At 69.7% G+C, this 55,834-nt stretch carries 50 protein-coding genes and 1 pseudogene; 32 read left to right on the forward strand and 19 right to left on the reverse strand.

The window, feature by feature from the left end:
• The 16 genes and pseudogenes from AC1D29_RS28540 to AC1D29_RS28615 form a co-directional block, all read left to right on the forward strand.
• A pseudogene (locus AC1D29_RS28540) lies at positions 1–705 on the forward strand (hypothetical protein); the annotation flags it as partial.
• Between the two features lie 57 nt (positions 706–762).
• On the forward strand, positions 763–1,734 hold the full coding sequence (locus AC1D29_RS28545) for a DnaJ C-terminal domain-containing protein (protein WP_477903981.1): 972 nt from the start codon (positions 763–765) through the stop codon (positions 1,732–1,734).
• Positions 1,735–1,744: 10 nt separating this feature from the next.
• Complete coding sequence (locus tag AC1D29_RS28550; protein ID WP_477903983.1) at positions 1,745–2,035, forward strand: chaperone modulator CbpM; 291 nt, start codon at positions 1,745–1,747, stop codon at positions 2,033–2,035.
• Positions 2,036–2,239: 204 nt separating this feature from the next.
• Positions 2,240–3,010 carry a GntR family transcriptional regulator gene (locus tag AC1D29_RS28555; RefSeq protein WP_477903985.1) on the forward strand — a complete coding sequence of 257 codons (771 nt, stop codon included), beginning with the start codon at positions 2,240–2,242 and terminating at the stop codon, positions 3,008–3,010.
• Positions 3,007–4,734 (forward strand): fumarate reductase/succinate dehydrogenase flavoprotein subunit, encoded by a 1,728-nt coding sequence (locus AC1D29_RS28560; protein WP_477903987.1) that lies wholly within the window; start codon positions 3,007–3,009, stop codon positions 4,732–4,734. Before AC1D29_RS28555 ends, AC1D29_RS28560 begins: the two co-directional genes overlap by 4 nt.
• Positions 4,735–4,744: 10 nt before the next feature.
• A complete protein-coding gene (locus AC1D29_RS28565; protein ID WP_477903989.1) occupies positions 4,745–4,999 on the forward strand; it encodes a 4Fe-4S dicluster domain-containing protein in 255 nt (84 codons plus the stop codon).
• A gap of 11 nt (positions 5,000–5,010) precedes the next feature.
• On the forward strand, positions 5,011–6,408 hold the full coding sequence (locus AC1D29_RS28570; protein ID WP_477903991.1) for an ABC transporter substrate-binding protein: 1,398 nt from the start codon (positions 5,011–5,013) through the stop codon (positions 6,406–6,408).
• A 10-nt stretch (positions 6,409–6,418) separates the two neighbouring features.
• Positions 6,419–7,249: an ABC transporter permease gene (locus AC1D29_RS28575; protein WP_477903993.1), complete on the forward strand. Its 831-nt coding sequence runs from the start codon at positions 6,419–6,421 to the stop codon at positions 7,247–7,249.
• Positions 7,246–8,070 carry an ABC transporter ATP-binding protein gene (locus AC1D29_RS28580; RefSeq protein WP_477903995.1) on the forward strand — a complete coding sequence of 275 codons (825 nt, stop codon included), beginning with the start codon at positions 7,246–7,248 and terminating at the stop codon, positions 8,068–8,070. The genes AC1D29_RS28575 and AC1D29_RS28580 overlap by 4 nt, the downstream gene beginning before the upstream one ends.
• A gap of 5 nt (positions 8,071–8,075) precedes the next feature.
• Positions 8,076–9,053: a HEAT repeat domain-containing protein gene (locus AC1D29_RS28585; protein WP_477903997.1), complete on the forward strand. Its 978-nt coding sequence runs from the start codon at positions 8,076–8,078 to the stop codon at positions 9,051–9,053.
• A complete protein-coding gene (locus AC1D29_RS28590; protein WP_477903999.1) occupies positions 9,050–9,382 on the forward strand; it encodes a gamma-butyrobetaine hydroxylase-like domain-containing protein in 333 nt (110 codons plus the stop codon). The genes AC1D29_RS28585 and AC1D29_RS28590 overlap by 4 nt, the downstream gene beginning before the upstream one ends.
• Positions 9,354–10,811 carry a MocR-like pyridoxine biosynthesis transcription factor PdxR gene (gene pdxR, locus AC1D29_RS28595; RefSeq protein ID WP_477904001.1) on the forward strand — a complete coding sequence of 486 codons (1,458 nt, stop codon included), beginning with the start codon at positions 9,354–9,356 and terminating at the stop codon, positions 10,809–10,811. The genes AC1D29_RS28590 and pdxR overlap by 29 nt, the downstream gene beginning before the upstream one ends.
• A gap of 140 nt (positions 10,812–10,951) precedes the next feature.
• On the forward strand, positions 10,952–13,732 hold the full coding sequence (locus AC1D29_RS28600) for a TonB-dependent receptor (RefSeq protein WP_477904003.1): 2,781 nt from the start codon (positions 10,952–10,954) through the stop codon (positions 13,730–13,732).
• Positions 13,733–13,739: 7 nt separating this feature from the next.
• Positions 13,740–14,465, forward strand: a complete 726-nt coding sequence (locus AC1D29_RS28605; RefSeq protein WP_477904005.1) for a DUF1223 domain-containing protein — start codon at positions 13,740–13,742, stop codon at positions 14,463–14,465.
• 67 nt (positions 14,466–14,532) lie between these two features.
• A complete protein-coding gene (locus tag AC1D29_RS28610; RefSeq protein WP_477904007.1) occupies positions 14,533–15,333 on the forward strand; it encodes a hypothetical protein in 801 nt (266 codons plus the stop codon).
• Positions 15,334–15,462: 129 nt separating this feature from the next.
• Positions 15,463–15,672 carry a hypothetical protein gene (locus AC1D29_RS28615; RefSeq protein WP_477904009.1) on the forward strand — a complete coding sequence of 70 codons (210 nt, stop codon included), beginning with the start codon at positions 15,463–15,465 and terminating at the stop codon, positions 15,670–15,672.
• Between the two features lie 44 nt (positions 15,673–15,716).
• On the opposite strand, the gene AC1D29_RS28620 is transcribed toward AC1D29_RS28615, so the two are convergent.
• Positions 15,717–16,076, reverse strand: coding sequence for an NIPSNAP family protein (locus tag AC1D29_RS28620; protein ID WP_477904011.1), 360 nt, complete (start codon positions 16,074–16,076; stop codon positions 15,717–15,719).
• 52 nt (positions 16,077–16,128) lie between these two features.
• Entirely contained in the window at positions 16,129–20,172 is a 4,044-nt protein-coding gene (locus AC1D29_RS28625; RefSeq protein WP_477904013.1) for a hypothetical protein, read from the reverse strand.
• A gap of 97 nt (positions 20,173–20,269) precedes the next feature.
• Between AC1D29_RS28625 and AC1D29_RS28630 the strand changes: the two genes are divergently transcribed.
• Positions 20,270–20,821, forward strand: a complete 552-nt coding sequence (locus AC1D29_RS28630; protein ID WP_477904015.1) for a hypothetical protein — start codon at positions 20,270–20,272, stop codon at positions 20,819–20,821.
• Positions 20,822–20,828: 7 nt separating this feature from the next.
• Here AC1D29_RS28630 and AC1D29_RS28635 read toward each other — a convergent pair whose 3' ends face one another.
• Positions 20,829–21,932, reverse strand: a complete 1,104-nt coding sequence (locus AC1D29_RS28635) for a PQQ-dependent sugar dehydrogenase (protein WP_477904018.1) — start codon at positions 21,930–21,932, stop codon at positions 20,829–20,831.
• Positions 21,933–22,045: 113 nt separating this feature from the next.
• On the opposite strand from AC1D29_RS28635, the gene AC1D29_RS28640 reads away from it, so the two are divergent.
• Entirely contained in the window at positions 22,046–22,273 is a 228-nt protein-coding gene (locus tag AC1D29_RS28640) for a hypothetical protein (protein ID WP_477904079.1), read from the forward strand.
• 104 nt (positions 22,274–22,377) lie between these two features.
• Entirely contained in the window at positions 22,378–23,481 is a 1,104-nt protein-coding gene (locus tag AC1D29_RS28645; protein WP_477904020.1) for a hypothetical protein, read from the forward strand.
• A 12-nt stretch (positions 23,482–23,493) separates the two neighbouring features.
• On the opposite strand, the gene AC1D29_RS28650 is transcribed toward AC1D29_RS28645, so the two are convergent.
• The 5 genes from AC1D29_RS28650 to AC1D29_RS28670 form a co-directional block, all read right to left on the reverse strand.
• The gene (locus tag AC1D29_RS28650) at positions 23,494–24,225 is read right to left on the reverse strand and encodes a zf-TFIIB domain-containing protein (RefSeq protein ID WP_477904022.1); all 732 of its coding nucleotides are present in this window, start codon (positions 24,223–24,225) and stop codon (positions 23,494–23,496) included.
• A 221-nt stretch (positions 24,226–24,446) separates the two neighbouring features.
• Positions 24,447–26,087, reverse strand: coding sequence for a peptide chain release factor 3 (locus AC1D29_RS28655; protein WP_477904024.1), 1,641 nt, complete (start codon positions 26,085–26,087; stop codon positions 24,447–24,449).
• 66 nt (positions 26,088–26,153) lie between these two features.
• Positions 26,154–27,137, reverse strand: coding sequence for a hypothetical protein (locus AC1D29_RS28660; protein WP_477904026.1), 984 nt, complete (start codon positions 27,135–27,137; stop codon positions 26,154–26,156).
• Between the two features lie 3 nt (positions 27,138–27,140).
• A complete protein-coding gene (locus AC1D29_RS28665) occupies positions 27,141–27,827 on the reverse strand; it encodes a hypothetical protein (protein ID WP_477904028.1) in 687 nt (228 codons plus the stop codon).
• 32 nt (positions 27,828–27,859) lie between these two features.
• Positions 27,860–28,588, reverse strand: a complete 729-nt coding sequence (locus AC1D29_RS28670) for a hypothetical protein (RefSeq protein WP_477904030.1) — start codon at positions 28,586–28,588, stop codon at positions 27,860–27,862.
• 382 nt (positions 28,589–28,970) lie between these two features.
• On the opposite strand from AC1D29_RS28670, the gene AC1D29_RS28675 reads away from it, so the two are divergent.
• Both AC1D29_RS28675 and AC1D29_RS28680 read left to right on the forward strand, forming a co-directional pair.
• Complete coding sequence (locus tag AC1D29_RS28675; RefSeq protein ID WP_477904032.1) at positions 28,971–29,192, forward strand: hypothetical protein; 222 nt, start codon at positions 28,971–28,973, stop codon at positions 29,190–29,192.
• A 69-nt stretch (positions 29,193–29,261) separates the two neighbouring features.
• Positions 29,262–29,513 carry a hypothetical protein gene (locus tag AC1D29_RS28680; RefSeq protein WP_477904034.1) on the forward strand — a complete coding sequence of 84 codons (252 nt, stop codon included), beginning with the start codon at positions 29,262–29,264 and terminating at the stop codon, positions 29,511–29,513.
• A 3-nt stretch (positions 29,514–29,516) separates the two neighbouring features.
• Here AC1D29_RS28680 and AC1D29_RS28685 read toward each other — a convergent pair whose 3' ends face one another.
• The 7 genes from AC1D29_RS28685 to AC1D29_RS28715 all read right to left on the reverse strand — a co-directional run bounded on the left by AC1D29_RS28685 (position 29,517) and on the right by AC1D29_RS28715 (position 35,809).
• Positions 29,517–30,212 carry a LytR/AlgR family response regulator transcription factor gene (locus AC1D29_RS28685; protein ID WP_477904035.1) on the reverse strand — a complete coding sequence of 232 codons (696 nt, stop codon included), beginning with the start codon at positions 30,210–30,212 and terminating at the stop codon, positions 29,517–29,519.
• Positions 30,209–31,243 carry a sensor histidine kinase gene (locus AC1D29_RS28690; protein ID WP_477904037.1) on the reverse strand — a complete coding sequence of 345 codons (1,035 nt, stop codon included), beginning with the start codon at positions 31,241–31,243 and terminating at the stop codon, positions 30,209–30,211. The genes AC1D29_RS28685 and AC1D29_RS28690 overlap by 4 nt, the downstream gene beginning before the upstream one ends.
• Complete coding sequence (locus AC1D29_RS28695) at positions 31,240–31,812, reverse strand: hypothetical protein (RefSeq protein ID WP_477904039.1); 573 nt, start codon at positions 31,810–31,812, stop codon at positions 31,240–31,242. Before AC1D29_RS28695 ends, AC1D29_RS28690 begins: the two co-directional genes overlap by 4 nt.
• A 134-nt stretch (positions 31,813–31,946) precedes the next feature.
• Positions 31,947–32,552: a type 1 glutamine amidotransferase family protein gene (locus AC1D29_RS28700; protein WP_477904041.1), complete on the reverse strand. Its 606-nt coding sequence runs from the start codon at positions 32,550–32,552 to the stop codon at positions 31,947–31,949.
• 8 nt (positions 32,553–32,560) lie between these two features.
• Positions 32,561–33,055, reverse strand: a complete 495-nt coding sequence (locus AC1D29_RS28705) for a Dps family protein (protein ID WP_477904043.1) — start codon at positions 33,053–33,055, stop codon at positions 32,561–32,563.
• A 113-nt stretch (positions 33,056–33,168) separates the two neighbouring features.
• Complete coding sequence (locus AC1D29_RS28710) at positions 33,169–34,449, reverse strand: NF038122 family metalloprotease (RefSeq protein WP_477904045.1); 1,281 nt, start codon at positions 34,447–34,449, stop codon at positions 33,169–33,171.
• Positions 34,450–34,822: 373 nt separating this feature from the next.
• On the reverse strand, positions 34,823–35,809 hold the full coding sequence (locus AC1D29_RS28715; RefSeq protein ID WP_477904047.1) for a hydrogen peroxide-inducible genes activator: 987 nt from the start codon (positions 35,807–35,809) through the stop codon (positions 34,823–34,825).
• Between the two features lie 65 nt (positions 35,810–35,874).
• Between AC1D29_RS28715 and panB the strand changes: the two genes are divergently transcribed.
• Together panB and panC are read left to right on the forward strand one after the other, a co-directional pair.
• Positions 35,875–36,681, forward strand: a complete 807-nt coding sequence (gene panB, locus AC1D29_RS28720; RefSeq protein ID WP_477904049.1) for a 3-methyl-2-oxobutanoate hydroxymethyltransferase — start codon at positions 35,875–35,877, stop codon at positions 36,679–36,681.
• Position 36,682: 1 nt separating this feature from the next.
• A complete protein-coding gene (panC, locus tag AC1D29_RS28725) occupies positions 36,683–37,519 on the forward strand; it encodes a pantoate--beta-alanine ligase (RefSeq protein ID WP_477904051.1) in 837 nt (278 codons plus the stop codon).
• On the opposite strand, the gene AC1D29_RS28730 is transcribed toward panC, so the two are convergent.
• Positions 37,512–38,354 (reverse strand): FKBP-type peptidyl-prolyl cis-trans isomerase, encoded by an 843-nt coding sequence (locus AC1D29_RS28730; RefSeq protein WP_477904053.1) that lies wholly within the window; start codon positions 38,352–38,354, stop codon positions 37,512–37,514. The genes panC and AC1D29_RS28730 overlap by 8 nt on opposite strands.
• 138 nt (positions 38,355–38,492) lie before the next feature.
• Here AC1D29_RS28730 and AC1D29_RS28735 point away from each other — a divergent pair, with 138 nt between their 5' ends.
• From AC1D29_RS28735 to AC1D29_RS28755, 5 genes are all read left to right on the forward strand, one after another.
• The gene (locus tag AC1D29_RS28735; RefSeq protein WP_477904055.1) at positions 38,493–39,206 is read left to right on the forward strand and encodes a peptidylprolyl isomerase; all 714 of its coding nucleotides are present in this window, start codon (positions 38,493–38,495) and stop codon (positions 39,204–39,206) included.
• 121 nt (positions 39,207–39,327) lie between these two features.
• Positions 39,328–40,227: an alpha/beta fold hydrolase gene (locus AC1D29_RS28740; RefSeq protein ID WP_477904057.1), complete on the forward strand. Its 900-nt coding sequence runs from the start codon at positions 39,328–39,330 to the stop codon at positions 40,225–40,227.
• Between the two features lie 19 nt (positions 40,228–40,246).
• Complete coding sequence (locus tag AC1D29_RS28745; protein ID WP_477904059.1) at positions 40,247–41,293, forward strand: sensor histidine kinase; 1,047 nt, start codon at positions 40,247–40,249, stop codon at positions 41,291–41,293.
• The gene (locus AC1D29_RS28750; RefSeq protein ID WP_477904061.1) at positions 41,290–42,009 is read left to right on the forward strand and encodes a LytR/AlgR family response regulator transcription factor; all 720 of its coding nucleotides are present in this window, start codon (positions 41,290–41,292) and stop codon (positions 42,007–42,009) included. Before AC1D29_RS28745 ends, AC1D29_RS28750 begins: the two co-directional genes overlap by 4 nt.
• Positions 42,010–42,127: 118 nt before the next feature.
• The gene (locus AC1D29_RS28755; protein WP_477904063.1) at positions 42,128–42,316 is read left to right on the forward strand and encodes a hypothetical protein; all 189 of its coding nucleotides are present in this window, start codon (positions 42,128–42,130) and stop codon (positions 42,314–42,316) included.
• 11 nt (positions 42,317–42,327) lie between these two features.
• Here AC1D29_RS28755 and recG read toward each other — a convergent pair whose 3' ends face one another.
• Entirely contained in the window at positions 42,328–44,388 is a 2,061-nt protein-coding gene (gene recG / locus AC1D29_RS28760) for an ATP-dependent DNA helicase RecG (RefSeq protein WP_477904065.1), read from the reverse strand.
• A gap of 109 nt (positions 44,389–44,497) precedes the next feature.
• On the opposite strand from recG, the gene AC1D29_RS28765 reads away from it, so the two are divergent.
• A complete protein-coding gene (locus AC1D29_RS28765; RefSeq protein ID WP_477904067.1) occupies positions 44,498–46,858 on the forward strand; it encodes a YCF48-related protein in 2,361 nt (786 codons plus the stop codon).
• 27 nt (positions 46,859–46,885) lie between these two features.
• Here AC1D29_RS28765 and AC1D29_RS28770 read toward each other — a convergent pair whose 3' ends face one another.
• Positions 46,886–47,641, reverse strand: coding sequence for a substrate-binding periplasmic protein (locus tag AC1D29_RS28770; protein WP_477904069.1), 756 nt, complete (start codon positions 47,639–47,641; stop codon positions 46,886–46,888).
• Between the two features lie 79 nt (positions 47,642–47,720).
• On the opposite strand from AC1D29_RS28770, the gene queA reads away from it, so the two are divergent.
• On the forward strand, positions 47,721–48,773 hold the full coding sequence (gene queA / locus AC1D29_RS28775) for a tRNA preQ1(34) S-adenosylmethionine ribosyltransferase-isomerase QueA (RefSeq protein ID WP_477904071.1): 1,053 nt from the start codon (positions 47,721–47,723) through the stop codon (positions 48,771–48,773).
• Here queA and AC1D29_RS28780 read toward each other — a convergent pair.
• The gene (locus tag AC1D29_RS28780; RefSeq protein ID WP_477904073.1) at positions 48,758–49,564 is read right to left on the reverse strand and encodes a substrate-binding periplasmic protein; all 807 of its coding nucleotides are present in this window, start codon (positions 49,562–49,564) and stop codon (positions 48,758–48,760) included. The genes queA and AC1D29_RS28780 overlap by 16 nt on opposite strands.
• A gap of 102 nt (positions 49,565–49,666) precedes the next feature.
• On the opposite strand from AC1D29_RS28780, the gene tgt reads away from it, so the two are divergent.
• Together tgt and AC1D29_RS28790 are read left to right on the forward strand one after the other, a co-directional pair.
• Positions 49,667–50,794 (forward strand): tRNA guanosine(34) transglycosylase Tgt, encoded by a 1,128-nt coding sequence (gene tgt / locus AC1D29_RS28785; RefSeq protein ID WP_477904075.1) that lies wholly within the window; start codon positions 49,667–49,669, stop codon positions 50,792–50,794.
• Positions 50,795–51,019: 225 nt separating this feature from the next.
• A partial coding sequence (locus AC1D29_RS28790; protein WP_477904077.1) for a calcium-binding protein occupies positions 51,020–55,834 on the forward strand: 4,815 nt, incomplete at its 3' end.

The raw sequence follows: 55,834 nt of genomic DNA on the forward strand, positions 1-55,834 counted from the left end.
GTGGCGGCCGCGCCGGCCAGCGTGGCGGCACCGGCCGGCCTGCCGGCCACCGCGTCGCCGTCCGCTGGGCCGGGGTCCGCGCCCGCGACAGCAGCGGCCAGTTCACCGACGACCGAGCCGGTCGGTGCCGCGGCAGCCATCGCGGCACCACCGGCCCAGGCCTTGCGCGCGCTGGTGCAATGCCATGCGGCCAACAGCTGCCGCGTGTCCAGCCGCGAGGGCCTGGATGAGCATTTCGAGATCGTCGCCGCGCTGACGCAGCAGCTGGATCGCCTCGCCGCCCAGGGCAGCCCGGCCGAGCAGGCGGCGTGGGCGCGCGAGCTGCTGGGCTTTCCCGACGGCCATGTGCAGGCCGCCGCACTGGCACTGGCGGCCCGGCTGCCACCGTCCGCCGAAACCGCCTCGGCGGCGGTTGCGGCGCTGGGCAAGACCTACGACGCCGTGCTGCTCGGCAAGGCCTACCCCGTGCTGCAGCAGTGGCAGCAACTGGGTCTGACGAGCGGCTACGACGACATGTTCGTGGGCTTGGTGCACACCGGCGGCTGGCAGGCCGCGCAGTCGGCGGCCGAGAACGTCGGACCTTTCCTGAACGCGGGCAACGTCGGCCGCTTCGAGCAGGTGGCCCGCCAGCTGCAGCCCGGCGCGCGCCAGCAGGCACTGCTGCGCTCGCTGCGCGACTACCAGCTGCAGCGCCAGGGCGGCTGACGCCGCAAGGCGGTGTCGTCCGACAGCGCGCACCGGCCGAACTCCCATACTGGGCCGATGCGCTTCGAGGACTATTACCAGACCCTGGGCGTCAATGCCGATGCCGACGCGGCCGCGATCAAGCAGGCCTACCGGCGCCAGGCTCGCCTGTTGCATCCGGACGTGAACCAGTCGGTGGACGCGCATGCGTCCATGGCCCGCATCAACGAAGCCTACGAAGCGCTGTCGGACCCGCAGCGCCGTGCCGCCTATGACGGCGTGCGCCGTCGCCACCGCGAGCTGCAGGCGGCCACCGTTGCCGCCCCACCGGCCGACCACACGGCGAGTGACCTGCCCAGCGACTGGAAGCAGGGCTTCCAGTACGAAGGCGCGCCCACCGCGGGGCGCTCGGGCGAGGGCTTCAGCGACTTCTTCACCGGCATGTTCGGCCGTGCCGCCAAGCCGGAGCCCGCCGATGCCAAGCCCGAGCGCGGCGCCGACGAGCATGTCAAGCTGACGATCAACGCGGCGGAAGCGGTGGACGGCGCCGTGCGCGCCGTCACGCTGCGCACGCTGGCGCCGGACGACAAAGGGCACCGGGCCGTCGTCACGCGCAACCTGCAGGTCAAGATCCCCAAGGGCATACGGGCCGGGCAGCACATCCGCGTGCCCGAGCAAGGCGCTGCCGGCCGTGGCGGTGCCGTCGCGGGCGACCTGTATCTGGAGATCCAGTTCAAGGACAGCCCGCGCGAGCAGAGCCGCGACGTGCACGAGCCGCTGCCACTGGCCCCCTGGGAGGCGGCGCTGGGCGGCGACGTGACGACCACGACACCCGCCGGGCCCGTCAGCGTGACCGTGCCGCCGGACACGCCGCATGGCAAGCGCCTGCGCCTGAAGGGGCGCGGCCTGCCCGGCGAGCTGGGTGGCGACATGGTGCTGGAGGTGGCGGTGGTGTTGCCGCCGTCCACGCTGCCCGGCGCGCGTGCCGTCTACGAGACCATGGCCACCGCGCTGGGCCGGGAGTTCCAGCCCCGCGCCGGCAAGCGTTGAGAGGCCCACGATGAACGACGAACCGGTGCTCGTGGGGGTCGTCATCGACGAGCAGACGCTCAGCCTGGACGAGCTCGCCTGCGCCTGTGGCGTCAGCGCGGCTTGGCTGCACCAGCGGCTGGAGGCTGGCCTGCTGGGCTGCTGCGGCGGCGAAGGCGCGGACCGGCGCTTCGCCAGCCCGCAGCTGAGCCGCGCCCGCCGCCTGCTGGCCATCGAACAGGATTTCGACGCCAACCAGGAGCTGGCCGCGCTGGTGGTCGACCTGCTCGACGAGATCCACAAGCTGCGCGCCGGCCGTTAGCGGGCAGATGTTGAGAAATCAACAGTTGCTGTTGCGCAAGCAGCAGCCTGTTGATTGGCAAACACCTCCTGCCCGCCGCGGTTCAGCCCCGGTGGTGCCGTCGTTTTCATAGGAGAAATGGCGCCTTCTGGCGCTGCCGAAGGCACCCGGCACAGCGCTTGCGATGAGAGCACCTGACATGACAGGTCAGCCCCCCCGCTCTCCATGAACTCGCTCGCCCTCGCTGACGCCCCGCTGCACCACGGCCCCGCCGCCGTGCGGCTGTACAGCCGCATCCGCGAGGACATCCGCGCCCGCATCGTCAGCGGCGCCTGGCAGCCGCACGACCGCCTGCCGTCCGAGAGCGAGCTGATGGGCCTGTACGGCGTCAGCCGCATCACCGTGCGCCAGGCGCTGTCGGACTTGCAGAAGGAGCGCGTCATCTTCAAGGTGCCGGGCAAGGGCAGCTTCGTGTCTCCGCCCAAGCCCTTCCAGGAGCTGGGCCGGCTGCAGGGCTTTGCCGAGGCCATGGGCGCGTTGGGCCATGACACCTACAACCGTGTGCTGGCCGTGGCCACGGTGCCTGCGACTGAAGAAGTCGCCCAGCGCCTGCTGCTCACGGCCGGCGAACTCGTCACCGAAATCCGTCGCGTGCGCCATGTCGGCTCGCAGCCCGTGTCGCTGGACCTGACCTGGCTGCCGTTCGCGCTGGGCCAGCGCGTCGCCCGCGAGGACCTGGCCGTGCGCGACATCTTCGGCATCCTTGAAGCCGATTGCGCGTCGCCGCTGGGCCACGCCGACCTCGTCGTCGATGCGCTGCTGGCCGACGCCGAACAGGCCGCGCTGCTGGCCGTCGAGCGCGGCGCGCCGCTGCTGCACATCGAACGCCTGACCCACGGCCGCGACGGCCGGCCGCTCGACTACGAGCACCTGTACTGCCGCGCCGACAACTTCCAGTACCGGCTGCGCCTCCAACGCAGCCCGCATCTCACATGAACCTCATAGAAACCGAAGTCGACGTCCTCGTCATCGGCGGCGGCACCGCCGGCCCGATGGCGGCCGTCAAGGCCAAGCAGGCCAACCCCGCGTTGCGCGTGCTGCTGCTGGAGAAGGCCAACGTCAAGCGCAGCGGCGCCATCAGCATGGGCATGGACGGCCTCAACAACGCCGTGCTGCCCGGCCACGCGACGCCCGAGCAGTACGTGCGCGAGATCACCGTCGCCAACGACGGCATTGTCAACCAGAAGGCCGTCATGGCCTACGCCGCCAACAGCCACGCGATGGTCGAGGAGCTGGACCGCTGGGGCGTCAAGTTCGAGAAGGACGAGACCGGCGACTACGCGGTCAAGAAGGTCCACCACATGGGCAGCTACGTGCTGCCGATGCCGGAAGGCCACGACATCAAGAAGGTGCTGTACCGACAGCTCAAGCGCACGCGCGTCGAGATCACCAACCGCCTCGTCGCCACGCGCCTGCTGACGTACGAGGGACGCATCGCCGGCGCGATGGCCTTCGACTGCCGCACCGCCGACTTCCACGTCATCCGCGCCAAGAGCGTGGTGCTTTCCTGCGGCGCCGCCGGGCGCCTGGGCCTGCCCGCCAGCGGCTACCTGTTCGGCACCTACGAGAACCCCACCAACGCGGGCGACGGCTACTCGATGGCCTATCACGCCGGGGCAGAGCTGTCGGGCATCGAGTGCTTCCAGATCAACCCGCTGATCAAGGACTACAACGGCCCCGCCTGCGCCTATGTGACCGGCCCGTTCGGCGGCTACACGACCAACGCGCAGGGCCAGCGCTTCATCGAGTGCGACTACTGGTCGGGCCAGATGATGTGGGAGTTCTACCGCGAACTGCAGGGCGGCAACGGCCCGGTGTTCCTGAAACTGGATCACCTCGCCGAGGAAACGATCTCGCAGATCGAGACCATCCTGCACACCAACGAGCGGCCCAGTCGCGGCCGCTTCCACGCCGGCCGCGGCACGGACTACCGCGAGCGCATGGTCGAGATGCACATCTCCGAGATCGGCCTGTGCAGCGGCCACTCGGCCTCGGGCGTGTGGGTCAACGAGCACGCGCAGACGACGGTGGCCGGCCTGCACGCCGCCGGCGACATGGCCAGCGTGCCGCACAACTACATGCTCGGTGCTTTCGTCTACGGCAAGCTGGCCGGCGAGAGCAGCGCGGCCTTCTGCGCGGCGAACGACTTCGCGCCCGTGGATGCCGGGCAAGTTGAAGCCGAGCGTCAACGTGTCCAGGCGCCGCTGCTGCGTGACAAGGGCCTGCCGCCCAACCAGGTCGAATTCAAGCTGCGCCGCATGGTCAACGACTACCTGCAGCCGCCCAAGGTCACGAAGAAGATGGAGATCGGGCTGGAGCGCTTCGAGTCCATCCGCGAGGACCTCGACCAGCTGCAGGCACGCGACCCGCACGAGCTGATGCGGGCGATGGAAGTGCACTTCATCCGCGATTGCGCCGAGATGGCCGCACGCGCGTCGCTGTTCCGCACCGAGAGCCGCTGGGGCCTGTACCACGCGCGGGTCGACTACCCCGAGCGCAACGACGCCGACTGGTTCGTCCACGCGCAACTGCACAAGGGCGCCGACGGCCGCATGGCCTGCTTCAAGCGCGCCATCGAGCCCTACATCGTTCCCATCGCCCAGGCCGACAGCTCGGCCTACGCACGGCTGCGCATTCCCGCTGACCCGGTCGCTGCCTGAGAGGACTGCCATGACCATGACCCAACCCATCCGCCCGCAGGCGCTGACGCCCAGCCAGGTGCCCGTCACCGTCGACGCCGACAAGTGCATCGCCCACAAGGGCTGCACCGTCTGCGTGGATGTCTGCCCGCTCGACGTGCTGGCCATCGACCTCAGCAAGGGCACGGCCTACATGAAGTTCGACGAGTGCTGGTACTGCATGCCCTGCGAGAAGGACTGCCCGACCGGTGCCGTCCATGTCGAGATTCCCTACCTGCTGCGCTGACCTCCACCACCATGAAAAAGCTGACTCTTCTTGCGCTGTCCCTGGCGTTCACGGGCATCGTCAATGCCGAGACCATCCGCGTCGCCATCGGCACGCAGGACACGACGATCAACTGCGCCACCGGCGGCCTGTTGATCCGCGAACTCAAGCTGCTGGAAAAGTACCTGCCCAGGGACGGCAAGTACAAGGGCGCCACCTACGACATCCAGTGGAAGAACTTCACCTCCGGCGCGCCGTTGACCAACGAGATGGTGGCCGACAAGCTGGACATCGGCTCCATGGCCGACTTCCCCGGCTCCAACAACGGCGCTGCCTTCCTGAAGGCCGGCAAGCAGAGCCTCTTCCTGACCGTGCTGTCGGGCAGCACGCTGGGCAGCGGCAACGGCGTCGTCGTGCCCAGGCAGTCGACGATCACGTCGCTGTCCGAGCTGAAGGGCCGCACGATCTCCGTGCCGTTCGCGTCCACGTCGCACGGCATGCTGCTGCGCGCCATCGCGTCGCAGGGCTGGGACCCGCAGAAGGACGTCAACATCATCACGCAGGCGCCCGAGGTCGCCGGCCCGGCTCTGCAGGCCAACAAGATCGAGGCGCACGCCGACTTCGTGCCCTTCGTCGAGCTGTTCGAGCACCGCGGCATCGCCCGCAAGATCTACGACGGCGCGCAGGCCAATGCGCCGACGTATCACGGCTCCCTGGTGGCCGCCGACTACGCGAAGAAGTACCCCGAGATCGTCGTCGCCTTCCTGCGCGCGGCGCTGGAGGCCGACAAGCTCATCGCCGCTGAGCCCGAGAAGTACAGCGAGCTGATCGAGAAGGTCACCGGCATCGAGGCCGCGGTGAACTACCTGTATCACGGGCCGCTGGGCCTGCAGACGCGCGACAACACCTGGAAGCCCGAGTACCGCAAGGCGCTGGCCACGTCCATCGAGACGCTGAAGCTGATGGGCCGCGAGTCGCCGCTGAAGGCCGAGACCTTCATCGACGACAGCTACATCCGCGCCGCGTTCAAGGCGTCCGGCATCGACTACGAAGCCAGGCTGAGGAACTACGACAAGCTGCCGCTGAAGGCCAACGACGCCGTGACCGGCAAGCCCATCACCGACTTCCAGCGTGTCGCCGGCATCTGGCTGGCCGGTGAGCCCAAGGTGCGCCACTACGCCACCATCGAGGGCGCGCTGGCCGACCTGCGCAAGCTGGAGGGCGAGGGCAAGAAGGCGCGCGGCGTCTATGTGCATGACCTCGTGCATCGCATCAAGCTGCTGGCGGCCAACGCGTCGTTCGTGGCCGACGCGAACGGCCAGCTGAGTGCCTTCCTGCAGAAGGATGCCGCCAACGCCTACGCCGCGGCTGTCAAGGGCAAGGCGCTGGATTTCGCCGGCGCGCAGGCCGCCGCCAAGGCCGTGCGCTGACGAGGCCGGCATGAGCGCCGTCCTCCCCGCCACCGCGCCGCCGCGGCGCGAGTCCCGCCCGGCCCGGCGCCTGCCGCTGGCCCGGTTGTCGCTGCAGCTGCTGTCCTTGCTGGGCTGCCTGCTGCTGTGGCAGCTGGCTTGCGCCTATCGCGTCAACCTCGGCTTCGTCACCTTCGCCAACACGCCGCGGCCAGCCGAGGTGCTGGAGGCGGCGCTGCAGCTGGCGCAGTCCCCCAAGCTGTGGCCGCACCTTTCGAGCAGCCTCATCCGCGTCGGCGCCGGCTTCGGCCTCGCGGCCGTGCTTGGCGTCATCCTCGGCCTGCTGATCGGCCGCCTGCCCCTGGCCAACAAGCTGCTGCTGCCACCGCTCGAAGTGCTGCGCCCCATCCCCGCCGTCGCGTGGATTCCCCTGTCGATCCTGATGTTCCCGTCGTCCGAGGGCAGCATGATCTTCATCACCTTCGTCGGTGCGCTGTTCCCCATCCTGCTGAACACCATCCACGGTGTCGAAGCCGTCGACGTGCGCCTCATCGCGTCGGCAAGAGGACTGGGCACAAGAGGTTGGCGCCTCTTCACCGAGGTCATCGCGCCGGGTGCGGCGCCCAGCATCGTCACCGGCCTGTCCATCGGCATGGGCACCTGCTGGTTCTGCCTCGTCACCGCCGAAATGATCGCCGGCCAGTACGGCATCGGCTACTACACCTGGGAGAGCTACACGGTGCAGGCCTATCCCAACATCGTCGTCGGCATGCTGGTCATCGGCGCGTTGGGCATGGGCAGCAGCGCCCTCATCACCTGGGCCGGTGCCCGGTTGATGCCCTGGCAAGGAGGCAAGCGATGAGCAGCGGACGTGTCCACGTGGAACACCTGTCCATCGCGCTCGGTGAAGGCCCCGCGCGCTTCGAGGTGCTGCGCGACCTGTCGGTCACCATCGAGCCTGGCGAGTTCGTCTGCCTGCTGGGGCCCTCGGGCTGCGGCAAGTCGACGCTGCTGGGCGCCCTGGCTGGGCACCTGTCGCCCTCGCAGGGCCGCGTGAGCCTGGACGGCGAGGTCATCACCGGCCCCGACCCCGACCGTGGCCTGGTCTTCCAGCAGCACACGCTGTTCCCGTGGAAGACCGTGCTCGACAACGTCGGCTATGGCCTGAAGATGAAGGGCGTGGCGCGCGCCGAGCGCGAGCAGCGCGCGGCCGAGCTGCTGCAGCTCGTGGGCCTGCAAGGCTTCGAGCACCGCTACCCGCGCGAGCTGTCCGGCGGCATGCAGCAGCGCGTGGAGATCGCCCGCGTGCTCATCAACCACCCGCGCGTGCTGCTGATGGACGAACCCTTCGGCGCGCTGGATGCACTCACGCGCAGCCGCATGCAGGAGATGCTGCTGGCGCTGTGGACGCGCATGCGCACGACCGTCGTGTTCGTCACGCACGACATCGACGAAGCCCTCTTCCTCGCCGACCGCGTGCTCGTCATCGGCCCGCGTCCGGGCCGCATCGTCGAGGAGTTGAAGCTGGACTTCACCCGTCCGCGCAGCGCGGCGCTGTTGACCGAGCCCGCCTTCGTGCAGCTCAAGCGTCGCTGCCTCGCGCTACTGCGCCAGGACGGCCATGCGCCGCCGCTGGAACGCCTGTCGCCCCTCGGCCCGCCGCAATGGCGATTTGCCACCTGATGCCCATGACCGAACTGATGGATCCCGAAGTGCAAGACCTGCTGCAACGCCTGGCCGACCCCGACGCCGGTGTGCGTCGCGTGGCCGTGCTGGACTTTGCCGACGTCGAGGACGAGGCCGTGCTGCCCGCGCTGGCGGGCGTGCTGCTGAATGACGCCGAGCCCACGCTGCGCGCCGAGGCTGCACGCGCGCTGGCCGGCTGGGACGAGCCCGCCGTTGTCGATGCGCTGGCCGCCGCCTTGAGCGACACGACCGAGGTCTCGGCCGCCGCCGCCCAGTCGCTGACCGAGCTGAAAGACCCGCGCTCCGGCGAACGCCTGCTGGCCCACGCCGCGTCGCCCGACGCCTTCATCAGCGCCTCGGCCCTGCGCGCGCTGCGCGAGCTGCGCGTGCCCGCCGCCGCCACGCCCGCGCTGGCGGCCCTGCAGCACGCCGACGCCAGCGTGCGCCGTGAGGCCGTCGCCGTGCTGGGCTGGCTCAAACACGCGCCGGCGCTGCCGCTGCTGACCCGCGTCGTCATCGCCGATGCCGACACCGAAGTCCGCCGCGCCGCCGCCGGCGCACTGGGCCTGGCTGCACCCGAGCAAGTGCCCACCGTGCAGGCCGCGTTGTGCAAGGCCTTGCAAGACCCCGCCTGGACCATCCGCGAGGAAGCCGCGTCCACGCTCGGCAAGCTGCGCGCCACGGCCGCGGCCAGCGCGCTCCGCGCGGCCATGGACGACGACTACTGGCAGGTGCGCCTGCGCGCCGCCCGGGCGCTGGGCCGCATCGCCGACGCACAGGCCGTGCCCGTGCTGAGCCAGGCCCTCATGCACCCCGCCGGCAACCTGCGCAAGGAGGCGGCCATCGCGCTGGGCGACATCGGCGACGCGCGCGCCGTGCCCGTGCTTCAAGCCGCTGCCGCCGATCCCGACCCCGAGGTCCGCAAGGCGGTGCGGCTGTCGCTGCAACGCCTGGGCGCACCCACCGGCGTGGACCGATGAACGTCCTGCCCGAGGCTGTCGAGCTGACGCCCGCATCGCTGCGGCTGCGCTGGCCGGACGGCGACACCGAACTCCCCGCCGCCCGCCTGCGCGCCGCTTGCCGCTGCGGCGGGTGCCGTGCAGGCCGCCACCGCAGCGACGACGTCGCCGTGCAGCTGACCGACGCCCGGCCCGTGGGCCAGTACGCGCTGCAACTCGTCTTCAGCGACGGCCACGACCGGGGCATCTATCCTTGGGTCTGGCTGCGGGAGCTGGCGGAACGCCGGGCGTTCGGCACGGTCAGCCAGGCTGGGGTGAAGGATGTTTCTAGCGTTGGATGGGGCGGGTGACCTGCAGGCGCAGGTGCTGCGGGCCTTGAAGCAGGGCATACAGGACGGGCGCCTGGCGGCAGGCTCCCGCCTGCCATCGACCCGGGATCTGGCGGCGAAGCTGGGTGTCTCGCGCAACACGGTCATCGCCGCCTATGAATCGTTGTGCGCCGAGCAGTTCGCCGTGGCGAAGTCGGGTTCGGGGACGCGTGTCGCTGCCCGCCCGCCGCGGCTGCAGGCGACGCCGCCGCCCCTGCCCGTGGAAGCGCAAAGCCGCTATGCCGGCCGGGTGAGGGCCCTGCCGCCGATCACGCTGGAGAAGCGCGAAGAGGGGCTGCGCTGGAACCTGCAGTACGGCGAGCCCATCGTGGACGTCGCCCTCTTCACCATCTGGCGGCGGGCGCTGATCCACGCCGCGCAGCGAACCGGTGCCCATGGCGCGCCGGCCCAGGGCCTGCTGGAGCTGCGCAGCCAGATTGCCGAGCACCTCGGCGTCTACCGCGGCATCCGTTGCACGGCCGCCGACGTCGTGATCGTCAATGGCACGCAGCAGGCCATCTCGCTGGCCGCGCGCATCCTCGTCGATGAAGGGGAGACGGTGGTGCTGGAGGAGCCGCACTACCAACTGGCGACGCAGGCCTTCACGGCCCATGGCGCGGTGGTGCAGCATGTGCCGGTGGACGACGAGGGCATCGTGGTCGACGCCATGCCCGGCGAAGGCGTCAAGCTGGCCTATGTGACGCCCTCGCACCAGTTCCCGTCGGGGCGCGTGATGTCGCTGCAGCGCCGAGTCGCCATGCTGGAGCGCGCCGCCGTGCAGGGCTTCTGGATCCTGGAGGACGACTACGACGGCGAGTTCAAGTTCGACGGCCGTCCGCCGCCCGCGCTGCACTCGCTGGACAGGCATGGCCGGGTGCTCTACGTCGGCACGTTCACGAAGACGCTGCTGCCGTCCATCCGGCTGGGCTACATGATCGCGCCCGAGCCGGTGCGCCGTGACCTGATCAGGGCCAAGATGCTGGCGGACATGCGCTGCAGCGCGGTGGAGCAGGCGGCGGTGGCCAGGCTGATCTCCAGCGGCGCCTACGTCCGCCACCTGAAGCGCGCCACCGTCGAGCTGAAGAAGCGCCGGCAGGCGCTGCTGTCCGGACTGCAGGCCCACTGCGGGGCCCTCGTCCAGATCGACGACGGCGGTGGAGGCATGCACCTGATCTGCTGGTTGCCCCAGCTCAGCTACGCCCAGCTGGCCACGCTGATCGCGGTCGCCACCGCGCGAGGCCTGGGCCTGCATGAGGTGGAGCATCACTACACGAAGAAGCCGCGCTGCCCGGGGCTGCTGATGGGCTTTGCCGCGCTGTCGGTCGCGCAGATCAACGCGGCCACCGCGATGCTGGGCGAGTGCCTGGCCGACGTGGTGGGCGGTGCTGCACTGAAGCAGCACCAGGCCTGATCCGCCGCGGCCCGGGAGCGGCGTGAAGCTGCCATCGGCTTCATTTGGCTCCAAGTGAGTGCTTTGAAAGTGGCTCTATCCGCGATGTAGGGGGCGTCTGAGACTGGCTGCGTCATCACTGTTTGAGACGGCCGACAGCCATGAAACACCAACTCCAACCCATCGCCCTGCTGGTTCGCGGCCTCTCCGCCGTCACGCTGTGCTCCAGCGCCTGGGCACAGACCCCGGACACGCCGGGACAGCAGCTCGAGCGGGTGCTCGTGACCGGCTCATCCATCAAGCGCGTGGACTCCGAGACCGCGCTGCCCGTGCAGGTCATCACCAAGGCCGACATCGCGCGCACGGGCGCCACCAGCACCGAGCAGCTGCTGGCGTCGATCTCGGCGGCCTCGGGCATGGGCTCGACCACCAACGCGATGGGCGCCGGCTCGTCCACGGGTGGCCTGTCCTCCGTGTCGCTGCGCGGCCTGACCGCCGACCGCACGCTGGTGCTCGTCAACGGCCGGCGCCTCGCGCCCTTCCCGGGTGGCGCCCAGGCCTCGGTGAACGTCAACACCATCCCGCTGGCCGCCATCGAGCGCGTGGAAATCCTGAAGGACGGCGCTTCGGGCGTCTATGGCAGCGACGCGGTGGCCGGTGTCGTCAACTTCATCCTCACCAAGTCCTTCGACGGCGTGCAGGTGGGCGTGTCGGCCGGCGCCCCGACGCGCGACGGCGGTGGCAAGAACAAGAAGGCGTCCATCGTCGCCGGCTTTGGCGACCTCGATGCCGACCGCTTCAGCGTCGTCGCATCCGCCGCCTACGAAAAGGAAGACGCGTTGTACGGCCGCGAGCGGGATTTCGCCCGCAGCGGCAACGTGCCACCGTTCTACACGAACGGCGCCACGGGCCAGGGCAATATCGAAGGCGCCTGGATCCCCGGCAAGACGCTGCAGGAGGTGGAGGGCACGCCGGGCTACCGCTTCTTCCGCTCGCCCAACAGCAGCTACGGCAGCCCGGTGGACTGCACGACCATCGGCATGTTCAAGCGCGCCAGCGGTGGCTACCAGGGTGCCCCGGTCTGCTCCTTCGACAGCGCGCCGTACGTGGGCCTGGTCCCCACCCGGGAGCTGAAGAACCTCACCGCCAACCTGACCTGGCGGGCCACGGAGAACCTCGAGGTGTTCGCCGACCTGCTGTGGGGCCAGAGCAAGATCACGCAGAGCTTCCAGTCCAGCCCCATCCGCGCCTCCTTCCTGGAGACCGACGATCTGTTCGGCCAGCGCCATGTCGACCCGGCCCTGTTGCTGCTGCCCGGCAACCCCAACTACCCGACGGCCTATCTGCAGTCGCGCGGCTTCACCGACCTCATCGGCAAGCCCCTGGCCGTCACGGTGCGCGAATCGGCGCTGGGCAGCCGCATCAACCGCGACACCAGCACGCAGGCCCGCATCACGCTGGGCGCCAACGGCCATGTCGGCGAGCACGACTACGAGCTGGCCGCGTCGCACAACGAAAGCAAGCTCAAGGGGCAGGCCGTCAACGGCTATTTCTCGCAGGTGGGCTATGCGGCCGTCATCAACGACCCCGCCAACAACAACCTCTGGAACCCCTGGGCACCGGCCGGCCAGCAATCGCAGCCGCTGGTCGACAAGCTCAAGGCGACGGCCTACACCGGGCAGACCTTGAACGGCCTGGCCAAGACCGACGTGGTGGACGGCAAGGTGACCGGCCCGGCCTTCACGCTGCCCGCTGGTGCCGCCCAGTACGCGCTCGGCTTCCAGTACCGCAAGGAGGCCTACAAGACCGACCCGTCCGCCGCGCTCTTCAGCGGCGACATCGCCGGCCTGGGCGGCTCGGTGGCGCCCATCGACCGCTCGCGCAACGTGAAGGCGCTGTTCGGGGAGTTGAGCGTGCCGGTGTTCAAGTCCCTGGAGGCGTCGCTCGAGGTCCGCAGCGACCGCTACAACGACGTGGGCTCGTCCACCAACCACAAGGGCAGCCTGCGCTGGCGCGCGGCACCCGGTCTCGTGCTGCGCGCCTCGGCGGGCACGGGCTTTCGGGCGCCGACCCTCGTCGACCTGTGGACGCCGCAGACCCTGGGCTCCTCGGAGCAGTTCGACGACCCCGCGACGGGCCAGACCGACCTGCAGGTCAATGCGCTGTCGGGCGGCAACCCCGCGCTGAAGCCGGAGAAGTCGCGCCAGAGCCAGGTGGGCTTCGTGCTGTCCCCCATCCGCCAGTTCTCGGCCACCGTCGACTTCTTCCAGATCCGCCTCAAGGACATCATCAACACGCCCTCCGCCCAGGAGGTGGTCTCGGGCTTCCGGCGCGGCGACCCGGCCTATGCCGGTCTCGTCAGGGTGAGCCAGGCCAACGAGATCCAGCAGATCACCACGGCCCTGACCAATGCCGGCGACGCCAAGCTGTCCGGCATCGACGTGGACCTGCTCTGGCGCGACACCTATGCGTTCGGGCGGCTGGACGTGAACCTCGTCGGCACCTACATGAGCAAGTTCGACGAGGCCAGCGCAGGCGGCTTCCTGTCGCACAAGGTGGGCACGACCGTCGAGAGCGACGGCTCGCCCGTGCTGGGGGCCAATGGCGGCGGCGTCGTGCTGCGCTGGAAGCACGCATTGAGCGCGACCTGGACGCAGGGACCTTGGTCCGCCACGCTGGTGCAGAACTTCTACACGGGCTATCGCGACGGCGACGACCTGAACGGCGACGCCCACCGGGTGCCCAGCCAGGCTCTGTACGACGCGCAAGTCAGCTGGAAGGGCTGGCGCGGCCTGCAGCTGACGCTGGGCGTCAAGAACCTGTTCGACAAGGCGCCGCCGACCTATATTTTCGTCAGCAACCAGTTCCAGTACGGCTACGACGTGTCGCTGTACGACCCGCGCGGCAGGCTTGCCTATGTCAACGCGTCGTACCGTTTCTGAAGGCTGGGTGGCGGCCTTGCTGGTGGTCGCTCTGGCCACCGTCGTGGCCAGTTTGCCGGGCACGGCGGCAGCGGGCGAGCAATCGGCCTGCGCGCTGAAGGCCAGTGGCGCGCCGCCCGCTGTCGTCGAGACCTACACGTCCGAGAAGTGCAGCTCCTGCCCGCCGATCGAGGCCTGGCTGTCCTCGCTCGCGGGCGACAAGTCCGTGCTGCCGCTGGCCTTTCACGTCGACTACTTCGACGACAAGCACTGGAAGGACCGTTACGCCAGCGCCGCCTACACGCGGCGGCAGAAGGAGGTGTTGGCCGTCAGCGGGGCGACCGGCATCTACACGCCCCAGGTGCTGGTGAACGGGCGTGACCGCACGCTGCCGCCCGTTCCCGCCGCGCTGGACGCCGGCGTGGACGTGGCGATGCAGGCGGACGGACGCCGGCTGCTGGCGCAGGTCTCGTCGCAGGCGGCCAGGCCGCTGGAGCTGGCCGGCTACTGGGCCGCCAGCGAGAACGGCCTGAGCAGCTATGTGGGCGGAGGCGAGAACGCCGGCCTCACGCTGAAGCACGACTTCGTCGTGCGCGACTACCGCAAGCTCCGGCCCTTCAAGCTGCCGCCGGGCACGCCCGTCCAGCTGGTGTACGACGGCGAGCTGGACGGGTCGCGCGAAATCGCCCTGGTGCTGACCGATCCATCGAGTGGCAGGCCGGTCCAGGCGCTGCGCTGGAAGCCCCGCTGCTAAGTGGCTCCTTCCGGTGCCAGGGCAGGTGGCTCTTCAAGAGCCCAGGGGTGATGCCCATCATGAAGCCATGAATGCACCCGACCGGTTCCTGGCCACCACCGCTCGCGCCACGCAGGACATCCTCAGGCATCGCCTGCCCTACCTGATCGATGCCACCGGTGAGGACCTCAGGTCGTCCCGTGGCTCGCTGCCGCTGGAACTGTTGCGGGCCGGGTTCGTCGAGTGGGCCGGCATGAAGTCGCGCTCCGACGCCGTCGCCCGCCAGGGGCTAGACGCGCTGGACGGGTCGTACAACTACTTGCCCGTCGTGCTGTGCCGGGATCGCCAGGCCGTGCGCCAGGCCCTGGCTTGCGACATGCGCTCCGGGCTGCTGGTCATCGGGACACCTGGGTGCGCCTTGAGCGGACCTTCGGGCGCACGCGTCCAGTGGCCCGTCGATGCGCCCGACAACATCGAGATGTCGGCGACCGCCTGGTTCGGCGCGCCGGCGCATGTGGCGAGTGGCCAGGACCTCTGGCAGCTGCCGCTGGCCTGCGATGCGCGCAGCCTGTCCGCCGACACGATCAGCAGCCGGCTGCGCGAGGTGGAGGCCTTGTGGATGCACTGCGGCGTCGCCCAGGGGTTCGTGCTGCTGAACCTGGACGGCATGTGCTCGCTCAGCGAACGGCGCGACGGCGTCGCCGACGAGGTCTTCGCCGCGGCGCTGGCATGGGCGCAGCGCGGCCTGCATGACGCGACGGTCATCGTCCACGGCGAGGGCGTGGCCTGCGCCAAGGGCCAGCTGGCCATGGGCCATGTCGCCCGACATCTGGGCCGCGCGTTGTTCAGGCCTGCGGGCGGATGGGGTCTTCGCGCCGCACGCGCGTGACGTCGTCAGCGCAGGCGACGTCGCCGAGTGACCGCTCCCGGCACGTGCAACGGCAAGGTCGGGGGCTGCAGTCGCATACTCAGGTGATGGACAAGCACCTCAACGTGCAACACGGCAAAGGGCCATGCCATGAATAGCGAACCGCGAGGCGATCGTCGAAAAGCCAGGTTGCCGGCCATCGCGCTCGGGGCCATCGCGGCCCTCGTCACCGCGGGTGCAGTGTCATGGGCCACGCCGGACGGCAATCTCGTCGTGACGTCGGTGCCCGCGCTGGCAGTTGGCCTGGTCGTGTTCGGCATTGCGTCGTGGCGTCAGCGTCGCGGTCGCGCGGGTCGTTGACGCCGGCCGCCACGGTCTGGCCGACCGATCTCCGATGGGGCGGCCTACTCACCCGCCGGCTCAAGGAAGCAGCGCCGATAGCTCTTGAAGGGTGGGTTCGCGAACCGCGTGTTGGCCGCTATCCCTTCCGGGTCGGCCGCCACGCTTTCTCGGTAGCGGCGGTAGGCGTCGTCGTCAGGAAAGGCGAACAGCGCGACGGCCTCGTTGGCCGGGCCGGTGGCGCCCAGGCCTGCGAAGCTCATGGCGGCCCCTGACGGCGCCTCGCGTGGCATGAAGAAGCCGTGGTGGACGCCGCCGTGCCGGCGGATGAGGCGCACCCAGGTGCGCGCGTAGTCTGCAAACTCGTCCAGCCGATCGGGGTCGAGTTCGTAGCGAACTTCGCAAACGAGCTTGTGGTCGGGCATGAGGCTCAGTGTCCTTGGCCGAGATTCAGCATCCAGGGTTCATCGAGCCGCTTCACTCCGGCGCCTGCGTGGCTTCCGGCGTCGCCACCACCACCGCCTTCTCCGGCCACGCGCCACCCGCGCTGAACGCCGCCCAGGCCCAACCCACCCAGCGCAGCAGCGACGTGGCCAGCCACAGCGCCCAGCCCAGCATCAGCACGCGGTACAGCCACACCGGCGCGCTGATCGCCCAGGCGCCTGCAGTGTGCTCCGTGAAGCGGTCGGACACCCAGCTCAGCAGATGGTTGCTGGACCCCGGCCCGGCGACCAGCAGGTCCGGGTAGCCCAGCAGGCCGGTGCGCAGCACATCCAGCAGCGCGGCGATGGCAGAGAAGGTCCACAGCACCAGCAGCAGTTGCACGAGGATGCGCAGCCAGCGTTTGCCACCCCGGCCGCCCCAGCGGCGCCGCGCCTCCAGCGCGCCGAACCAGCCGGCCAGCACTGCGAGCGCCCACAGCGACACGGGCGCCACACCCAGCGCCAGGATGATCCACGCCGGCCGGCCCATGACCCCCGGCAGGCCGCGCGGCGCGAACCAGGCCAGCGCCAGCACGACCACCAGCACGCCCCAGATCAGCACGGCGGGCCCGATCAGCGGGCCGCCGACGGCCAGCACGATGCGGTCCTCGGGCACGTCCAGCTGCAGCGCATCGTTGACGCCGGGCAGGCCCAGCGCCAGCCCTTCGTGGCGCCACAGCGCGCCCATGCCCTGGGGTTCGCGCCAGCGGATGTCCAGGCTCTGCGCGCCCGGCGTCAGCGGCAGGCTGAGCGCGCCGTCGCGCAGCTGCAGGGCCAGCTTCTGGCCGTTCATCTGCACGCTCTGCAGCTCCGCGCCGGCGGGCAGCTTCAGCGTGTGCGGGCCGCCGAGGCTGGCGCGCAGCTTCATCTCCAGCTGCACGGCGGTGCTGCGCTCGCCCGGCTCCAGCGTCGTCTTCACGCTGTCCAGCGTCAGCGTCTGACCGCCTACGCCAGCGGGTTTCTTCACGGCCAGCTTCAGCGTCTCGCCGGGCCAGGGCCGCCATTCGGGCAGCCATTCGCCGTCCTGCTGCAGCGCCGTCGCGGCCAGGCCGCTGGCGTCCACATGCCATTGCGGTGACGCGGCGAGTGTCCAGCGCTCGACCTGGTTGGGTTCCTTGCCGGCGAGCAGGGTCAGCGACTCGCTCGGCTGCAGCGTGCTGGCGACCTCGGCCTCGTCCTCGCCACCCAGCTGCAGGCTGGCAACGCCGCCGTCCACGGTCACGCGTGCATCACCCACGGCCTCGCCGGGCAGCAGCGCCCAGCGCACGCGCAGCGGCGCGCGGCTGGGGGCCAGCCGCTGGATGTGGGTCTGCGCCTGCCAGCGCAGGCCCAGGCTCAGGCGCCTGTCCACGCGCACCAGTGGCGGCAGCGCGTCACGCTGGGTGCCGGCATCCTCGGTCCGCTGGCTACCGGCCGCGACCTCGCGGCTCAGCGTGATCGCGCCGGTGCTCTGGCCGCGCGGGTCCAGCCCGGCCAGTGCCCAGCCCTTCAGCTCGGTCTGCAGCGCGCGCGGCGGCAGCGGCAGCGCGATGTCCAGGCCACTGGCGTTGCCCACGTCGGCGGACAGCACCAGCTGGTGCACGCCGGCCGGCACGGCGGCCCACAGCTGGCCCTGCTCGTCGCGCCGCGTCGCCGCGGGCTGGCCGTCCAGCGTCACGCTGCCAGGCTGCCAGCCGGTGCCCTGGCCGGGCAGTGGCACGGCAACGAGCGCCTGCGCGTGGATCTCGGCGCGCAACTGCACGGCCGAACCCGACGCGCTGACAAGCAGCCGCGCCAGCTCGGCGCAGTTGGGCAGGCAGTCCGGCGGCGCGGCCAGCTTGCCGCGCAGCGCCTGCAACTGCTCGTCGTTGGGCCAGGCGACCTGGGCTTCGCTCGGTTGCGGCGTCAGCGTCAGCGCCACAAGCAGGGCCGCGGCGGCGCCGRCAGCCGTGCGCGGCAGGCGCGGCGGCCGCCAGCCGGCCACGGCCGCCAGCGCCAGCGCGAGCAGGGCCAGGCCGGCGACCTTGAGCAGCGCGCTCGCCCACGGCGGCAGCAGCCACAGGTTGAGTGTCTGCTCGGGCGTGACGGGGCCGCTCCAGCGCAGCTGGTGGGCGCGCCAGGTCCACGTCGGCAGGCCGGGGCCGGTCTGCACACGGGCATTGGGGTCGACGCGCTCCATGACGCTGCTGGACTGGGACAGCGACGGCTTGGGGGCATACCGCTTCTCCAGCGGCGGGGGCGCCATCAGCGCAGGGACGGGCATTTCTTTCTGCTCCACGATGCGCACGCCGGCGTCCGCCCGACCGGCTTCCTCGTTCATGACGAATCCCGCCGTCCACCGGTTCTGCTCAAGGCTCGGATAGATGGCCTCCCTGACCTGCTGGACGGCGAAGGGCAGCAGCAGCAGGGCCAGCATTCCTACAACCGCAATGCGGCCGCGAGCAAACGCCGCCTGGGCGCGGCCCAGCGGCAGCGCTCGGGCTAGCGCCGTCAGCGCCAGCAGCCCGAACCAAAGTGCCGCCGGTGGGCTGCCCGGCGTGTGCCAGGTCAGCACCAGCGCGACGCCCAGCAACACGCCGATGCGCCAGCCCAGCAGCCGGTAGGCCGCCAGCGCGGCCAGCAGCACGAAGAAGAAGTCCCACAGCGTCCACATCGTCACCCAGGCGCCTTCGGCGCGGCTGGGGCCTTGCGCGTGCAGCAGCCGCCAGCCGGGCGGCAGTTGCAGCGTGGCCGTCAGTTGATCCACGCCGACGCTCCAGCCGCTGGCAGGCAAGGCGCCGTCGCGCACCCAGCGGCTGTCGGCGTCGATGCGGGCCGTGCTCTGGCGCACCTCGAAGCCGGCCGGGCCGTCCGTGGCCAGCCGTGTGATGGGCTGGTCCTCCCCGGCCAGCGCCGCGCGGCCCAGCTGGCCCGGCGCTGCCATCGCCAGCCGCGAGCTGGCGGAGAGCTGGCCGTCGAAGCGGTCTGCCGCGGTCAGCGCACGCCCGTCGAAGTCCAGCCACAGCCGGCGCGCCAGCGTCAGCGCGTCAGGCGGCGGCTTGGCATTGCCGCGCTGCAGCTCGGTCAGCTTCAGCGTCTCGCCGGGCTTGAGGCGGAATGCTGGCAGCGCACGCCAGGCGTCGGGCATCTCGATCTGGCGCGGGTCCACGCTGGCCGGGCCTTCGGGGCGGATCTGCCGCAGCGCCGGTGCCGCCTTGACGGCCCAGACCTCCTCCTGCGCTGCCGCCTCGGGCAGCTGCAATGCCTGCACCGGCGCGTTCAGCCGCGCGCGCAGCTCGATGTGCCAGGCACCCGGCCGCGCCTGCACGATGAGGCGGCCATCGTCGGCCAGCCGTGTGGGCAGCGGGCTGTCCAGCTGCATCGCGCGCAGGCCCGGCAGCAGCGCCAGCGGCAGCTCCACGGCGCGCGCGCGGCCGGCCACGCGCAGGTCGAAGACGGTGGTGACGGTCAGGGGCAGGTCGTCCTCGACAAGGCGCACGGTCTGCACCGTCACGCTGTCGCTGGCTTCTGCCGGGCTGGCCACGGCGCGCAGCCAGAGCCGCCCCTCGCCGTCAGGCGCGCGGCTTTGCGTGGCGCCGTCGCTGGTCACGACGATGGCGCCGAGACCTGCCGGCACGCTCAGGTTCTGCGGCATCTGCGCCCAGCTGATGCGGCCCTCGACGACATGCGTGCCGGGCGCCAGCCAGACGGCCGGGTGCTCGTCGCTTTGGGTCACTGGCAGCGGCTTGCCGCCGGCCTTGACGTCCTGCGGCCAGGCGCCGGCCTCGCCGGGCAGCGCCACGCGGGCCGGAGCGCCGAAGACCTGCACGTCGAGCCTGAAGCTCGCGTCACGCGGCCCGGCGCTGAGCTGCAGGCGCCCGGGCCACACGCACACAGCCGGTTCGGCCGCGTCCTGTGGCGCAGGGCAACCCAGCGGCGGCTGGCCTTGCTGGGCCCACGGCAGCCAGTCGCGCAGCGCGGGTGGCAGCTCGGTGGGCGTCAGTGGGGCGGCCTGCGTGAGGGCGCAGATCAGGCCCAGCGCTGTGGCCCCTAGCCAACGGACAAGGTGGTTTGACGGCATGGTTTCCTCCCGGGTGCGCATGCTCGCAGAAGCGCGGCCTTGGGCGTGCGCTGCGTTTCCCTAACATCGCGGCCTGTCTGAAACGATGCCGGTGCCGATGTCCCTCCTCGAGCCCTCGCCTAGCGCCCCGATCGACGCCGCGACGATGCGCTGGCAGGCGCCTTTGCTGGCGCTGCTGTCTGCCCGGCGGGTGGGGTCGTTGCCGCAGCATTGCCTGTGGGCGGTGCCGGCGAGCGTGTTGCCCAGCGTCGCCTTCCTGGGGCTGGCCCATGCCATCGCGTGGGCGCTGGGCATGGACGTGTCGTCGATGAACCCGCCGGACCGCCCGCCGTCGCTGGAGTCCTTGTTCAGCGGCGTGGTGTTCGCGCCGGTCGTCGAAACGCTGCTCCTGGCCGGCCTGCTGGGCTTGCTGTCGCGCCTGTCGAGGCGGCCGCTTTTCGTCGCCGCCGCGTCAGGCGTGCTGTGGGGCGGCGTGCATGGGGCCTACGGCGCCATGTGGTTCTTCGGCACGTTCTGGAGCTTCTACGTGTTGGGCTGCAGCTACCTGGCCTGGCGCCCGCTGGCCTGGTGGAAGGCCTTTGTCGTGGCGGCGGTGCCGCACGCGATCATCAACCTGATGGTCTGGTTGCTGCTCTTCCTGGCCCGCTAGGGACGCCTTACTGCACGGGCTTCACCCGCACGATGCGGCCGTGCGCTTCCAGCACCAGGTACAGCAGCCCATCCGGGCCTTCACGCACGTCGCGCATGCGGCCGGCATCGGGGAACAGCCGCTCCTGCTCGGCCGGCCGGTTGTCGGCGTCGAGCTTGACGCGTTCCAGGTGGCCGAACTTCAGCGAGCCGATGAAGAAGCTGCCCTGCCAGGCCGGGCCGTACTTGGCGCTCTTCAGCCGCACCAGGCCCGAAGGCGCGATGGACGGCACCCACTTGACGATGGGCTGCTCCATGCCGGCCTTGGCGGCGATGCCGTCGCCGATCTTGCCGCCGCCATAGTTCTCGCCGTAGGTGATGATGGGCCAGCCGTAGTTCAGCTTCGGGCTGATGAGGTTCAGCTCGTCGCCGCCCTGCGGGCCGTGCTCGTGCTGCCACAGGCGACCCTTGTCATCCAGCGTCAGGCCCTGCGAGTTGCGATGGCCGTAGCTCCAGATCTCGGGCTGGGCGCCGGGCGTCTTCACGAACGGGTTGTCGGCCGGCACGCTGCCGTCCTTGCCCACGCGCACGATCTTGCCGAGGTGGTTGTCCAGCGTCTGCGCGCTCTGCATGCCGCTGAAGCGCTCGCCCAGGCTCAGCATCAGCTTGCCGTCGGGCATCTCGACGATGCGGCAACCGAAGTGGTGCTTGCTCTCGACCTTGGGCTTCTGGCTGAAGATGACCTTCACATCGGTCAGGCGCTTGGCGTCCTCGCTGAGCCGGGCGCGGGCCATGGCCGTGCTGTTGGTCTTCTTGTCGGCGCCGGGTTCGGCGTAGCAGAAGTAGATCGTGCGGTTGCGCGCGAAGTCGCTGTCGGTGATGACGTCCAGCAGGCCGCCCTGGCCCACGGCGTCGACGGCCGGCACGCCCTGGATGGGCGCGCTGGGTTTGCCGCCAGGCCTGGCCGTGCGCATCGCACCGTCGCGTTCGGTGATGAGGAATTGGCCGTCGGGCAGGAAGGCCACCGCCCACGGCGTCTTCAGGCCTTCGACGACGGTTTCGAGTTGCGGGGTCTGGGCCTGGGTGGCGGTGCAGCCCAGGGCGACGAGCAGGGAGAGCAAGTGCTTGCGCATCGGAGGCGGGGTGAGGCGGGGAACGGGCGCGCATCATCGCAGCGCGGGCGCGGTTTCGCTGCCTGCCCGTGAGATGACCTCGGCATGGTGCTTGCCCGCAACCCTGGGTGAAGATGCAGCGCTATGCCCGCCGCAACGGCGACTCCGGCGTCGTGGCCTTTGCGACCGGGCCACGCGGCATTGCCGTGCAGTTCGTCGATGGCTCGGTCTACGTCTACGACCTGGAGCGCCCCGGGCGCGCCCACGTCACGGAGATGAAGCGCCTGGCGCGCGCCGGCCAGGGCCTGTCCACCTACATCAGCCGCGAGGTGCGGGACAACTACGCGAAGAAGCTGCGTTAGCTAGCATCCGTCCCTACACGACAGGGAGACGATCGATGGTTGCGCGGTGCATCGGGTGGTGGGTGGCCATGCTGGCCTGCTGCCTGGCCTTTCCGAGCTGGGCCATGCTGCCGGCACCCGACGTCATCGTTGGCCGCGCCGATGCGGATGCCAGCGGTGGCTGGCCCGTGGCGCTGTGGGTCATCGACGGCGAGCGCAGCCACTTCATCGTCCGCGCGCCGCGCCAGCAGCTGGGCCCGCTGCGGTGGCGGCCGGCGGATGCGCAGGCGCTGATGGCCCTGGAGCGTTTTGGGGCACCAACGCTGACCCAGTCGCTGGACACCCATCCATGCCCTGCCGGACTGGGCCGGGGTCACATCGTGCCGCCGCCGGCAGCCGATCCTGCGGGCGAGAGTGGCGCCCTTGCCCACCCCGCCTGCGGCGGGCGCAGTTGCGGTGGTGCGGCCTGGCGCGTCGACCTGTCGGCACAGGCCGGCGAGGTGCTGCCGCTGGCCAGACTGCTGCCTGGCCTCGCCGCCTCGCGACCGGAGTGGCTGGTGCTCTACGTGGTCAGCCCGCTGCCTAGCCTGCCCTTGAAAGGCGTCCGGCAGCTTCACCTGGCCGACGCGCTGCGGGGCCCGCGCAGCATGGCGCAATGGAGCCAACTCCGCATGCCCGCCGAAGCCGCGGCGCGGTTTCCTGCCATCCACACAGCCCTGTTGGAGCAGGCTGCGGAGGATCAGGGCCTGGCGCAGGCGTCGGTGCTGATGCGCGCCGACAGCCTGTCCAGCTTCATGGGGTGGGGGCTTGTGGGCGATTGGGATGGCGGCGAGGCGCCGCGCCGCGCCCTGGGTCTGAACGGCGATGCCGCGAAGGGCCAAGCGATCGTGCGTTTGCTGCTGCGGCTGTCGCCGGGTGACCGGCCGGCCGTGCTGGCACCACAGGCTGGGCCGTGGCAGGCGGCGGCGGAGTACTCAGACAAGCTGAAGACCTTGGAGCCTTGGCCCGAGACTCCGTCGTCATGCCGCAGGCAGTTGTCCGCCATGAATTGCGAGGCGGCCTGCGAGCGCAAGGCGCCCGCCTGCCTGCAGTTATGCCTCAGTCAGAAAAGCGAGGCGGAGGCATCTCTGCAGGGCAGCTTCGATGCCATCGCCGAGCGTCAGCGCCAGGCTTGGCGCTGGATCGAGCAGATCACCGGGCGGCCGGCGGCCGAATGGCAGACACGCTGACACGCCGCGCGCTCAGTTGCGCCACAGCTCCGCCACGAGCGCGAGACCCGCGCTGAACAGGTCCACACCCAGCACGCCCGCGATCGGCCCGGTGACCGTCGAGCTGGCGGCTTCCCGCTGCGCGCGCGACTGCTCCCTGGCGATGGCGACCAGGGCATCGCCCACGTCTGCGGGGCTGCCCCAACCCCGCCGCGTCGGCGCGTGCGCGTAGCTCTGCAAGGCCTTCTCGACGGCCTGCGGGTCCAGCAGCGACAGCGCCGAGCGGCAGTGCGAGCAGGCGTCTTCCTTGCGCAGGTCCACCGGCGCACCGCAGCTGCTGCAGTGGATGACGCCTATCCGTTGGGCGATGTCGGCGATCTCGGGCTTGGTGAGCTGGCGCACGAAGCCCTTCTCGATCATGAAGGACGCGAAGCTGCTGAAGCGCCCGTGCCGGTTCTCGCAGCGGTGGGTGATGTAGCGGCCGCTGCGCACGATGTCGAAGCCCTGAGTCAGCCGGCCGCGGCATTGCGGGCAACGCAGCGCTTCGGCCAGCGGCCGGCGCGGCGCGTCGACATGCTGGTGCATCTGCTTGAACACCGCCGCAACGGCTTCGGGCGCCAGCCGGAGGTTCTCCATCTGGTCGAACCAGATGCCCTGGCAGCCGAAGCAGAAGTCGATCTCCACCGTGCCACCGTACTGCGCTGGCAGCGCATGCAGCTGCATCTGCTCGCTGCAGGACGGGCAGGGACGCTGAGACGCAATCATCTCGGCTGACTCGCGGGCCGAGCGCCGGGCCGCTCCCAGGCCGGCCCGCGTAGGCGATGTGCTTGCCGGTCGACCCGGCAAGCATCGCCGTCCCCTCGGGGGCTGAGGCCGGACACATTGCGCCCAGTGGGCGCGATGTGCCTGCCGAAGGGCTGTGGCGCGAGCCGCAGCGCGGCCTGCAAGGCCAGCCAAGGTACGCCCTGGACGAGGGGTGTCACGTTCTAGCCGTCGAGGCGCTGTTGGAACACCAGCCCCGCGTGTTCCCGCAGCGCGTGGAACTTGATCTTGGGCCAGTTGCTCTCGATGGCGCGCAGCTCGGGCGCGTACTCGACCAGCACGGTCGGCGCGTCGACCGCGTCGTAGGCCATGCGGTGGTCGTTGGCGTCGATGAAGCGCTTGAGCTCCTTGTCGCCGCCGTCCTCGGGCGCGCAGGTGACCCAGCGCGCCACCTGGAAGCGGCTGGGCATGATGCGGGCCTTGCAGCCGTACTCATGCTCCAGCCGGTGCGCGACGACCTCGAACTGCAGCTGGCCCACGGCGCCCAGCAGCAGCACGCTGCCGGCGATGGGGCGGAAGACCTGGATGGCCCCCTCCTCGCCCAGCTGCTGCAGGCCGGCCTTGAGCTGCTTGGTCTTCAGCGGGTCGGCCACCTCCACGGCACGGAACATCTCGGGCGCGAAGAACGGCAGGCCGGTGTACTGCAGCGCCTCGCCCTCGGTGATGGTGTCGCCCAGCTGCAGCACGCCGTGGTTGGGGATGCCGATGATGTCGCCGGCAAAGGCCTCGTCCAGCAGTTCGCGGCGCTGCGACAGGAAGGACACGACCGTGTTGGGCCGCAGCTCCTTGCCTGAGCGCACGACCTTCAGGCGCATGCCACGCTCGAAGTGACCGGAGGCCACGCGCAGGAAGGCGATGCGGTCGCGGTGGGCCGGGTCCATGTTGGCCTGGATCTTGAAGACCACGCCGGTGAACTTGGGTTCCTCGGGCTGCACGGTGCGCTGCATGGCCACGCGCGCGTCCGGCGCGGGGGCCAGTTCGACGAGGGCGTCCAGCACCTCTTGCACGCCGAAATTGTTGACGGCGGAGCCGAAGAACATCGGCGTCTGCTTGCCGGTCAGGAACTCGTCCCGGTTGAACGCCGGCGCGGCGTCGCGTACCAGCTCGATCTCGCCTTGGGCCTGCTCGTATTGCATGCCGAAGCGCTCCGCATAGGCCGGGTTGTCCAGCCCTTCCAGCACTTCCTCGGTGCCGGCCGCGCGGTCCTCACCGGGGGCGAACACGCGCATGCGCTGCTGGCGCAGGTCCATCACGCCGTGGAAGGCCTTGCCCATGCCCACCGGCCACGTGAACGGCACCACCGTCATGCCCAGCTCGCGCTCGATCTCGTCCATCAGCGCGAGAGGCTCCTGCACCTCGCGGTCCATCTTGTTGACGAAGGTCAGGATGGGCGTGTTGCGTGCACGGCAGACCTGCAGCAGGCGCCGCGTCTGCGGCTCCACGCCGTTGGCCGCGTCGATGACCATCAGTGCCGCGTCCACGGCGGTCAGCACCCGGTAGGTGTCCTCGGAGAAGTCCTGGTGGCCCGGGGTGTCCAGCAGGTTGATGACGCAGTCGCGGTACTCCATCTGCATGACGGACGAAGCCACCGAGATGCCGCGCTGCTTCTCGATCTCCATCCAGTCCGACGTGGCGTGCCGGCTGGCCTTGCGCGCCTTCACCGAACCGGCAATCTGGATCGCGCCGGAGAACAGCAGCAGCTTCTCCGTCAGCGTGGTCTTGCCGGCGTCGGGGTGGCTGATGATGGCGAAGGTGCGGCGGCGGCGGACTTCGGTCTCGATGCGGCTGGCGGTGGGTTCGGACATGGGTGGGCCTGGGGCTAACCCGTCATTATCCGTGGCGCCTGCGCAAAGCCTTTTGGCACCGCCGCGTCACTGTGCGCCCGACGAGCCGCTCCAGCCGTAGATCCAGACATGGCACCAGCCACCGTGGCCGGTGGCCTCCTCGCGGTCGATCGAGTAGGTGCCGTTCTTGCCGACCCAGGTCTGGGCGCCTGCGCGCGCATCGGCGCAGCTCTTGCCCATGAACATGCGTGTGATGCGCGTCGGCGCTTCGGGCGGCGCAGGTTTCGGCGCGGGCGCCGGCATGGCAGCCGGCAGCGTCTGCGGCCTGGGCCTGTCCTCGATCGTCAGCGAGCCGGCAGAGGCTTGCGCCTTTTGCTGTTGCTCCTGCTGGCGGGCTCGCTCGGCCGCAGCGGCCACCTGCTGGCGCAACTGTTCGTCGCGCCGGCGCTGCGTTTCGGCGCGTTCGGCGGCCTGTGCGTCGGCGCGCGCCTGCTCGGACTGCTGGCGCTGCGCGGCCAGGCGGGCGGCCTCCTGGTCCTGGCGCTGGTTGGCCTGGTTGATGAGTTCCACCTGGCGCTGGCGCTCGGTGCGCTGCTGGGCCTCGGCCTGCTGGCGCTGTCGTTCGGCCTGCTGGGCCTGCTGTGCCTGGGCGCGGTTCGCGGTCTCGTTGAGCCGGTTCAGCGACTGGGCCAGCGCGCGTTCGCTGGCGGCCCGGGTTGCATTGAATTGCACGGCCCGGCGCGCCCGGTCAGCCTCCTCCTCGGCTTCGGCTCGTGCATCCTCCTGAGCCTGCCGGGCGGCCTGTGCCTGGTACTGGCGGCGTTGCTCTTCAAACTGCCGGGCCTGCTCCTGCCGCTGCAGCTCGGCCTGGCGCGCGTCCTCGGCGGCGCGGAACTTGCTGTTCTGTACGCTGCGACGCAGCTTGGCGATGTCTTGCTCAGACAACTGGCGCGGCGCCTCGACGGCAGGCGCCGACGCCGCGTCGGCGACCGCGGGCGCTTGCGCGCCGCACGCGAGCGGCAGGCAGCACATGGTCCACAACGCGGCGCGCAGAAGGTAGGGGTTGGTCATGGTTCAGAAACCGGTCGCGGCCGTCTTGTCGCAGCTGGCCTTCAGGAACTTCATCGCGAACTCGACACGGTCGGCCATGTCGACGTCCTTGATCTTGAAGTAGAGGTAGGCATTGAACCGGCTGTCCTGTGCGCTCGCATAGACGTAGCCAGTGCCGCGGCTGATGACGGTCTTGCCCCAGGCGACGTAGTAGGGGCCCGCATACTTGACATTGGGGTCTTCGTACTTGGCCGTCTTCGTCACGCGATAGGGCAGCTCGTCGTAGCCGAAGAAGGTTTCCTTCATTGCCGTGCCGTCGCTGACATACACCGTGTCCGGCTTTTCCTTCGTGGAGGTTTCGAGCCGGGTCGTGCATGGGTCCGCATTCGCACGCGGGTCCAGGCCCTCTGCCTTCGTGACGTCCAGCATCTGCTGAAGGTTCGTCGTCGCGGCCTCGCTGCTTCCGCCACCGTAGGGCCCGTCATTCTGTGGGACGCCGTTCTTCAGCCAGCGGTTGACGTAGGTCTTGGTGCCACTCAACGACATGGCGTTGGTGGTCTTGTCCAGCGCGTACACAAAAAGCGCGCCGTCGCCGGCCAGCATGCCGAGAAACTGTTGTGCACCCGCCGCCGTCTGCTGCTGTGCGGAGGCGGGTGACAGGTTGGCCGCCAGCAGGCAGGCGCAGGCGGTGGGCAGGATTGGACGAAGCATCTGACGGTCCCGGTGTGAATGCAGAGGTGGGCTCAGAAACCGGTAGCGGCGGTCTTGTCGCAACTCGCCTTCAGGAACTTCATCGCGAATTCGACGCGGTCAGTCATCTCGGCGTCCTTGGTGACATCGCCGCCGTACACCAGTTCGATGTTGAACCTGGCACCGGGCGAGCGCGCCGTGATGCGGCCGTTGGCGGCACGGCTGATGACAGCCTTGCCCCAGGCAAGGTGGTGGGGGCCTGCGAACTTGACGGCCGGGTCTTCGTAGGTGTCGGTGACGGTCTTGAGATAGGGCAGGTAGTCGAAGCCGAAGAAGGTTTCCTTCTTGAAGGTGTACTGCTCGGTCGCCACGTTGCCGACCTTTTCCTTGGTGGAGGTGTCCAGGCGCGTGGTGCAGGAGTCGGCGTTGCCGCGATCGTCCATGCCCTCAAGCCTAGTGATACTCAGCAGCCACTTGAGTTGAATTGAGACCGGCTCGGCGCTGTCGCCGTAGGGACCGTCGCTGGCGTCCGGGACGCCGTTTTTCAGCCACCGGAATGTCGTCTTCTTGCTGCCTTGGACAATCAGCTTGTTCCCATTGCGCTCGGACAGCCCGACGGACAGGCTGTCGTCCTTGGCCAGAAGCGCCAGGAAGCGCTGCGCGCCGTCGGCGGTCTGTTGCGCCTGCGCCGTGGCCGCAGACGTGAATCCGCTCATCATGCAGGCCAGCGCCAGCGGCGCGATTCGATCGAACATGGACTCCCCTAGACGTTGAACTTGCACGCCGCCCGGATGCCGTCATCGACAGGGGCATCTCGCGACATGACGAGCGTCCCGCAATTTTGCTGACGAAGCGGCCGGGTTCCTCGGCCGCGGTCAGCGCAAGTCGGCCGCTAGCGCGAACTTGTTCGCACAGTCGTCCCCAGGATGAACTCGGGAGGCAGACTCCTGCCAAGGCTCCGGGGCTCGTCGCGGCTGCTACGTGTTTCCCTGCTCGCTGCACTGCTGCTCGGCCTCGCCACACCCGGCTTCGCGGCGCCCCCGCTGATGCAGAACCCGCCGGAGATCCAGCGCCGCGGCGCCGCGGCAACTGCGCATCCAGGGTGGCGACATCAGCTTCGGCAGCCTCAACCCGGGCCTGTTCGGCGCGGGCCAGGAGGTGGGCGTGGGCTGGCGCACGGGCAGGGAGACGGGCTTCAACTGGGAGGTGCGCGCGCCGGGCGACCGCATGGCGTCCACCACCGGCGACGAGAAGGGGCCGGCGAACGCCTTCCTGGAGATGGGCCGCGCGCCGCCCGGCGGCCACAACATCGAGGAAGGCTGGCAGTGTGCCGTGACCTGCGCGCGATGCCGCTGCTGTCGCCCGCCAATCCGCTGCGCGCGCTGATGGCCGATCTCTACGACACCGGCGGCCGCGAGGTGGCGGGCCAATGCCGCAACCTCGGCCGCAAGGTGAATGGCAAGCGCGTCGGCGGCGAGACGCGCGCAGCGCGACGCCGTCGTGCTGAACGGCAAGACGCTGCAACTGCGCCAGGCGGATCGCCTGGATCTCGGCAGCCGGCTGGACGATGGCTCGATCAACGGCAGCTTCGACTGGCCCGACGGCAGCAATTTCCACGCCGAGCAGTTCGCGGGCGCCGCGCTGGCGGTCGCGATGTTCAGCTTCTCCGAGGGCGATGCGCGCTGGCACTGCCAGCCCGGGCGTTGACGGCTACATGCCCTTGAAGCGCCCGCGCTGCGCGCGGCTGACGGGCAGCGGCTGGGAGAGGCCGCGCAGGTGCACCCACAGCTCGCCGTCGTCGCGCCGCTCGATGCGTTCGATGGCGCGCGCGTTGACGACCGAGCCGCGGTGGATCTGCCAGAACAGCTGCGGGTCCAGCTGCTCCATCAGCTCGCCCAGCGATGTGCGCAGCAGCAGGTTCTCACCGCCCTGGCTCAGCGCCCGTGTGTGGCGCAACTCGGAGCGCAGCGCGGCGATGTGCTCCACGTCCATCAGCTTCATCGTGTTGCCGGTCCAGGCCTGCAGGAAGCGCAGCTTCTCCGCCGCGGCCGGGCCCTGCTGCTGCAGGCGCTGCACGGTGGCGGCCAGGCGGGCGGGCGTCAGCGGCTTGCGCAGATAGTCCACGGCGCCATGTTCGAAGGCGTCCAGCGCGTGTTCCGGGTGGGCCGTGACGAACACCAGCCGCGTGCGCGCCGGTGCCAGGCCGGCCAGCGACAGGCCGTCGATGCCGGGCATGCGGATGTCCAGGAAGGCGACGTCGGGCTGCAGCTCGTCCAGCAGCCGGCGCGCCTCGGTGCCGCTCTTCGCGCGGGCCACGATGGCGAGATCGGGCCAGGCCTCGGCGAGCAGCTGGTGCAACTCGTCCAGCAGCTGCGGTTCGTCGTCGGCGATGAGGGCGGTGGTCATTCCAGCGGGAGGGTCAGCGACGCTTCGGTCAGGCCTTCGGCATCGGTCGCGAGGGCCAGTGTCGCGTCGTCGCCATGCAGCGCGTGCAGCCGCTGGCGCAGGTTGGTCAGCGCCAGGCCGTGGCCGGCGGGCGGCGCGTCGGCAAGCGGACAGCCGCTGTTGCTGACGGACAAGCGCAGCTGGCCGCCGGCGCGCTCCGCCCGCAGCAGCACCTGCCCGCCGCGCTCGCTGGGTTCGATGCCGTGCTGGATGGCGTTCTCCACCAGCGGCTGCAGCATCAGCGGCGGCAAGGGCTGGCTGCGCAGCGCGTCGTCGACGTCGATGCGCCAACTCAGCCGCTCGCCCAGGCGCAGCGCCATGATGGCCAGATAGTGCTCGACGAGCTGGCATTCCTCGCCCAGCGTGGACTCGGGCTGGCGGATGCGGGCCAGCGCCGTGTCCAGGAAGCCGCTGACGGCATCCAGCAGCGGCAGCGCGCGGTCCGAACCCTGCCTGACGAAGCTGCGCAGCGTCGCCAGCGTGTTGAACAGGAAGTGCGGCTCGATCTGGGCCTGCAGCATCTGCAACTCGGCTCGCAGCCGGGCACGTTCCTGCTCGACACGGCGCAGCGCCCGCAGCCGGCGCAGGCCCTGCAACAAGGGCAGGCCCAGCATCAGTGCGCCGAAGCTGAAGTGCAGCCAGGCCCGCGTGACGCGGTCATTGCCGCTCAGCAGCGCGGTGGTGAGCACCTGCTCGGCCGCCCAGCCCAGCATGGCGCCGGTCAGCAGGGCGAGCAACAGCACGCCGGGCAGGGCGGCGCGCTGATCGGGGCGCAGGCGCCGAGCGGTCAGACCGCCAAGGGTGTCCGTCACCGCGTGGCCCAGCCAGAGTCCCAGCGACAGCGCCCAGGCGGCGTGTGCGTGCAGCCAGGGCGCCGTCGCCCCGAACAGCGCCAAGCCTGCCAGCAGCGGAGCGGGGCCTTGCCAGCCCAGACGCTCTTCCGCCAGGGCCTGGGCCATTTCGTGGCCGAGCGGCAGGTTGGTCGTGCTCATGGCGGCGTCAGGTTGCCGGCCTGGCGCGGCAGCGTCTTGAGCGGCCCCTGGCCGGTGGTGGCCGTGGCGCTGGGCACGACCTCGATCTGGAACTGTGTGGCCTGCAGCCGGCCGCCGCCTTCGAGCAGGAAGCCGAAGCTCAGCGCCGTGGCGTCGGCGGGGATGTCCAGCACGATGGCGGCGGGCTGCCAGCCGAAGTTGCCGCGCAGCGGCCGGTCGCTCATGTTGTCGAAGGCAGTGCCAGGCTGCTGGCCGCTGTCGGCCCGCATCCACAGGCCGCCCCAGGCCACCAGCTGTTCGCCGCTCAACTGGGCGGTCAGGCGCACGCGTTTGCCGGCGTAGTCGGCGCCAGACACCTGCTGCATCAAGGTCGTGAAGCCCTCGGTGCCGGGCTGGCAGTCCAGCCTGAAGACCTTGGGGCTGGGCGCGCCGGCCACCGGCGCGACGCGGCCTTCGCAGGTCTTGGCGTTGCCGGTCTGCAACCAGCCATCTGGCAGGCCGGTCGGCTTGGCCAGCGCCGTGGCGAGTGCGCCCACCGCAATGGCGGCGACGAGGGCATAGGCTTTCATCGGTCAATCTCCCGTTGCTGACCTCAATCGGTCCGCATGCAGCCTAGGGAGATCGGGCTCGGCCTGCCCCGCAACGGGGTGAAGGGTCGAGGAACGCGCAGCAACTGCCGAAAAGCCGACACCAGCGCCAGCTCTCAGGCCGCCGGCAGGAAAGGCTTGACGACGCCGAGCACCCGGTCGACGTAGGCGTCCTTTTCGCCGACAGGCGCCGCGTAGTGCAGCGCACTGCGCGCTGCGGCCAGGCCGGCGCGCCGGGCCATGGCCCACGCGGCCAGGTATTGCGAGGCCAGGCAGCCGCCCGCCGTGGCGATGGGGCCGCGGGCATGGAAGGGCTCCTCCAGCACGCGCACGCCGGCCTCCACCACCCAGGGCTTGGTGGTCGAGTCGGTGCAGGCGGGCATGTCGGCCAGCAGGCCCAGGCGCGCCATCAGCAGCGTGCCCGAGCACTGGCCGCCGATGAGCTGGCGCACCGGGTCCAGCTGCAGCCGGTCGAGCAGCGTGCCGTTGGTGGCGATCGCACGGGTGTGGATGCCGCTGCCGAACAGCACGATGTCGGCCTCGTTGGCGAACTCCAGCGGCTGCTGCGCCGTGATGGTGACGCCGTTCATCGACGTGACCTGGGCGGCGGGGCTGGTGATCTCGGCCGTCCAGCCCTGGTGGCGCAGCCGGTTGATGAGACCCAGCGCGATGAAGCTGTCGAGCTCGTTGAAGCCGTCGAAGGTCAGGATGGCGACCTTCATGCGCGCACTCACTCTTCCAGCAGGCTGCGCAGCATCCACGCCGTCTGCTCATGCACCGTGAGGCGCTGCGTCAACAGGTCTGCCGTCGGCTCGTCGCCGGCCTTGTCGACCAGCGGGAAGATGGCGCGTGCCGTGCGGGCGATGGCTTCGTGGCCCTGCATCAGCAGCTCCACCATCTTCATCGCCTTGGGCGGCACGGCGGGCGCATCGGGCAGGCCGCTGAGCTTGGTGAACTGCGCGTAGCTGCCGGGCGCCGCGTGGCCCAGCGATCGGATGCGCTCGGCGATCGGGTCCACCGCGTTCCACAGCTCGGTGTACTGGGCCATGAACATCGCATGCAGGCTGTTGAACATCGGCCCGGTGACGTTCCAGTGGAAGTTGTGGGTGGTCAGGTACAGCGTGTAGGTCTCGGCCAGCAGCTTGGACAGGCCGGCGGCGATGGTCGCGCGGTCCTTGTCGCTGATGCCGATGCTGATGGAGGGGGCGGTGGATTTCTTGGCCATGGGCGGCTCCGAGATGAGACGGCGGCAAGCCTAACGGATTCAATGCGACGGTCAGACGAAAAAGCCCGCCGGCGCGAGGGCGCTGGCGGGCTTGCAAGCAGGTTTGCCGAGGATCAGGCAGCGCGGCGGCGACCCAGGAAGCCGAGCACGCCCAGGCCCAGGGCGAGCATGCCCCAGGTGCCCGGCTCCGGCACGGCGGTGGCGACGCCGTCCATCGCGTAGATGTCAGCCGAGCTGACCGAGTAGCCCTTGTCGGTCAACGCGTTGACGTTGGTGTTCCAGCCCATCGCGTCGAAGGCGGCGATGTCGTTGCGCGTGACGTTCTCCGTGTAGCAGGGCGAGGAGGTCGGGTCCATGATGCCGACCTGGCGCGAGCTCTGGAAGCAGCCAGCAGCGTCCGGGTCGATGAAGCCGATGTTGTCCTTCCAGTGCGAAGCCTGCGCGCCGTCGCCGGAGTAGGCGCCGGTCGAGAACGTGGCGGGCTCCTGGAAGGCGGCGTCGCCGATGCCGAACACGGTCTTGCCGTCGATGGAGAAGTAGGCCGGGCGGTTGGCCGACCATTGCAGGATGGCCTTGCCGTCGGCGCCCACGGAGTTGCCGTAGCGGAACAGGTCCAGCGTGCTGCCGATGTTGAAGTCGGCGATGTCGGCCGAGCCGAAGGCGCCAGCCTCGAACGGGGCGGCGAGCGGGCCGCTGCCGTGCATGACGATGTCGAAGGTGTCGGTACCGCTGACGAAGCCCAGCGCGTGGCCGATCTCGTGCACCGCGACGGCCGTGAAGTCGTACTTGCCGGCGTCGATGCCGTTGCTCGGGTTGTAGTCGAAGCCGAACTGGTTGCTGAATTGGATGCTGGCGTCGTACTTGTTCAGCGGCGCCACCTGGCCCGTCAGGCCCAGGGCCTTGATGACGGACTGGTTCACGTCCAGGTAGTTGTTGATGACGGCGTTGCCGGTGCGCGTCGTCGTGGCGTCCTGGATGCCGATCTTGTTGGCGATGTCCAGGTAGTTGTTGGTGCGGATGGTCAGACCGCCGCCGGCATTCAGCTTGGACAGGTTGGCCACGGCAATGGCGTCCAGCGCGGTCGTGCCGGTGGCGGCCAGGCCGGCGTAGACGTCGCTGACGGAGGCGCCGGCGCTGTAGCTGCGGGTCGAGCCGAGCACGCCCGGGTCCAGCGCGTCAAAGCTGATTTCGAACCGGACCGTGACGTCGTTGGTCAGCGTCTTGTTCCAGTAGTTGGCGGCCTTCTGGAAGGCCAGCAGTGCTGCGGCGCCGTTGGGCGACGTGCCGAAGCTGTTGGTCGCGTCGACCAACACGATGTTCAGTGCGCTGGCGGGTGCGGCGCAGACCAGCGCGGTGGCGGCGGCCAGCGCGTGCAGGAGTCGGGTACGGCTCAAGTAAATCTCCGAAAAGTGAATGAAAACGGCGCCGCCTCATAGGCGACGCCGCACACTTTTGCGAGGATAGAACGGTGTTGATTCGTGACAAATGTTGCGATACCCCGAGCTGCGGGGCAGTGTTTCCCCTGCTTTCGGCCGGGCTTCGTGCGTGCCTGTCGTCTCCCTTGCCCCTGTTACAGCCGTGCCGTCGCCTGCCTCGTTGCGGCGGGATGCGGTGGCGCGTGAACACGCCATCGGGCGTCGTCACCGTGGCCGTGTTGCCGTCCGGCGCCAGCTGCACGTTGGCCGGGAAGCTGGCGCCGCCGACAACGAACGGCTCTGCGGCCCCGGCGTCACGCGGCAGGTGGCCCGCCAGCGCCGCCGGTGACGCTCACTGCGACAGCCGACTGACGCCGTCCAGCTGGCAGGCGTAGATCGCGTTGCGCAGCGCCGCGATGGCCTCGTAGCGCGTGAAGCTGCGCCGCCAGGCGAGCACGACGCGGCGCGTCGGCACCGGCTCGCTGAAGGGCACGAAGCGCAGGTGCGCACTGTCGGCCCCCACGCCCAGCGAATAGCCGGGCTGCCCCCCTTGGGACGAGCCGGGGGAGGCCCAGGCATCGCCGGGCACCGATAGCCGCGGCACCACCGTCACGCCCATGCCGGACGCGACCATGTGCTTGATGGTCTCCAGCGACGAGCCCTCGAAGCTGCGGCGAATGCCTTCGGCGTCGCTGGAGAAGCGCGCGTACTCGGGGCAGACCTCCAGCACATGGTCGCGAAAGCAGTGGCCCGTGCCCAGCAGCAACATGGTCTCGCGCTTGAGTTCCTCGGCCGAGATGGACTCTCGCGTGGCCAGCGGGTGCGTGGCGGGCAGCGCGACGACGAAGGGCTCGTCGTAGAGCTGGGCCGTGGCCAGGCCCGCGTCGGGGAAGGGCTCGGCCATGATGGCGCAGTCCAGCTCGCCGGTGCGCAGCATCTCCAGCAGCTTCACGGTGAAGTTCTCCTGCAGCATCAGCGGCATCTGCGGGTAGAGCTCGATGGTGTGCTTGACCAGCTCCGGCAGCAGGTAGGGGCCGATCGTGTAGATGATGCCCAGCCGCAGCGCGCCGGCCAGCGGGTCCTTGCCGCGCTTGGCGATCTCCTTGATGGCGCCGGCCTGGTCCAGCACCGACTGCGCCTGGCGCACGATCTCCTCGCCCAGCAGCGTCACCGACACCTCGCTGCCGCCGCGCTCGAAGATCTTCAGGTCCAGCTCTTCTTCCAGCTTCTTGATGGCGACCGACAGCGTCGGCTGCGACACGAAGCAGGCCTCCGCCGCACGGCCGAAATGACGCTCGCGGGCGACGGCGACGATGTAGCGGAGCTCGGTCAGGGTCATGGGGGCGAACGCTACACTGCGGCCGCCCCGAGGGGTGCCCCAGGGTTTTCCAGGAGACGCCAGCCATGACCGACCGCAAGCCGATGACCTTGCCGCGCCTCGCGCAGATGCATGCCAGCGGCGAGAAGATCGCCATGCTGACCTGCTACGACGCGGCCTTCGCGAGCCTGCTGGACGAGGCCGGCGTGGACATCCTGCTGATCGGCGATTCGCTGGGCAACGTGCTGCAGGGCCGCGGCTCCACGGCGCCGGTCAGCCTGGAGGACATGGTCTATCACACGTTCTGCGTGTCGCGCGGCCACAAGTGGGCCTGGATCATTGCCGACCTGCCGTTCGACAGCTATCACGTCAGCAAGGAAGAGGCCTGGAAGAGCTCGGCCGCGCTGGTCAAGGCGGGCGCCCACATGGTCAAGCTCGAAGGCGGCGGCTGGACGGCCGAGACCGTGCGCTTCATCAGCGAACGCGGCATCCCGGTTTGCTGCCACCTGGGCTTCACGCCGCAGACGGTGAATGCCTTGGGCGGCTTCAAGGTGCAGGGCCGCGACGACGCCGGCGCGGCGCGCATCAAGCGCGAATCGCAGGAGCTGGTCGACGCCGGCGCGGCGATGCTGCTCTACGAGATGGTGCCGGCCGCGCTGGCCGCCGAGATCACGGCCGCGTCGCCGGTGCCCGTCATTGGCATCGGTGCCGGCGTGGACACGTCGGGCCAGGTGCTGGTGCTGCACGACATGCTCAACATCACGCCGGGCCGCAAGCCGCGCTTCGTCAAGGACTTCATGGCCGGCAAGGACTCGGTGCTGGCCGCCGTGAAGGGCTATGTGGACGAGGTGAAGGCCAAGACCTTCCCGGTCAACGAGGTGCACGGGTTCTGACATGCAGGTGATCCACACCATCCCCGAGCTGCGCGAGGCCCTCGCCATCCACCGCCAGCGCGGCTTCGTGCCGACCATGGGCAACCTGCACGACGGCCACCTGCAGTTGGTTGGGCAGGCGCGCGAGCTGGTCGGCCCGGCCGGTGCGGTCGTCGCCAGCATCTTCGTCAACCGGCTGCAGTTCGCGCCGCACGAGGACTTCGACACCTACCCGCGCACGCTGGCGCGCGACTGCGAGCTGCTGGAAGGTGCAGGGTGCGACATCGTCTTCGCGCCCAGCGAGAAGGAGCTGTACCCCGAGCCCCAGGGCTACAAGGTGCTGCCGCCTGCGGAGCTGGCCGACATCCTGGAAGGCCATTTCCGGCCCGGCTTCTTCACGGGCGTCTGCACGGTGGTGCACAAGCTCTTCAACATCGTGCAGCCCACGCTGGCCGTGTTCGGCAAGAAGGACTACCAGCAGCTGATGGTGCTGCGCCGCATGACGGCGCAGATGGCGCTGCCCATCGCCATCCACGGCGGCGAGACGCGCCGCAGTGATGACGGCCTGGCGCTGTCGTCGCGCAATGGCTATCTGAGCGACGCCGAGAAGTTGGAGGCGCTGCGCCTGTCGCGCACGCTGAAGAGCCTGATCGCCCACTGGCAGGCCGGCGAGCGCGACCTGGCCGCGATGGAGGCCGACGCGCTGCAGGCCCTGCGCGACGCCGGCTGGGCGCCCGACTACCTGACGCTGCGCCGCCAGCACGACCTGGGGCCGGCCACCGACGGCCAGCCGCTGGTCGCGCTGGGTGCCGCCCGGCTGGGCAGCACCCGGTTGATCGACAACCTCGAGGTCAGTTGACGGCGGTCACTTCGACGTCGAAGACCAGGGCCGCGCCGCCGGGAATCGAACCCTGGCCCTTGTTGCCGTAGCCCAGGCTCGCCGGGATGGTGATGGTGCGCTTGCCCCCCACCTTCATGCCGGTGATGCCCTGGTCGAAGCCGCCGATGACCGAGCCACTGCCGAGCTTGAACGAGTAAGCCGCACCGCCCACGTTGCTGTCGAACTTGGTACCGCGGGTGTTGGCCACGCGCACGTCGTACAGATAGCCGCTGTAGGTCACCGACACGGTCTTGCCCGCGTCGGCCGACGCGCCGGTGCCGACGACGCTGTCCTCCGTCTTCAGCGCGGTGACGCCGGTCCAGCCGCTCGGGTCGACGGCCAGCAGCTCGATGTCGAACACCAGCGCCGCATTGGGCGGGATGGCCGTGCCGGCACCGGCGCTGCCATAGCCCAGGTTCGCGGGGATGGTGACGGTGCGCTTGCCGCCCACCTTCATGCCCTGGGTGCCCTGCTCGAAGCCGGCGATGACGCCGTTGGCGCCGATGACGAAGGGCAGCGGCGTGCCGCCCACATTGCTGTCGAACTTGGTGCCCTTGGTGTCGGCGTTGCGCACGTCGTAGAGCCAGCCGGTGTACGTGACCGTCACGGGCTTGCCGGCATCGGCTGTCGCGCCGGTGCCGATGGCCGCATCGGCCGTCTTCAACGTGGTCACGGCGTTCCAGCCGTTAGGGTCGCTGTTGACGGGCGTGCCTGCGCTGCCACCGCCGCCACCGCAGGCGGTGAGACCGAGGCTGGCGATGAGCGCGCTGGAGGCGAGCAGGAGAGCGGAGCGGCGGGAAGCAAACATGGACATGACGGGTACGGCAAAGGGGGTGAAGAGAAGGCGCTCGTGGCGGCGGCGCGGACTATAGCCAGCCCACGTAAAGCCTTGTAAGCAGAGTCAACAGCGCGCCGCCGCAGCCGTTGAGCGGGGCAGCCACCGGAGTTACCCATGCGCTTGTTGCCCACCCGTCTTGCCCCTCTTTTGCTCGCGCTGGGCGCGGCTGCCGTGCTCAGCGCCTGCGGCGGCGGTGCCGAAATCGTCATCGGTGATGGCGGTGGTGGGGGCGGTGGCGGCGGCACGCAGTACCCGCGGCCCAACCCCAACCCGAATCCGCCCACGCTGTCCTGCAGCGCGGCCGGCCTGGCTGCATCGGCCGCCAGCACCTGGGGCACGGTCTGCATGCTGACCAGCAGCGGCGAGATCGTCGTCGAGCTGTACGACACCTACTCGCCGCAGACGGTGGCCAACTTCTACAAATACGTCGCCGCGGGCTTCTATACGAAGACGCTGATCCACCGCGTCGACCGCGACTTCGTCGTGCAGGGCGGCGGCTACACCAGCGGCATGGTCGTCAAGCAGCCGCTGTACGCGCCCATCAAGCTGGAGAGCAACAACGGCCTGTCCAACCTGCGCGGCACCATCGCGATGGCCCGGCGCAGCGACGCCGACTCGGCGACCAGCCAGTTCTTCTTCAACGTGGCGGACAACACCAGCCTGGACTACCAGAACGCTTCCAACCCGGGGTACGCCGTCTTCGGCCGCATCATCTCGGGCCTGAACACGCTGGACGCGATCAACGTGGTGCCGACCTACACCTACAGCCCGACGGACATCGAGCCGCGCACCGAGGTGCTGGTCTACTGGGCGCAACGGCTCAAGTAGGCGCCACCCATCGCCCGGGCCCGCCATTCGTCCTCGGGGCTCGCCGTTCATCATCCGGCCGCCGTGGGTTTGCGGCGGGCCGGGCAACATGGCCGCCATCACAACGCCGATGGAGATGACCATGTTCCGCAGCAAACGTTCCTGGGCCGGCCTGTTCGGCGCCGCCGTCGCCATCCTCACGGCCCTGTATGTCAGCCGCAGCGAGGCGGCGCCCGCCGAGTTCCGCGACCTGCGCGTGGAGGTGGTCGGCCAGGGCCGGCCGGTTCTGATGATCCCGGGCCTGAACAGCGCCGCCAGCACGTGGACGGACACCTGCGCCGCGCTGCAGCCCGGCGTGCAATGCCACATCGTGCAGCTGCCCGGCTTTGCCGGCGCGCCGGCCGTGGCCAGCGACAACTTCCTGAACGGCATGCGCGACCGCCTGCTGGCCTACCTGGACGACCGCAAGCTGGACAAGCCCGTCATCATGGGCCACAGCCTGGGCGGCGCGCTGGCGCTGCAGATGGCGGCCGAGCAGCCCGGCCGTATCGAGCGCCTGGTCATCGTCGACGCCCTGCCCTTCCTGGCCGGCCTGCGCGGCATGACGCCCGAGACGGCCAAGGGTGCCGCCACGGCCATGCGCCAGCAGATGCTGGCCGCCACGCCGGCGCAATGGGAGGCCGGTGCCCGCCAAGGCGCGATGGGCATGAGCCGCAGCCCTGCCAACGGCGAGCGCGTCGTCGCCTGGAGCCTGGCCAGCGACCGCACGACCTCGGCGCAAGCCATGTCCGAGCTGTGGGGCGACGACCTGCGTCCGCTGCTGCCCAGGATCACCGCGCCGACGCTGGTGCTGGGCGCCTGGGCCGCCTTCGAGCCCATGGGCTCCACGCTGGCAAGCACCCAGCGCGTCTTCGAGACGCAGTACGCGGGCCTGAGCGGCGCGAAGGTGGTCATGAGCCAGCGCGGCTATCACTTCCTCATGTGGGACGATGCCGACTGGCTGGTCGGCGAGGTCAAGGGCTTCCTGGCTGCCGCCAAGTAGATCGGGGAGAGGGCGGGGCATGAAGACGCGCACGCGAATGGCGGTTCAGGCGCTGCTGTGGGGCGGCTACGTGGCCGTCTCGCTGGCGATGGTCGCGAGCTTCCAGCCTCTCAGCGGCTCGCTGGTCTTCGTGATGGTCTGCCTCGGTGTCGGGCTGTGGGCGGCGAGCGAGGCCCTGCGGGCGCTGGCGTTGTGGCAAGCCTGGCTGGACCGCTCGCCACGCTCGCTGCTGTTCTGCCTGGTGCTGATGCCGCCGGCGTTCGCCTTCGGCGTGCAGCTGATCCTGTTCGTCATCAACAAGGCCGGGCTGGCGCTGGGGCTGCTGCAGTTCCCCCCGGCCATGCCGCAGGGCTGGCTCGTGCTGTTCAGCTACGCGTTGAACACCAGCATCATGCTGTGGCTGTGGATGGCCGTCTGGGTGGGGCTGCAGATGCTCAACCGCTGGCGCGTCGGTGAGATCGCCAAATGGCAGGCCGAGGCCGCCGCGCGTGAGCTGGAGCTGCAGGTGCTGCGCGCCCAGATCAACCCGCACTTCCTGTTCAACGCGCTGAACAACCTGCGCGCCCTCATCAACGAAGACCCGGCCCGCGCCCGCGAGATGCTGAGCCGGCTGTCCAACACGCTGCGCCACACGCTGCAGCACAGCGCCAAGGAGCGCGTGCCGCTGGCCGACGAGTTGGCTGTCGTGCGCGACTACATCGCGCTGGAGCAGCTGCACCACGAGGAGCGGCTGCGCGTGGACTGGCAGGTCGACCCCGCCACGGCCGGCGCCAGCGTGCCGCCCATGCTGTTGCAGCTGCTGGTGGAGAACGCCATCAAGCATGGCGTGGCGCGCACGCCGGGCGGCGGCGTGGTCGACATCCGCATTGCCCGCAGCGGCGAGCGCCTGCACATCGCCGTCTGCAACCCTGGCCAGTGGACGCCCGCGGCGGCCGCGCCGACCAGCACGGGCCTGGGTCTCGTGCACCTGCGCGAGCGCCTGGCGCGGGCCGGTGGCGCCGGTGCGGGCTGCCTGATCGCCGCGGCGGACGGCCGCGTCAAGGTCAGCGTGGAGCTGGTCGCATGAGGATCTACATCGTCGAGGACTCGCGCCTGGCCCGCCAAGAGCTGCGCACGCTGCTGGCCGCCATCCCCGACGCCGACATCGTCGGCGAGGCTGCCGAGCTGGCGCCCGCGCGCGAGGCCATCGACACGCTGCAGCCCGAGCTGCTGCTGCTGGACGTGGAGCTGCCCGGCGCGACCGGCTTCGATCTGCTGGACCAGCTGGAGCATGTGCCGCTGGTCGTCTTCACGACCGCCTATGACCAGCATGCGCTGGCCGCGTTCGAGCGCAATGCGCTGGACTACCTGCTCAAGCCCATCGACGCGGCCCGGCTGGAGGCAGCACTCGCCAAGGCCCGCGAGCGCCTGCGCCCCGCCGCCCCGGCCGTGCCCGCCGCCGCGGTGAAGGGCGCGGACGACATGGTCTTCCTGCGCGACGGCGAGCGCTGCTGGTTCGTGCGCCTGGGCGACATCGCCGGCTTCGAGGCCTGCGGCAACTACGCCCAGGCCTGGTTCGACGGCCAGCGCCCGCTGCTGGCACGCACGCTGACCGCGCTGGAGGAGCGGCTGGACCCGCAGCTGTTCTTCCGCGCCAGCCGCAGCCACCTGATCAACCTGCGCTGGATCCAGGGCATCGCGCCGTGGCACAACGACGGCTACCGCGTGACGCTGCGCGACGGCCACCAGGTCGAGGTGTCGCGCCGCCAGGCCAAGCTGTTGCGCGAGCGTCTGGAACTCTGACGGTCACGCCGCGCTGCTGCCTGACCCGTGGAATCGACGGCTCATCGGCCGCCGCGCGACCCGGGCGGCCCAGCCAATTAGGCTGCGCCGCTTTCAACCTTCCAACCCGGACTTCCGCATGACCCGCTTCGCTTCCTTTTCGCTGGCCCTTGTTGCCGCCGCCCTGTGCTCGGGCTGCGTGTTCGCGCCGCCCATCCAGACCCACACCGACGCAGCCGAAGTGACCAAGATGAGCAAGCAGGCCCTGGCCACCTGTGGCACCGGCAACGTGCGCGAAGTCAACGCGAAGAGCTTCACCTGCAAGTGAGCGCAGCCGCTTCAGGCTTTTAAGAACTCCGCCTTCGTCCCCAGCCAGCGCGCCACCTGGCGGCGGGCGGCTTCGGGATGCTCGTCCAGCAGCCGCGGCGCCAAGGCGCGCGCGGCCACCAGCAGCGGCGCGTCCTCCTGCAGGTCGGCAAAGCGCAGCAGCTCGGCGCCGCTCTGGCGCGAGCCCATGAACTCGCCCGGCCCGCGGATGTCCAGGTCGCGCCGCGCGATCTCGAAGCCGTCAGTCGTCTCGGCCATGGCCTTGAGCCGCGCCTTGCCGGTGTCGGACAGCGGCGGCGTGTAGATCAGCACGCACACGCTGGCCTTGGCGCCGCGGCCGACGCGGCCGCGCAATTGGTGCAGCTGCGCCAGGCCGAAGCGCTCGGCATGCTCGATGACCATCAGGCTGGCGTTGGGCACGTCCACGCCCACCTCGATGACGGTGGTGGCCACCAGCACGCTCATCGCGCCGCTGGAGAACTGCGCCATCACGGCCGCCTTCTCGCCCGAGGCCATGCGGCCGTGCAGCAGGCCCACCGTCGTGTCGGCCAATGTCTCGCTCAGCTCCGCGTGCGTCTCGGTCGCGTTGCGCAGGTCCACCGCCTCGCTTTCCTCAACGAGCGGGCAGACCCAGTAGACCTGCGCGCCATCCGCCACCGCCATGCGGATCTTGTCGACCACGTCGTGGCGCTTGGACTCGGTGAACACCTTGGTGACGATGGGGCTGCGGCCGGGCGGCAGCTCGTCGATGGTGGACACGTCCAGGTCGGCGAAGTAGGTCATCGCCAGCGTGCGCGGGATGGGCGTGGCGCTCATCATCAGCATGTGCGGCTCGAGGTCCATCGCCTTGAGCTTGTTGCGCAAGGCCAGCCGCTGCGCGACGCCGAAGCGGTGCTGCTCGTCGATGACGGCCAGCCCCAGCCGCGCGAACTTGACCTTGTCCTCGATGACGGCATGCGTGCCGATGACGAGTTGCGCCTCGCCCGAGGCCGCCGCGTCCAGCATCCTCTGCCGCGCCTTGCCCTTCACGCTGCCGGTGATCCAGGCGACCTTCAGGCCCAGCGGCTCCAGCCATTGCACCAGCTTGCGGAAATGCTGCTCCGCCAGGATCTCGGTCGGCGCCATCAGCGCGCATTGCCAGCCGGCGTCGATGGCCACGGCCGCGGCCAACGCGGCCACCACGGTCTTGCCCGAGCCCACGTCACCCTGCAACAGCCGGTGCGTGGGCTGCGGCCGGGCCAGGTCTTGCGCGATCTCCTCGGACACGCGCTGCTGCGCTGCGGTCAACTGGAACGGCAGCTCGGCGAGCAGCTTCTCGTGCAGGCCACCGGGGCGGGCACGCAGCGCCGGCGCCACCAGCAGCGCGCGCTCACGCTGGGCCTGCAGCTGCGACAACTGCTGGGCCAGCAACTCCTCGAACTTGAGCCGATGCCAGGCCGGGTGGCTGTGCTCGTGCAGCGCCGCCTGCGAAGCGTTGGGCGGCGGGTGGTGCAGGTACTGCAGCGCATCCTTCAAGCTGGGCAGCCCGTGCGGCACGACACCGGCCGGCAGCAGCTCGCGCAGGTCCGCCCGCGCCAGGCCCGAGGCCACGGCCTTGCGCAGATAGGCCTGGGGCAGTTGGGCGCTGGTCGGGTAGACGGGCGTCAGTGATTGCGCCAGCGGCGTGTCCTCGTCGACCACCTTGACGACCGGGTGAACCATCTCGCGGCCGAAGAATCCCACGCGTGCCTCGCCGCGGATGCGCAGCCGCGTTGCGGCGGACATCTGCTTCTGCTGCGATGGGTAGAAATGCAGGAAGCGCAGCAGCAGCGTGCCGGAGTCGTCCTTCACGCGCACCAGCAGCTGGCGGCGACCGCGAATTTCCACCTGGCAGTCCACCACGCTGCCCTCCACCTGCGCCGGTTCGTTCTCGCGCAGCGCGGCAATGGGGATCAGCCGGGTCTCATCCTCGTAGCGCAGCGGCAGGTGCAGCGCCAGGTCGATGTCACGCAGCAGGCCGAGCTTCTCCATCGCTTTCTGTGGCGCGGACTTGGTCGGTGACTGGGGGCTGGCGGCGGCCTCGGGCGTCGGCATGGGCGGCATTTTGGGGCCCCCGCGAATGAGCGCCGGCCTTGCCGGCCAGGCAGCGGCTTTCGAGCAGAATCCGCGCCCACAAATCCAGAGCCTGAACAGGGAGGGCGGTATGAAAAAAGGTTCGCTTCAAGCAAGCGGATGGTGGTTGGCCGTGGCCGTGGCCGTGTCGGTCGCGCTGACGGCATGCGGCGGTGGCGGTGGCGGCAGCGAGGGCCCACCACCACCGACGGCGATTCCAGACAGCCTGGCGATCAGCGCGCCCGCCAGCGTCGAGTCGGGCGCCGCAGTGCGATTCGGCAACACGACGGGCGCGCTCGCGGGCCTCAAGTACAGCTGGGACTTCGGCGATGGCGCCACCAGCGCCGAAGCCGCGCCCAGCCACAGCTTTGCCAACGGCGGCGAGTTCGACGTCGTGCTGAAGGTGACCAACGAGGCCGGGGCGAGCCGCGAGGTCCGCAGCAAGCTCACCATCACCAACATCGCCAACGTGCGCGGGCTGGTGTGCACGGGCGCCGACAGCACCGGCTGGTGCTGGCAAAACCCGCGCCCCACCGGCAACCGGGTCAACGCCGTGTTCTTCCTGGATGCCAACCTGGGCTGGCGCGCTGGCGACGTCGGCGAGATCTTCAAGACGATCGATGGCGGCACCACCTGGGTGAAGCAGAGCTCCGGCATCAGCACGGCCATTCAGGGCATCGCCTTCCTCGATGCGCAGACGGGCTGGGCGACCGGCGCGTTCGGCGCCGTGCTGCGGACCACGGATGGCGGCACCACCTGGAAGGTGGACAAGCTGTCGGACACGACCGGGGGCTTCTACGACGCCAATGCGATCACCCCCGTCGATGCCAACACGGTCTATCTGGGCCGGCCGTCCAACGGTGGCTATGGGGCGGTCCTGGTGTCCACCGATGCGGGCGCCAGCTGGCGCGTGCCCACGCCGGCGCCTGCCGTGATCACGAAGGGCGGCGCGTTGTGGGCCACCGAGGGCAATGTGGTGAAGCGTTCGGTCGATGGCGGCAAGACCTATGCCGCCGTGTTGAACCTCCAGGTGGACGCAGGCTTCAACTACTTCGACTCGATCAGCGTCGTGGCGCGCGACGACTTGCGCGCGGCGGTGCTGGCCAGCCAGTCTCGCTACGACTACACCGCGCAGAAGTACGTCACCAAGTACCTGGTCAAAACCACGCAGGATGGCGGCGCCACCTGGCTGACCGCTGACGGCAACGGCCTCGCCGACTACGGCAGCGGCCTGCGTCTGATGAGCATGTCCCAGGACGGCAAGACCTTGAACTCGCTGGCCAACCAGAGTCAGGTGCTGCGCAGCGTGGATGGTGGGCAGACCTGGACGTCGCCGGGCGCGATCGATCCGACGGGCTTCTACGGCTTGACGCCCACGCAGCTGGGGCTGGATGTGTTTGCGGCCATCGGCTACGGCGGCGTGTTCCTCAGCGAAGACGGCGGCCTGACCTGGCTCAAGCTGAAGCTGCCGACAGGTCTTGAGAGCTACATGCTGTCAGGCCTCGGCTTGCGTCGCGTCGATGCCCAGACCTTGTTGATGACCGACAACAGCGGCAGCTCCTATCTCAGCAAGGACAAGGGCGCGAGCTGGACCACCATCGTGGCATCGGGTGGCGGTGGCTATCAGCCGCCGCCGGTGGCATTCCGCGACGCGAAGAATGGCGTCATGGTCGATGAGAAAGGTCGCCTGCTGGGCACGCAGGACGGCGGCATCACCTGGCAGGTCAAGCGCACGGACTTCGGCATCGTCAACTCGCTGCAATTCGTCAGCAAGCAGGTCGGCTGGCTGGTCGGCAATGACGGGCGTCTGTACAAGTCCACGGACGGCGGCGAGAACTGGCTGACAGGGCCCGTGGCTCAGGGCACGTTCTACGCCAGCGTGAAGTTCGAGGACGACAAGCTGGGCTGGGCGCGCCGGAGCGCTTCCAGCAACTATGGGTTGGCCGTCACCCAGGACGGTGGACAGACCTGGACGGAACAGAAGCTCCCCTATGCCGTCGTGTCGCTGCGGCTGGGCGCCGAGGCGTGGGTGGCAGGGGGCAGCTCGGGCGAGATCTACGTCTCCAAGGACAAGGGCGCCAACTGGAAGCCTGTCTTCAGCGGCACAGGCGCCTACCTGTACGCCATGGCGTTCTCCGACGCCAAGACGGTCTGGGCGGCGGGGCACGACGGCACGTTGCTCAAGTCCGACGACGCGGGTGCCACGTGGACGTCGTCCAAGCCGGCCGGCATCAACACCTTGCGCGACATCAGGTTTGCCAACGCCAAGGTGGGCTGGATCGTCGGCGACAACGGCCTGATCCTGGTGACCGCCGACGGCGGCAAGAACTGGCGCGTGCAGGCCAGCGGCACCACGGCCGCGCTGTCCACCATCCAGATCCTCGACACCAGCACCGCCTGGGTCACCGGCGCCGGCGGCGTGCTGCTGGCCACCGGCAACGGCGGCAACTGACGTTCGAAGGCAGGCGGCGCCGCGCCCTCAGAGGAAGTAGCGCTGCCGCAGCCGCTCGTAGCGGCCATCGCGCTTGAGGGCATCCAGCTCCGCCTGCAGCCGCCGCACGACGGCCGGTTCTGCGTCGGGGCGCAGGCCGTACCAGTACGACCGGCTGGTGTCCTGCTCCATCACGGGCTGCAGCGTCGCATACGGCAGCTTGAGCTGCCGCATGTTCCAGGCTGCGGCCCAGTCCAGCAGGGCCACGAACTCCATGCGGCCAGCCAGCAGCTTGCGCACGTTGGTGGCGTCGTCCAGGCCGTGCTCCAGCTGCACGCCAGGCTTCAGGCCGGCGGCTTGCAGTTGCTTATCCGCGGCGGAGTCGCGCACCACGCCGATGCGCTGCGTGCCGAGGTCGCCGAGCTGGTTGAGCTTGAGGTCGACGCGGCTGGCGAGCCTGTAGATCAGGATGCGCCGCTGCGCGATCGGGCCGACCCACTGGAACTGCGCCTCCCGCTCCGGCGTGCGCGTCAGCGAGAACAGCACGCTGGCCGGCTGGGCCTCGGCCATCTGCATCGATCGCAGCCAGGGCATCACCTGCAGCTCCAGCGGCAGGCCGGCGGCGGCGGCCATCAGGCGCAGCAGCTCGACGCTGAAGCCCTGCGCGGCGCCGCTGTCGTCCTGGTAGTTCAGCGGCGGCAGGTTCTCGGTGAAGCCGAGCAGCACCCGCTCCGCGGGCGCCGCGAATGCCGGAAGGCGCGGTGCGAGGCAGGCGGTCAGGGCAAGACAGGTGCGGCGTTTCACGGCGGCTGGAATTTGGGCGCGAGAGTCTAGGCCGGCGTACCTGACCCGCCGATGACAGGGCGGGGACAATCGTGGCGTCATGCCGAACCACACCGTTGCCGATTTCGATTTCGACCTTCCACCCGAGCTGATCGCCCAGCACCCGGCGCGCGAGCGCAGTGGCTCGCGCCTGCTGGACGCGACCGGTCCCGCCGCCGTGGACCGCGTGTTCCGCGAACTGCCCGAGCTGCTGAGCGCCGGCGACCTGCTGGTGTTCAACAACACCAAGGTCATCAAGGCGCGCTTGTATGGCGTCAAGGCGACCGGCGGCTCGGTGGAGGCGCTGGTCGAGCGCGTGCTGCCCGGCACGCGGGAAGTCTGGATGCACCTGCGCGCCAGCAAGAGCCCGAAGCCCGGCAGCCGCGTGCGCTTTGCCGATGCGTTCGATGCCGAGGTGCTGGGGCGCTGCGGGCCCGACGACGGCCTCTTTCACCTGCGCTTTGCAGGCGACCCCTTCGCGCTGCTGGACGCGCATGGCCATGTGCCGCTGCCGCCCTACATCGCCCACGCCGACGACGCCGAGGACGAGCGCCGCTACCAGACCGTGTTCGCCAAGGAGCCCGGCGCCGTCGCCGCGCCGACCGCGGCCCTGCACTTCGACGACGCGCTGCTGGCCCGCCTGGCCGAGCGCGGCGTGTCGATGGCGCACGTGACGCTGCACGTGGGTGCCGGCACTTTCCAGCCGGTGCGCGTCGAGACGCTGGCCGAGCACAAGATGCACAGCGAGTGGTTCGAAGTGCCGCAGGCGACCGTGGAGGCCGTGGCGGCATGCCGTGCGCGCGGTGGCCGGGTGGTGGCCGTCGGCACGACGACGCTGCGCGCACTGGAATCCGCCGCGCGCGGCGGCCAGCTGCAGGCCGGGGCGCGCGAGACCGACATCTTCATCACGCCGGGCTTCGAGTTTCGCGTCGTCGACCGCCTGGTCACCAACTTCCACCTGCCCAAGAGCACGCTGATGATGCTGGTCAGCGCGCTGGCTGGCCACGCCCGCGTGATGGCGCTGTACCACCACGCCATCGCGCAGCGCTACCGCTTCTTCAGCTATGGCGACGCGATGCTGCTGGAGCGCAGCGCGCTTCAATCGCCGCTGTAGGCCGCGGCCCTGGCGCCCTTGTCGCCGAGGTGGCGGCGCAGGATCTCCTGGACGCTGCCGTCCGCCAGCATGGCCTGCAGCGCGCGGCGCAGGCGCTGACGGTCGGTTTCGGGCATGGCCTGGGTCATGGCCAGCGTCACCGGGTTGCGCTCCGTGGGCGCCACGTCCAGCGGCACCAGCGCCTCCGGGTCTTCGAAGCTGTTCATGACGCCATGCCAGCTGCCCGGCAGCGCGAGCAGCGCATCGGCGCGGCCCGCCCGCAGCATGCGCACCGCACCGGGGAAATCGGTGGCCTCCACCATGCGGCCCTGGCTGCGCAGGCGCTGCACCCAGGCGTCGATGACCGGGCCATGCGCATAGCCGCGCACGCTGAGCAGGTGCAGCGACGCCTCGGCATCGAAGGCAGCGATGCTGCGGATGCGCCCGGCCAGCGCTCGTGGCATCAGCACGTGGTAGCGGGCCTGGGCGTAGGGCACCAGCTCCGCGATCTCGCGCCGCTCCGGCGTCGGCAGGGCCGACAGCGTCAGCTGGATGACGCCGCGCCGCATCTGGTCCCAGATGCGCACGCGCGACTCCACCACCAGGCGCAGCTCGCAGCCCGAGCGGCGCGCCAGTTCATCGAACATGTCCTTGTCGATGCCGCTGGGCCCCTGCTGCGGGTCCTCGTAATAGAAGCGGGCATAGGTGTAGACGGCCGCCACATGCGGCCCGCAGCCGCCCGGCGCCGCCCACAGCCCCGCCGGGATCAGCAGCAGCGCGGCGATGGCAGCCTGGACGAGGGGCGTGGTCATGTGTCTGCCTTGGGTGGGGCGAGGCCCAGCCTAGCCGCCCGATGCCGCGCGCGGCAAGGCGTGCAACCCTGAGCCCGACCGCGCTGCGACAATCACGCCCCCATGCTGAAGTTTGACCTCCTCAAGACCGAAGGCCGCGCCCGCCGCGGCACGCTGACCCTGAACCATGGCGTCGTGCAGACGCCCATCTTCATGCCGGTCGGCACCTATGGCACGGTCAAGGGCGTCACGCCGCGCTCGCTGGAGGACATGGGCGCCCAGATCATCCTGGGCAACACCTTCCACCTGTGGATGCGCCCGGGCCTGGACGTGGTCCAGCAGTTCGGCGGCCTGCACCGCTTCGAGAGCTGGCACAAGCCCATCCTGACGGACTCGGGCGGCTTCCAGGTCTGGTCGCTGGGCGCGATGCGCAAGATCACGGAAGAGGGCGTCAAGTTCGCGTCGCCGGTCAATGGCGACAAGCTCTTCCTGACGCCCGAGGTGAGCATGCAGATCCAGACGGTGCTCAATTCCGACATCGTCATGCAGTTCGACGAATGCACGCCCTACGAGAGCAAGGGCGTGCTGACGACCGAGCGCGAGGCCAAGTCGTCCATGGAGCTGAGCCTGCGCTGGGCCAAACGCTGCATCGGCGAATTCGACCGGCTGCAGAACCCGAACGCGCTGTTCGGCATCGTGCAGGGCGGCATGTTCACGAACCTGCGCGACGCGTCGTTGGCCGGCCTGGCCGAGCTGGACCTGCCGGGCTATGCCATCGGCGGCCTGTCGGTCGGCGAGCCCAAGGCCGAGATGCAGCGCATCCTGGCCCACACCGGCCACCAGCTGCCGGCCCACAAGCCGCGCTACCTGATGGGCGTGGGCACGCCGGAGGACCTGGTCGAAGGCGTCAGCCAGGGCATCGACATGTTCGACTGCGTGATGCCCACCCGTAACGCGCGCAACGGCCATCTGTTCACGCGCTTTGGCGACCTGCGGCTGCGCAATGCGCGTTACAAAACCGACGAAAGACCCGTAGATGAAACCTGCGGTTGCGAATGCTGCAAGGGCTTCAGCCGCGCCTATCTGCACCACCTGGACCGTTGCGGCGAGATGCTGGGCCCCATGCTGACCAGCGTGCACAACCTGCACTACTACCTCAACCTGATGCGCGAAATCCGCGAGGCGCTGGATGCCGGCCGCTTCGAGGCTTGGCGGGCGCAGTTCGCGGCCGATCGCGCTCGCGGCATCTAGGCGGCGCTGACTGCGTTGTCAGGCGGAGTCACGCCTCCCAAAAACTAGGGGTAACCCGTCGCTTTCGGTGGTGACGTCCCCCTTGTTTGGAGGTGAAGAAGCGTAAATCCGTCACAGGCTGAACCCCAGAATCGCTCGGCCATTGCTGCCGCCAGGCGGGCCTGAGCCTGTCTGTAACTGGGTGAAACATTCCTTGCGGTAGCGCCGAACTTCCGAGGGTTTCAGATGTCCATCAAGTCCTTGCGCGCCCGTGCGGCGGCTGCTCTGCGTCGTGCTTCCAAGACCGCGTCCACCCGCGTCGAACCCAAGAAGCCCGAGCCCTGGAAGATCGAGACCCTGGAGCCCAAATTGCTGCTGTCGGCCGACGCGCTGCCGGCCGTGCACCTCCTGGCAACGCAGAGCGAGGCGACGGCGCCCAAGGTCTACGGCTTCGAGCGCGGCGAGGGCGCGGCCTGGGTGGACGCGCGTGCGGCGGGCGATGACGCCTCCGGCCTGCTGCAACTGGGCCAAGGCATTGCGCCGAGCGACGTGGCCGTGCGCCGCGTCGTCGATGACGGCACCGGCGAAGCGACCGCGCTGGAGCTGGCCCTGCGCGGCAGCGCCGACCGCGTGCAGATCCGCGGCTTCTTCACCGACGCGAATCCAGTGCAGGCGGTGGCCTTTGCCGATGGCACGCGCTGGAGCGCGGCCGAGCTGCCGGACCTGATCGAGACTGGCCCGCAACGTCAGGCGCTGGCAGCAGGCGTCACCGAGACCGCAGCGACCATCACCAACGGCCCCGGCAACAACCTCTATCTGTTCGGCCGCGGCGATGGCGCGACGACCGTCCAGTCCTACTCCGACCCCAACCTCGGCAAGGTCAACACCTTGCAGTTCAAGGCCGGCGTGCTGCCAGCGGACGTCAGCGTCGCGCGCGCGACCGACGGCCAAGCGGGAGGCAACGTCGCACTGGCGCTGACGATCAACGGCACCGCCGACGTCATTTCATTCAACGGCTTCCTGTACGGCGGCACACCGGCCAACGAGTTCAACGGACTGCAGAAGGTCACCTTTGCCGACGGCACCGTCTGGGACATCTCGCAACTGCTGTTCCTGCTGGGCATGGGCACGGCGGGCAATGACGGCTACAGCGGCGGCGCGGGTGCCGACCTGCTCAACGGCGCGGCCGGCAACGACAGCCTGAACGGCGGCGGCGGCAATGACACGCTGTACGGCGGCGCGGGCAACGACAACCTCGAAGGCAGCGACGGCGACGACATCCTCGACGGCGGCAGCGGCGACGACACGACCAACGGCGGCTACGGCAACAACACCTTCCTGTTCGGCCGCGGCGATGGTTCGGACCGGCTGTACTACAACCACAACGGCGGCCAGGCCCGCATCAACACGCTGCAGTTCAAGGCCGGCGTGGCGCCTGCCGACATCATCATCCGGCAGGCCTACGACAACTACCTCGGCGGCAACCGCGCGCTGGAGCTGAGCATCGCCGGCACGACCGACAAGGTCACCATCAACTGGTTCTTCTACAACGACGACCCGGCCAATGCCTATGCCGGCATCCAGCGCGTGCGCTTTGCCGACGGCACCGAGTGGACGGCCAACCAGATCGTCACGATGCTGCTGGCCGGCACCGCGGGCGACGACAACCTGCGTGGCACCAGCGCTGCCGACAGCATCACCGGTGGCGCCGGCAACGACACGCTGAACGGTGCCGCGGGCGACGACGTCATTTCAGCCGGTACCGGCAACGACAGCCTGTACGGCGAGGCAGGCGCGGACCAGCTCTTCGGCAACGACGGCGACGACAGCCTGGACGGCGGCGATGGCAACGACACGCTGGAAGGCGGCGCGGGCAACGACACGCTGAACGGCGGCTACGGCAGCAACAGCTTCGTCTTCGGCCGCGGCGATGGCCAGGACCGGCTCTACTACAACCACAACGGCGGCCAGGCGCGCACCAATGTGCTGGTCTTCAAGGCCGGCATCGTGCCGGGCGACATCGTCGTCAAGCAGGCCTACGACAACTACTTCGGTGGCAACCGCGCGCTGGAACTGAGCATCGCCGGCACGACGGACAAGGTCACCGTCAACGCCTTCTTCTACGGCGACGACCCGGCCAACGGCTATGCCGGCCTGCAGCGCGTGCGCTTTGCCGACGGCACCGAATGGGATGCCGCCACCATCGTCAGCATGCTGCTGGCCGGCACGTCCGGGGATGACAACCTGCGTGGCACCAGCAGCGCCGATGTCATCAACGGCGGCGCCGGCAGCGACACGCTCAACGGCGCCGGTGGCGACGACATCGTCTCCGGCGGCACGGGCAATGACAGCCTGTACGGTGAGGCCGGCGCCGACAGCCTGAAGGGCGACGAGGGCGACGACGGCCTGGATGGCGGCGACGGCGACGACACGCTGGACGGCGGCGCGGGCAACGACACGCTGTACGGCGGTTACGGCAGCAACACCTTCCTGTTCGGTCGTGGCGACGGGCAGGACCGGCTGTACTACAACCACAACGGCGGCCAGGTCCGCATCAACACGCTGCAGTTCAAGGCCGGCGTGCTGCCGGCCGACATCGTCGTCCGGCAGGCCTACGACAACTACTTCGGCGGCAACCGCGCGCTGGAGTTGAGCATCGCCGGCACGACGGACAAGGTCACCGTCAACGCCTTCTTCTACGGCGACGACCCGGCCAATGCCTACAACGGCATCCAGAAGGTCCGCTTCGACGACGGCAGCGAATGGGACATCGCGGCCATCCTGGCGCGCCTGTATGTCGGCACCGATGGTGACGATGTCTGGCGCGGCACGAACGCCGCCGAGACCTTCAGCGGCGGCCTGGGCAATGACAGCATCGCGGGCGCGGGCGGCAACGACGTCATCGACGGCGGCGCGGGCAACGACAGCCTCTCCGGCGAAGAGGGCGACGACACGCTGATCGGCGGGCCGGGCAACGACAGCCTGAACGGCGGCAACGGCAAGGACTTGCTGCAGGGCGGCGACGGCGATGACACGCTGGATGGCGCCGACGGCGACGACACGTTCGACAGCGGCGCGGGCAATGACACGCTGTATGGCGGCTACGGCAGCAACACCTTCCTGTTCGGCCGCGGCGATGGCCAGGACCGGCTGTACTACAACCACAACGGCGGCCAGGTCCGCATCAACACGCTGCAGTTCAAGGCCGGCGTCGCACCGGCCGACGTCATCGTCAAGCAGGGCTACGACAACTACTTCGGCGGCAACCGCGCGCTGGAGCTGAGCATCGCCGGCACGACCGACAAGGTCAGCGTCAACGCCTTCTTCTACAACGACGATCCGGCCAATGCCTACAACGGCATCCAGAAGGTCCGTTTCGACGACGGCACCGAATGGGACATCGCGACCCTGGTGGCCAAGGTGCAGACCTTCACCGACGGCGATGACAACGTGCGCGGCACCAATGCCGCCGAGACCCTCAGCGGCGGCCTGGGCAACGACACCATCGCCGGCGCTGGCGGCAACGACGTCATCGACGGCGGCGCAGGCAACGACAACCTGTCCGGCGACGACGGCGACGACATCGTCACCGGCGGCACGGGCAACGACAGCCTCAGCGGCGGCAACGGGGTCGACCTGCTGCAGGGCGGCGACGGCAACGACTCGATCAACGGCGGCGCCGGCAAGGACCAGCTGTTCGGCGAGGCCGGCGACGACACGCTGGACGGCGGCGACGACAATGACCTGATCGAGGGCGGCGCGGGCAACGACACGCTGTACGGCGGCTACGGCAGCAACACCTTCCTGTTCGGCCGCGGTGACGGCCAGGACCGGCTGTACTACAACCACAACGGCGGCCAGGCGCGCGTCAACACGCTGCAGTTCAAGGCCGGCATCGCGCCCGCCGACGTGAGCTTCAAGCAGGCCTACGACAACTACTTCGGCGGCAATCGTGCCGTCGAATTCAGCATTGCCGGCACGACCGACAAGGTCACCGTCAACGCCTTCTTCTACAACGACGACCCGGCCAACGCCTACAACGGCATCCAGAAGGTCCGCTTCGACGACGGCACCGAATGGGACGTCGCCTACATCGTGGCCACGCTGCTGGCCGGCACGTCGGCGGATGACAACGTCGCCGGCACCTATGCCGCCAACGAGATGCACGGCGGCGCAGGCAACGACACGCTGGCCGGCCGGGGCGGCGACGACGTGATCTACGGCGAAGAGGGCAACGACGCCCTCTACGGCGAGGATGGTGTCGACACGCTGGTTGGCGGGGCTGGCAACGACTACCTGGACGGCGGCAACGGCAACAACGTCTTCGTGTTCGGCCGCGGTGACGGCCAAGACAACATCGCCGGCCGCTACGACGCCACGGCCGGCAAGCTGAACACCATCCAGTTCCGCCCCGACGTGCTGCCGGGCGACGTGACCGTGCGCCGCGTCTACGAGAACCAGAGCGGCGGCGTCAACGGCCTGGAGCTGGCCATCGTCGGCAGCAACGATCGCATCACGGCCAACTACTTCTTCTACGGCGACGACCCCGTCAACGTCTACAACTCGCTGCAGCAAGCCACCTTCGCCGACGGTACGGTGTGGAACATCGCCCGGCTCGTCGAGCTGATGAGCGCGGGCACCGAGGCCAACGACAACCTGCGCGGCACGACCGGCGCCGACGTGCTCACCGGCGCCCGCGGCGATGACATCCTCAGCGGCAACGATGGCAACGACCGACTGCTGGGCGGCGAAGGCAACGACGCGCTGTACGGCGGCTATGGCAACGACACGCTGGACGGTGGCACGGGCAACGACTACCTGGACGGTAGCTACGGCAACAACACCTACCTGTTCGGCCGCGGTGACGGTCAGGACACCATCGTGTCGCAGTACGACTCGACGGCAGGCAAGCTCAACACGGTGCAGTTCAAGGCCGGCGTGGCCGTGGGCGACGTGCTGGTGCGCCGCGTGGGCGGCACGCAAGGCAATGGCAACGAGTCCATCGAGCTGGTCATCGCCGGCACGACCGACCGGCTGCTGATCAACTACTTCTTCCAGGCC

Source organism: Roseateles sp. P1_C6 (assembly GCF_056406315.1).

What these genes read in the sequence shown, in the direction of transcription:
- AC1D29_RS28545 (WP_477903981.1), top strand. Translation starts at nt 763, where the DNA reads ATGCGCTTCGAGGACTATTACCAGACCCTGGGCGTCAATGCCGATGCC.
- AC1D29_RS28550 (WP_477903983.1), top strand. Translation starts at nt 1,745, where the DNA reads ATGAACGACGAACCGGTGCTCGTGGGGGTCGTCATCGACGAGCAGACG.
- AC1D29_RS28555 (WP_477903985.1), top strand. Translation starts at nt 2,240, where the DNA reads ATGAACTCGCTCGCCCTCGCTGACGCCCCGCTGCACCACGGCCCCGCC.
- AC1D29_RS28560 (WP_477903987.1), top strand. Translation starts at nt 3,007, where the DNA reads ATGAACCTCATAGAAACCGAAGTCGACGTCCTCGTCATCGGCGGCGGC.
- AC1D29_RS28565 (WP_477903989.1), top strand. Translation starts at nt 4,745, where the DNA reads ATGACCATGACCCAACCCATCCGCCCGCAGGCGCTGACGCCCAGCCAG.
- AC1D29_RS28570 (WP_477903991.1), top strand. Translation starts at nt 5,011, where the DNA reads ATGAAAAAGCTGACTCTTCTTGCGCTGTCCCTGGCGTTCACGGGCATC.
- AC1D29_RS28575 (WP_477903993.1), top strand. Translation starts at nt 6,419, where the DNA reads ATGAGCGCCGTCCTCCCCGCCACCGCGCCGCCGCGGCGCGAGTCCCGC.
- AC1D29_RS28580 (WP_477903995.1), top strand. Translation starts at nt 7,246, where the DNA reads ATGAGCAGCGGACGTGTCCACGTGGAACACCTGTCCATCGCGCTCGGT.
- AC1D29_RS28585 (WP_477903997.1), top strand. Translation starts at nt 8,076, where the DNA reads ATGACCGAACTGATGGATCCCGAAGTGCAAGACCTGCTGCAACGCCTG.
- AC1D29_RS28590 (WP_477903999.1), top strand. Translation starts at nt 9,050, where the DNA reads ATGAACGTCCTGCCCGAGGCTGTCGAGCTGACGCCCGCATCGCTGCGG.
- pdxR (WP_477904001.1), top strand. Translation starts at nt 9,354, where the DNA reads ATGTTTCTAGCGTTGGATGGGGCGGGTGACCTGCAGGCGCAGGTGCTG.
- AC1D29_RS28600 (WP_477904003.1), top strand. Translation starts at nt 10,952, where the DNA reads ATGAAACACCAACTCCAACCCATCGCCCTGCTGGTTCGCGGCCTCTCC.
- AC1D29_RS28610 (WP_477904007.1), top strand. Translation starts at nt 14,533, where the DNA reads ATGAATGCACCCGACCGGTTCCTGGCCACCACCGCTCGCGCCACGCAG.
- AC1D29_RS28615 (WP_477904009.1), top strand. Translation starts at nt 15,463, where the DNA reads ATGAATAGCGAACCGCGAGGCGATCGTCGAAAAGCCAGGTTGCCGGCC.
- AC1D29_RS28620 (WP_477904011.1), bottom strand. Translation starts at nt 16,076, where the DNA reads ATGCCCGACCACAAGCTCGTTTGCGAAGTTCGCTACGAACTCGACCCC.
- AC1D29_RS28630 (WP_477904015.1), top strand. Translation starts at nt 20,270, where the DNA reads ATGTCCCTCCTCGAGCCCTCGCCTAGCGCCCCGATCGACGCCGCGACG.
- AC1D29_RS28635 (WP_477904018.1), bottom strand. Translation starts at nt 21,932, where the DNA reads ATGCGCAAGCACTTGCTCTCCCTGCTCGTCGCCCTGGGCTGCACCGCC.
- AC1D29_RS28640 (WP_477904079.1), top strand. Translation starts at nt 22,046, where the DNA reads ATGCAGCGCTATGCCCGCCGCAACGGCGACTCCGGCGTCGTGGCCTTT.
- AC1D29_RS28645 (WP_477904020.1), top strand. Translation starts at nt 22,378, where the DNA reads ATGCTGCCGGCACCCGACGTCATCGTTGGCCGCGCCGATGCGGATGCC.
- AC1D29_RS28650 (WP_477904022.1), bottom strand. Translation starts at nt 24,225, where the DNA reads ATGATTGCGTCTCAGCGTCCCTGCCCGTCCTGCAGCGAGCAGATGCAG.
- AC1D29_RS28655 (WP_477904024.1), bottom strand. Translation starts at nt 26,087, where the DNA reads ATGTCCGAACCCACCGCCAGCCGCATCGAGACCGAAGTCCGCCGCCGC.
- AC1D29_RS28660 (WP_477904026.1), bottom strand. Translation starts at nt 27,137, where the DNA reads ATGACCAACCCCTACCTTCTGCGCGCCGCGTTGTGGACCATGTGCTGC.
- AC1D29_RS28665 (WP_477904028.1), bottom strand. Translation starts at nt 27,827, where the DNA reads ATGCTTCGTCCAATCCTGCCCACCGCCTGCGCCTGCCTGCTGGCGGCC.
- AC1D29_RS28680 (WP_477904034.1), top strand. Translation starts at nt 29,262, where the DNA reads ATGGCAAGCGCGTCGGCGGCGAGACGCGCGCAGCGCGACGCCGTCGTG.
- AC1D29_RS28685 (WP_477904035.1), bottom strand. Translation starts at nt 30,212, where the DNA reads ATGACCACCGCCCTCATCGCCGACGACGAACCGCAGCTGCTGGACGAG.
- AC1D29_RS28690 (WP_477904037.1), bottom strand. Translation starts at nt 31,243, where the DNA reads ATGAGCACGACCAACCTGCCGCTCGGCCACGAAATGGCCCAGGCCCTG.
- AC1D29_RS28695 (WP_477904039.1), bottom strand. Translation starts at nt 31,812, where the DNA reads ATGAAAGCCTATGCCCTCGTCGCCGCCATTGCGGTGGGCGCACTCGCC.
- AC1D29_RS28700 (WP_477904041.1), bottom strand. Translation starts at nt 32,552, where the DNA reads ATGAAGGTCGCCATCCTGACCTTCGACGGCTTCAACGAGCTCGACAGC.
- AC1D29_RS28705 (WP_477904043.1), bottom strand. Translation starts at nt 33,055, where the DNA reads ATGGCCAAGAAATCCACCGCCCCCTCCATCAGCATCGGCATCAGCGAC.
- AC1D29_RS28715 (WP_477904047.1), bottom strand. Translation starts at nt 35,809, where the DNA reads ATGACCCTGACCGAGCTCCGCTACATCGTCGCCGTCGCCCGCGAGCGT.
- panB (WP_477904049.1), top strand. Translation starts at nt 35,875, where the DNA reads ATGACCGACCGCAAGCCGATGACCTTGCCGCGCCTCGCGCAGATGCAT.
- panC (WP_477904051.1), top strand. Translation starts at nt 36,683, where the DNA reads ATGCAGGTGATCCACACCATCCCCGAGCTGCGCGAGGCCCTCGCCATC.
- AC1D29_RS28730 (WP_477904053.1), bottom strand. Translation starts at nt 38,354, where the DNA reads ATGTCCATGTTTGCTTCCCGCCGCTCCGCTCTCCTGCTCGCCTCCAGC.
- AC1D29_RS28735 (WP_477904055.1), top strand. Translation starts at nt 38,493, where the DNA reads ATGCGCTTGTTGCCCACCCGTCTTGCCCCTCTTTTGCTCGCGCTGGGC.
- AC1D29_RS28740 (WP_477904057.1), top strand. Translation starts at nt 39,328, where the DNA reads ATGTTCCGCAGCAAACGTTCCTGGGCCGGCCTGTTCGGCGCCGCCGTC.
- AC1D29_RS28745 (WP_477904059.1), top strand. Translation starts at nt 40,247, where the DNA reads ATGAAGACGCGCACGCGAATGGCGGTTCAGGCGCTGCTGTGGGGCGGC.
- AC1D29_RS28750 (WP_477904061.1), top strand. Translation starts at nt 41,290, where the DNA reads ATGAGGATCTACATCGTCGAGGACTCGCGCCTGGCCCGCCAAGAGCTG.
- AC1D29_RS28755 (WP_477904063.1), top strand. Translation starts at nt 42,128, where the DNA reads ATGACCCGCTTCGCTTCCTTTTCGCTGGCCCTTGTTGCCGCCGCCCTG.
- recG (WP_477904065.1), bottom strand. Translation starts at nt 44,388, where the DNA reads ATGCCGACGCCCGAGGCCGCCGCCAGCCCCCAGTCACCGACCAAGTCC.
- AC1D29_RS28765 (WP_477904067.1), top strand. Translation starts at nt 44,498, where the DNA reads ATGAAAAAAGGTTCGCTTCAAGCAAGCGGATGGTGGTTGGCCGTGGCC.
- queA (WP_477904071.1), top strand. Translation starts at nt 47,721, where the DNA reads ATGCCGAACCACACCGTTGCCGATTTCGATTTCGACCTTCCACCCGAG.
- AC1D29_RS28780 (WP_477904073.1), bottom strand. Translation starts at nt 49,564, where the DNA reads ATGACCACGCCCCTCGTCCAGGCTGCCATCGCCGCGCTGCTGCTGATC.
- tgt (WP_477904075.1), top strand. Translation starts at nt 49,667, where the DNA reads ATGCTGAAGTTTGACCTCCTCAAGACCGAAGGCCGCGCCCGCCGCGGC.